The organism is Microbispora bryophytorum, assembly GCF_006874465.1.
Classification (GTDB): Bacteria; Actinomycetota; Actinomycetes; order Streptosporangiales; family Streptosporangiaceae; genus Microbispora; species Microbispora bryophytorum.
Genome location: NZ_VIRL01000001.1, coordinates 56233 through 111949, shown reverse-complemented (window position 1 = coordinate 111949; position 55717 = coordinate 56233). Strand labels below are relative to the sequence as shown.

Annotated in this window: 54 protein-coding genes and 3 tRNA genes (1 of these 57 cut by a window edge); 25 read left to right on the top strand and 32 right to left on the bottom strand. The window is 70.2% G+C overall.

Annotated elements, in window-relative coordinates:
• Window positions 1-328 precede the first annotated feature (328 nt).
• Window positions 329-413, top strand: a tRNA-Tyr gene (locus FLX07_RS00545).
• 224 nt (window positions 414-637) lie between these two features.
• Here the strand turns inward: FLX07_RS00545 and FLX07_RS00540 are convergent.
• The 6 genes from FLX07_RS00540 to FLX07_RS00515 form a co-directional block, all read right to left on the bottom strand.
• The gene (locus FLX07_RS00540) at window positions 638-1177 is read right to left on the bottom strand and encodes a DUF6368 family protein (protein WP_268239417.1); all 540 of its coding nucleotides are present in this window, start codon (window positions 1175-1177) and stop codon (window positions 638-640) included.
• 157 nt (window positions 1178-1334) lie between these two features.
• Entirely contained in the window at window positions 1335-1904 is a 570-nt protein-coding gene (locus FLX07_RS00535) for a GNAT family N-acetyltransferase (RefSeq protein ID WP_142567437.1), read from the bottom strand.
• A gap of 149 nt (window positions 1905-2053) precedes the next feature.
• Window positions 2054-2971, bottom strand: a complete 918-nt coding sequence (locus FLX07_RS00530; RefSeq protein ID WP_223852923.1) for an SDR family NAD(P)-dependent oxidoreductase — start codon at window positions 2969-2971, stop codon at window positions 2054-2056.
• Between the two features lie 223 nt (window positions 2972-3194).
• Window positions 3195-4418: an MFS transporter gene (locus FLX07_RS00525; RefSeq protein ID WP_208762014.1), complete on the bottom strand. Its 1224-nt coding sequence runs from the start codon at window positions 4416-4418 to the stop codon at window positions 3195-3197.
• A 244-nt stretch (window positions 4419-4662) separates the two neighbouring features.
• Window positions 4663-5253, bottom strand: a complete 591-nt coding sequence (locus FLX07_RS00520; RefSeq protein WP_142567434.1) for an NAD-dependent epimerase/dehydratase family protein — start codon at window positions 5251-5253, stop codon at window positions 4663-4665.
• Between the two features lie 62 nt (window positions 5254-5315).
• Window positions 5316-6071 carry an SDR family NAD(P)-dependent oxidoreductase gene (locus FLX07_RS00515; protein WP_142567433.1) on the bottom strand — a complete coding sequence of 252 codons (756 nt, stop codon included), beginning with the start codon at window positions 6069-6071 and terminating at the stop codon, window positions 5316-5318.
• Between the two features lie 133 nt (window positions 6072-6204).
• On the opposite strand from FLX07_RS00515, the gene FLX07_RS00510 reads away from it, so the two are divergent.
• Window positions 6205-6639, top strand: a complete 435-nt coding sequence (locus FLX07_RS00510; protein WP_142567432.1) for an Rrf2 family transcriptional regulator — start codon at window positions 6205-6207, stop codon at window positions 6637-6639.
• Window positions 6640-6676: 37 nt separating this feature from the next.
• Here the strand turns inward: FLX07_RS00510 and FLX07_RS00505 are convergent, their stop codons facing one another.
• The 10 genes from FLX07_RS00505 to FLX07_RS00465 all read right to left on the bottom strand — a co-directional run bounded on the left by FLX07_RS00505 (window position 6677) and on the right by FLX07_RS00465 (window position 15650).
• Window positions 6677-7714 carry an alpha/beta fold hydrolase gene (locus FLX07_RS00505; protein ID WP_223852879.1) on the bottom strand — a complete coding sequence of 346 codons (1038 nt, stop codon included), beginning with the start codon at window positions 7712-7714 and terminating at the stop codon, window positions 6677-6679.
• Between the two features lie 51 nt (window positions 7715-7765).
• Complete coding sequence (locus FLX07_RS00500; RefSeq protein WP_142567431.1) at window positions 7766-8623, bottom strand: TIGR03620 family F420-dependent LLM class oxidoreductase; 858 nt, start codon at window positions 8621-8623, stop codon at window positions 7766-7768.
• Between the two features lie 58 nt (window positions 8624-8681).
• Window positions 8682-9431: a glucose 1-dehydrogenase gene (locus FLX07_RS00495; RefSeq protein WP_142567430.1), complete on the bottom strand. Its 750-nt coding sequence runs from the start codon at window positions 9429-9431 to the stop codon at window positions 8682-8684.
• A gap of 243 nt (window positions 9432-9674) precedes the next feature.
• A complete protein-coding gene (locus FLX07_RS00490; protein WP_142567429.1) occupies window positions 9675-10277 on the bottom strand; it encodes a TetR/AcrR family transcriptional regulator in 603 nt (200 codons plus the stop codon).
• A gap of 136 nt (window positions 10278-10413) precedes the next feature.
• A complete protein-coding gene (locus tag FLX07_RS00485) occupies window positions 10414-11682 on the bottom strand; it encodes a hypothetical protein (RefSeq protein ID WP_142567428.1) in 1269 nt (422 codons plus the stop codon).
• Window positions 11679-12191, bottom strand: coding sequence for an RNA polymerase sigma factor (locus FLX07_RS00480; protein ID WP_142567427.1), 513 nt, complete (start codon window positions 12189-12191; stop codon window positions 11679-11681). Before FLX07_RS00480 ends, FLX07_RS00485 begins: the two co-directional genes overlap by 4 nt.
• Window positions 12192-12306: 115 nt before the next feature.
• Window positions 12307-12561, bottom strand: a complete 255-nt coding sequence (locus FLX07_RS36830) for a hypothetical protein (RefSeq protein ID WP_208762013.1) — start codon at window positions 12559-12561, stop codon at window positions 12307-12309.
• A gap of 52 nt (window positions 12562-12613) precedes the next feature.
• On the bottom strand, window positions 12614-12868 hold the full coding sequence (locus tag FLX07_RS36825; protein WP_208762012.1) for a hypothetical protein: 255 nt from the start codon (window positions 12866-12868) through the stop codon (window positions 12614-12616).
• A gap of 183 nt (window positions 12869-13051) precedes the next feature.
• Window positions 13052-14941, bottom strand: coding sequence for a HAMP domain-containing sensor histidine kinase (locus FLX07_RS00470; RefSeq protein ID WP_142567426.1), 1890 nt, complete (start codon window positions 14939-14941; stop codon window positions 13052-13054).
• Window positions 14931-15650: a response regulator transcription factor gene (locus FLX07_RS00465; RefSeq protein ID WP_229689433.1), complete on the bottom strand. Its 720-nt coding sequence runs from the start codon at window positions 15648-15650 to the stop codon at window positions 14931-14933. Before FLX07_RS00465 ends, FLX07_RS00470 begins: the two co-directional genes overlap by 11 nt.
• A 103-nt stretch (window positions 15651-15753) precedes the next feature.
• Between FLX07_RS00465 and FLX07_RS00460 the strand changes: the two genes are divergently transcribed.
• Window positions 15754-16362, top strand: coding sequence for a hypothetical protein (locus FLX07_RS00460; RefSeq protein WP_142567424.1), 609 nt, complete (start codon window positions 15754-15756; stop codon window positions 16360-16362).
• Window positions 16363-16466: 104 nt separating this feature from the next.
• Here the strand turns inward: FLX07_RS00460 and FLX07_RS00455 are convergent, their stop codons facing one another.
• Window positions 16467-16913, bottom strand: a complete 447-nt coding sequence (locus tag FLX07_RS00455) for a hypothetical protein (protein WP_208762011.1) — start codon at window positions 16911-16913, stop codon at window positions 16467-16469.
• 266 nt (window positions 16914-17179) lie between these two features.
• On the opposite strand from FLX07_RS00455, the gene FLX07_RS00450 reads away from it, so the two are divergent.
• Both FLX07_RS00450 and FLX07_RS00445 read left to right on the top strand, forming a co-directional pair.
• Window positions 17180-19507 (top strand): PxKF domain-containing protein, encoded by a 2328-nt coding sequence (locus tag FLX07_RS00450; RefSeq protein ID WP_142567423.1) that lies wholly within the window; start codon window positions 17180-17182, stop codon window positions 19505-19507.
• Between the two features lie 227 nt (window positions 19508-19734).
• On the top strand, window positions 19735-20712 hold the full coding sequence (locus FLX07_RS00445) for a ferritin family protein (protein WP_223852878.1): 978 nt from the start codon (window positions 19735-19737) through the stop codon (window positions 20710-20712).
• Between the two features lie 54 nt (window positions 20713-20766).
• Here FLX07_RS00445 and FLX07_RS00440 read toward each other — a convergent pair whose 3' ends face one another.
• From FLX07_RS00440 to FLX07_RS00420, 5 genes are all read right to left on the bottom strand, one after another.
• The gene (locus FLX07_RS00440; RefSeq protein WP_142567422.1) at window positions 20767-21477 is read right to left on the bottom strand and encodes an HAD family hydrolase; all 711 of its coding nucleotides are present in this window, start codon (window positions 21475-21477) and stop codon (window positions 20767-20769) included.
• A 119-nt stretch (window positions 21478-21596) separates the two neighbouring features.
• Window positions 21597-22088, bottom strand: a complete 492-nt coding sequence (locus FLX07_RS00435) for a winged helix-turn-helix transcriptional regulator (protein WP_142567421.1) — start codon at window positions 22086-22088, stop codon at window positions 21597-21599.
• A 15-nt stretch (window positions 22089-22103) separates the two neighbouring features.
• On the bottom strand, window positions 22104-22694 hold the full coding sequence (locus tag FLX07_RS00430; RefSeq protein ID WP_142567420.1) for an NAD-dependent epimerase/dehydratase family protein: 591 nt from the start codon (window positions 22692-22694) through the stop codon (window positions 22104-22106).
• Window positions 22695-22756: 62 nt separating this feature from the next.
• Window positions 22757-23830, bottom strand: coding sequence for an alkene reductase (locus FLX07_RS00425; protein ID WP_142567419.1), 1074 nt, complete (start codon window positions 23828-23830; stop codon window positions 22757-22759).
• A 40-nt stretch (window positions 23831-23870) separates the two neighbouring features.
• Complete coding sequence (locus FLX07_RS00420; RefSeq protein WP_142567418.1) at window positions 23871-24596, bottom strand: DsbA family oxidoreductase; 726 nt, start codon at window positions 24594-24596, stop codon at window positions 23871-23873.
• Between the two features lie 125 nt (window positions 24597-24721).
• On the opposite strand from FLX07_RS00420, the gene FLX07_RS00415 reads away from it, so the two are divergent.
• The gene (locus FLX07_RS00415; protein ID WP_142567417.1) at window positions 24722-25162 is read left to right on the top strand and encodes a winged helix-turn-helix transcriptional regulator; all 441 of its coding nucleotides are present in this window, start codon (window positions 24722-24724) and stop codon (window positions 25160-25162) included.
• A 48-nt stretch (window positions 25163-25210) separates the two neighbouring features.
• On the opposite strand, the gene pdxR is transcribed toward FLX07_RS00415, so the two are convergent.
• Window positions 25211-26650, bottom strand: coding sequence for a MocR-like pyridoxine biosynthesis transcription factor PdxR (gene pdxR / locus FLX07_RS00410; protein WP_142567416.1), 1440 nt, complete (start codon window positions 26648-26650; stop codon window positions 25211-25213).
• A 47-nt stretch (window positions 26651-26697) separates the two neighbouring features.
• On the opposite strand from pdxR, the gene FLX07_RS00405 reads away from it, so the two are divergent.
• Complete coding sequence (locus tag FLX07_RS00405) at window positions 26698-27447, top strand: isocitrate lyase/PEP mutase family protein (RefSeq protein WP_142567415.1); 750 nt, start codon at window positions 26698-26700, stop codon at window positions 27445-27447.
• Here the strand turns inward: FLX07_RS00405 and FLX07_RS00400 are convergent.
• Both FLX07_RS00400 and FLX07_RS00395 read right to left on the bottom strand, forming a co-directional pair.
• Complete coding sequence (locus FLX07_RS00400) at window positions 27444-28388, bottom strand: acyltransferase domain-containing protein (protein ID WP_142567414.1); 945 nt, start codon at window positions 28386-28388, stop codon at window positions 27444-27446. The two genes, FLX07_RS00405 and FLX07_RS00400, sit on opposite strands and share 4 nt — an antisense overlap.
• 131 nt (window positions 28389-28519) lie before the next feature.
• Window positions 28520-29365, bottom strand: a complete 846-nt coding sequence (locus tag FLX07_RS00395; protein ID WP_142567413.1) for a class I SAM-dependent methyltransferase — start codon at window positions 29363-29365, stop codon at window positions 28520-28522.
• A 262-nt stretch (window positions 29366-29627) separates the two neighbouring features.
• Between FLX07_RS00395 and FLX07_RS00390 the strand changes: the two genes are divergently transcribed.
• The gene (locus FLX07_RS00390; protein WP_167748059.1) at window positions 29628-31124 is read left to right on the top strand and encodes a serine hydrolase domain-containing protein; all 1497 of its coding nucleotides are present in this window, start codon (window positions 29628-29630) and stop codon (window positions 31122-31124) included.
• Between the two features lie 4 nt (window positions 31125-31128).
• On the opposite strand, the gene FLX07_RS00385 is transcribed toward FLX07_RS00390, so the two are convergent.
• The 4 genes from FLX07_RS00385 to FLX07_RS00370 are packed head-to-tail and all read right to left on the bottom strand — an operon-like array spanning window position 31129 to window position 36843.
• The gene (locus FLX07_RS00385) at window positions 31129-32148 is read right to left on the bottom strand and encodes an erythromycin esterase family protein (protein WP_142567411.1); all 1020 of its coding nucleotides are present in this window, start codon (window positions 32146-32148) and stop codon (window positions 31129-31131) included.
• 23 nt (window positions 32149-32171) lie between these two features.
• Entirely contained in the window at window positions 32172-34427 is a 2256-nt protein-coding gene (locus FLX07_RS00380) for a hypothetical protein (protein ID WP_142567410.1), read from the bottom strand.
• Window positions 34424-35410 carry a DEAD/DEAH box helicase family protein gene (locus FLX07_RS00375; protein ID WP_142567409.1) on the bottom strand — a complete coding sequence of 329 codons (987 nt, stop codon included), beginning with the start codon at window positions 35408-35410 and terminating at the stop codon, window positions 34424-34426. The genes FLX07_RS00380 and FLX07_RS00375 overlap by 4 nt, the downstream gene beginning before the upstream one ends.
• Window positions 35411-35418: 8 nt before the next feature.
• A complete protein-coding gene (locus tag FLX07_RS00370; protein WP_142567408.1) occupies window positions 35419-36843 on the bottom strand; it encodes a hypothetical protein in 1425 nt (474 codons plus the stop codon).
• Window positions 36844-37058: 215 nt separating this feature from the next.
• Between FLX07_RS00370 and FLX07_RS00365 the strand changes: the two genes are divergently transcribed.
• The 5 genes from FLX07_RS00365 (at window position 37059) to FLX07_RS00345 (ending at window position 44028) form a co-directional block, all read left to right on the top strand.
• A complete protein-coding gene (locus tag FLX07_RS00365) occupies window positions 37059-38462 on the top strand; it encodes a DUF4407 domain-containing protein (protein ID WP_142567407.1) in 1404 nt (467 codons plus the stop codon).
• Complete coding sequence (locus tag FLX07_RS00360) at window positions 38452-39819, top strand: protein kinase domain-containing protein (RefSeq protein ID WP_142567406.1); 1368 nt, start codon at window positions 38452-38454, stop codon at window positions 39817-39819. Before FLX07_RS00365 ends, FLX07_RS00360 begins: the two co-directional genes overlap by 11 nt.
• Before the next feature lie 309 nt (window positions 39820-40128).
• Window positions 40129-40521, top strand: coding sequence for a ribosomal maturation YjgA family protein (locus FLX07_RS00355; RefSeq protein ID WP_142567405.1), 393 nt, complete (start codon window positions 40129-40131; stop codon window positions 40519-40521).
• Between the two features lie 343 nt (window positions 40522-40864).
• Window positions 40865-41806 (top strand): class A beta-lactamase, encoded by a 942-nt coding sequence (gene bla / locus FLX07_RS00350; protein ID WP_142567404.1) that lies wholly within the window; start codon window positions 40865-40867, stop codon window positions 41804-41806.
• 74 nt (window positions 41807-41880) lie between these two features.
• Window positions 41881-44028: a transglycosylase domain-containing protein gene (locus tag FLX07_RS00345; protein WP_308424357.1), complete on the top strand. Its 2148-nt coding sequence runs from the start codon at window positions 41881-41883 to the stop codon at window positions 44026-44028.
• 6 nt (window positions 44029-44034) lie between these two features.
• Here the strand turns inward: FLX07_RS00345 and FLX07_RS00340 are convergent, their stop codons facing one another.
• Entirely contained in the window at window positions 44035-44370 is a 336-nt protein-coding gene (locus FLX07_RS00340; RefSeq protein ID WP_142567403.1) for an STAS domain-containing protein, read from the bottom strand.
• A gap of 206 nt (window positions 44371-44576) precedes the next feature.
• Between FLX07_RS00340 and FLX07_RS00335 the strand changes: the two genes are divergently transcribed.
• The gene (locus tag FLX07_RS00335; RefSeq protein ID WP_142567402.1) at window positions 44577-45089 is read left to right on the top strand and encodes a C40 family peptidase; all 513 of its coding nucleotides are present in this window, start codon (window positions 44577-44579) and stop codon (window positions 45087-45089) included.
• A 20-nt stretch (window positions 45090-45109) separates the two neighbouring features.
• Window positions 45110-48436: an ATP-binding protein gene (locus FLX07_RS00330; RefSeq protein ID WP_142567401.1), complete on the top strand. Its 3327-nt coding sequence runs from the start codon at window positions 45110-45112 to the stop codon at window positions 48434-48436.
• On the opposite strand, the gene FLX07_RS00325 is transcribed toward FLX07_RS00330, so the two are convergent.
• Window positions 48417-49037 (bottom strand): hemerythrin domain-containing protein, encoded by a 621-nt coding sequence (locus FLX07_RS00325; protein WP_142567400.1) that lies wholly within the window; start codon window positions 49035-49037, stop codon window positions 48417-48419. The genes FLX07_RS00330 and FLX07_RS00325 overlap by 20 nt on opposite strands.
• A gap of 144 nt (window positions 49038-49181) precedes the next feature.
• On the opposite strand from FLX07_RS00325, the gene FLX07_RS00320 reads away from it, so the two are divergent.
• The 10 genes from FLX07_RS00320 to FLX07_RS00275 all read left to right on the top strand — a co-directional run bounded on the left by FLX07_RS00320 (window position 49182) and on the right by FLX07_RS00275 (window position 53895).
• Entirely contained in the window at window positions 49182-49391 is a 210-nt protein-coding gene (locus FLX07_RS00320) for a transposase (protein WP_142567399.1), read from the top strand.
• Between the two features lie 71 nt (window positions 49392-49462).
• Window positions 49463-49885 carry a hypothetical protein gene (locus FLX07_RS00315; protein ID WP_142567398.1) on the top strand — a complete coding sequence of 141 codons (423 nt, stop codon included), beginning with the start codon at window positions 49463-49465 and terminating at the stop codon, window positions 49883-49885.
• Window positions 49886-49989: 104 nt separating this feature from the next.
• Window positions 49990-50062 (top strand) — tRNA-Thr (locus FLX07_RS00310).
• Window positions 50063-50238: 176 nt separating this feature from the next.
• Window positions 50239-50312: transfer RNA gene (locus tag FLX07_RS00305), tRNA-Met, on the top strand.
• 79 nt (window positions 50313-50391) lie between these two features.
• Window positions 50392-50556 (top strand): 50S ribosomal protein L33, encoded by a 165-nt coding sequence (gene rpmG / locus FLX07_RS00300; protein WP_030510782.1) that lies wholly within the window; start codon window positions 50392-50394, stop codon window positions 50554-50556.
• 159 nt (window positions 50557-50715) lie between these two features.
• On the top strand, window positions 50716-51165 hold the full coding sequence (locus FLX07_RS00295) for a MaoC family dehydratase N-terminal domain-containing protein (protein WP_142567397.1): 450 nt from the start codon (window positions 50716-50718) through the stop codon (window positions 51163-51165).
• A 2-nt stretch (window positions 51166-51167) separates the two neighbouring features.
• On the top strand, window positions 51168-51596 hold the full coding sequence (locus FLX07_RS00290; protein WP_142567396.1) for a MaoC family dehydratase: 429 nt from the start codon (window positions 51168-51170) through the stop codon (window positions 51594-51596).
• A 47-nt stretch (window positions 51597-51643) separates the two neighbouring features.
• Window positions 51644-51997 carry a hypothetical protein gene (locus FLX07_RS00285; RefSeq protein ID WP_142567395.1) on the top strand — a complete coding sequence of 118 codons (354 nt, stop codon included), beginning with the start codon at window positions 51644-51646 and terminating at the stop codon, window positions 51995-51997.
• A gap of 40 nt (window positions 51998-52037) precedes the next feature.
• Complete coding sequence (locus FLX07_RS00280) at window positions 52038-53102, top strand: UDP-N-acetylmuramate dehydrogenase (RefSeq protein WP_142567394.1); 1065 nt, start codon at window positions 52038-52040, stop codon at window positions 53100-53102.
• Window positions 53103-53325: 223 nt separating this feature from the next.
• Window positions 53326-53895: a TMEM165/GDT1 family protein gene (locus tag FLX07_RS00275; RefSeq protein WP_142567393.1), complete on the top strand. Its 570-nt coding sequence runs from the start codon at window positions 53326-53328 to the stop codon at window positions 53893-53895.
• Between the two features lie 26 nt (window positions 53896-53921).
• On the opposite strand, the gene FLX07_RS38210 is transcribed toward FLX07_RS00275, so the two are convergent.
• Window positions 53922-55717, bottom strand: the 3' portion of a protein-coding gene (locus FLX07_RS38210) for an ATP-binding protein (protein WP_280116524.1). It continues 1069 nt past the right edge of the window; the window shows 1796 of its 2865 coding nt (coding positions 1070-2865); its start codon lies off the right edge, out of view; its stop codon occupies window positions 53922-53924.

The following is a 55717-nucleotide window of genomic DNA, read 5'->3' as shown; positions in this document are numbered from 1 at the left end:
ACCCCGAGCAGGGCGAACCCCGCCGGCGGCCGGCCGGCCACGATGACACGCCTGGCATCGTCGCACTCTCCGACGACCGTGATGCCCGGCGGGAAGACGATGCCGAGCGGTGCGACACTCCGTCCGCCGCTCGCTCGATCCCCGTGAGGGCCACGAAATCCGCCGCCCTGTCTGGCCACCGTCCCACCCTGGCCGGTGCTGCGCCGCGGCCGCCTCCGAGTCCCGGGAGGCCTTTGCCGATCATGGGAGGGGCGGGCCGGAACCCATGTCACGTGTACGCGGGAAGTCCGCTATTCTTCTACCTGTCGCCGCGGCGAGCGGAAGACAAGGCAGGTTGCCCGAGTGGCCAAAGGGAGCGGTCTGTAAAACCGTCGGCTCAGCCTACGCAAGTTCGAACCTTGCACCTGCCACCAGCAGAACAGCAGCTCAGAGGCCCTCCGGGGCCTCTTCTGCTTTTTCCGGCCTATGCAGCCGTAGGCCACTCTGAGCGGCGGTCTGTCGGGAGTCGCGCAATATACGCGCAATGATCTTCACCGTGTTTTCCCTGGTCACGATGGCTTTCGGGCATGGCTTCTGGCCCAGACGCTGTGTCAGGGCCTCCAGTTCGGCGGTTGAGCAACGGGGATGGCCATCGGGTCTACTTGACGAGCTGGAAGTTGGGGTGAGCCACCCACGCCCGCACCAGTTCACTGGTGCCGTACGCAGTGCACACGGGTCCGGGCGTGATCGCAATCAAGCCAGGCAGGTCCCGGATAGCGGGCGCCTGCCAGTGATGGATCTCGATTGAGACGACACCATCCACGAGGGCCATCACCTCGGCGGTTAGCAGGGCGGTGACCATATGGTCCACTCGGCCGTTGCACATCGCGATGATGCTTACATCGTGAGTTGGAGTGAACCCAATCACCGGTTCGAGATTCGGTAGATCGGCATGCTCGGCCTCGAACGTCTCCTCGTCACCGACTCCCGGTCCGGCGGTGATAACCAGGAAAGGCCGAGAACGTTCCTGATCAAGATCAACGACACCCAAAGACTCCGCGACCACGCTGAGATCAAAGTGCCCGGGACGCTCCTCCACGAACCGGTCTGATATATGGGAGAGCATCCGACGCAAAACCCCTAGCCGCTCATCTGAGAGCGGTCCCGGCAGCTCCACTCCCAGTACCGGTCCTGCCACAAGTGGAGCGTAACGGCTTACACGCCCATCATGATCCCGGAAATCGTCCAGCGCTCCGGTCCGTGCATCCGGGATCCTGGGCCAAGAGCGCGGAAGGGTCCCGGATGGCTTCCGGGACCCAGTCTGTACGGCTGCGAGTCACGCCGCCAGGGCGTCATCAATCCTCCGGTTGGCGATCTCCTGTTGGCCGTACCGGCCCCTTCGGGCCGCCAAGGACGTGAACGTACCAAGGCGTTGAGGGCTCACTCAGAAGGTCCTTGTTGTAGACCACGAAGGCGCATGGTGTCGCCAGGAGGGGCGCCAGATGGGGGTAGGACTCGTCGATGACCCCGGTGCGGACTTTCCGGTAGCCGATGCTGGTGTACCAGGTGGCCAAGAACTCCTTCGAGGGGTGGGACCACTCCCGCGGGAAAAGCACCTCAAGCTGCATCACGGCGAGCCCGGCGTTCTTGCATCCCTGCTCCGCGAAATGGACGAGTTCCCGTCCGATCCCGATGCCGCGGTGATCAGGGTCTGCGGCGAGCATTCCGAACTCGCCGGTGATGTCGTCGAGATGCCGCACCCGGACGCAGCCGACGAGCCGCCCCTCCAACCGGGCCACCGCGATCTCGCCGGCGAGGGTCAGTCGGGAGATCTCATCCGCTGACGTTCGTTCGGCGCCCGCCCGCCACAACCCCTGTTCGGCGACCGCGTACACCCGGTTGACGAGAAGGGCGACGTCGGTCATGAGGGCGGCATCAGCACTCGCGTCCACGGGCAGCCGGATGATGGTCAGATCCTTCACAGGTCATAGTCCTTCCTGCCAGGTGGAGAGCCATCGGTCTTCTCGGTATCCCGCACCCACCGCGCCCTCGATGAGATCAGTGGGGCGCGAGGTCAGCGTGAGTCCGAGGTGCCGGAGAGGTCGGTGGTGTCGCCGATGGTCGTGGACGCGTACTCCCAGAGGCGGTCCGCGGCGGCGGGATCGACGGCCCACTCGGCCACCATGTCCACCATCGCCTCGGGGCCGCCCTCCGCCATCAGATGGGGGCCGCCCTCGACGACCGGGGCCTCCTGGTTGTTCTCGAAGTAGCGTCCGGTCACGCCTTCGAGGAGCGGTGACGCGGCGAGCAGGACGCTGGTGGCAGCCCCTTCCTCAGGCGTCTTGTAGTGATCCGGAATGGTCGTGTTCCCGTCCGGGTCCGTCACGCCGAGCGCCTGCAGGGTGGCCGCATCCAGGTGACGCATCAGGTTCGTCAGAATCTGCCCCGGAGCGCAGGCGTTGGCGCGGATGCCGTCCTGTGCCCATCGGCGGCTGATCCCGACGGCGAGCAGCACGTCGGCGGTCTTCGACTGTGCGTAGGCGATCCTGGAGTCGTACGGCTTCCGCTCGAACTGCGGGTCCTCGAAGTCGACCCCCGCCAGCAGGTGCGCACCGGAACTGACCATGACCACGCGAGCCCCCTCCGCCGACCGAAGGGCCGTCCGCAGGCCCGTCACCAGTGCGAAGTGGCCGAGGTAGTTGGTGGCGAGCTGCATCTCCCAGCCCTGTGCGTTGACCTGGCGCTCGGGCAGCATCATCACGCCCGCGTTGGCGACGACGGCGTCCACCGGACCGTCCCAGGCGGCGCAGAAGGCCCGCACCGAGTCCAGGTCGGCGAGGTCGACCGCGGCGACGTCGATGTTCGGGGACTCCTCCACGAGCGGCTTGGCGATGGCGGGGTTACGGGTGGCGATCGTGACGCGTGCGCCGGCGCCGGCGAGGGCGCGGACCGTTGCGGTTCCCACCCCCGACGCTCCTCCCGTGACGATCATGCGGCGTCCGGTCAGGTCCACCCCGGCCAGAACCTCCGCTGCAGTGGTACGCGCACCGAAGGGAGTAGAGATAAGCGTCATTGCGGTTTCCGTTCTTTCGCGACGGTTGATGCACACATGGATGTGAAGGCTGATCTGATCGCCGGGCATGCTGAATGTGAAGATGAGCCCAGCCGGGGTCCGGACGAGGTCCCCGTCCGTCGGTCTAAGCCGAGCCCTTGGCTCAGGCACGGTGTCTCATGCGCGTCTGGGCGACGAGGCTGACGAGCGCGAGCAGGACGGTCAGGGCCGTGTAGCAGACGACGGCCGGGACCTCGCCGAGCGGGCCCACGAGCTGACCCTCGATGACGATGGGCACGCCGAAGGCGACGTAGGAGACCACGTAGATCCCGGCGACGACGCCCGCCCGCTGGTGCGCGGCCGCGAGCGGGAAGACCAGGCGCAGGGCCGCGGAGAAGGACGCCCCGAAGCCGACACCGGCGACGGCCTGCCCGATGATCATGACGGTGAGGCTTCCGGCGTACACCCCGCCGATGATGCCGACGGCCCCGGCGACGGACGCGTAGATGCCGACGGTCATCGCCCGTCGCGGGTCGACGCGGGCGAACGACAGCCCGACGACGGTCGAGACCGCTGGCGCGATGAATCCGGTCAGGCCGTTGAGCAGGCCGCTGTCCAGGTGGAAGACGCTGCGGACCATGTTCGGCGCGAGCCCTCCGGACAGGCCGGCGAGCATCCAGACCGCGGCGACCACGGGTGCGGCGGCGGCGAACTCCTTCCGGGCGGCGCGCGGGATCGCCACGCGCGGGACCATCGAGCGGAGCGCGCCGGGGGTGCGGGTCATGGTCTCGGGCGACAGGACGACGGCGACGATCCCGAGAAGGGTCAGGACGATGAGGACGGTGAAGGTGATGGTGTTCGCCGTGGGCGTGAGCTGGATCGCGAGGCCGGCCAGCAGGGATCCGGCGCCGAGGCCGCCCGTCAGGCCGGCGCTGCCGAGGATCGTGCCGAGCCTCTTGCTGCCCGCGGGGGCGAGTTCCACGAGCGCCGCGGTGAAGGCGGCCGTCGCGGCGCCGCTGGAGACGCCCTGCACGATGCGTCCGGCGATCACCCATCCGATGTCGGAGGCGAGGAGGAACAGGACGTTCGACACGAGCTGGACGACCAGGGCTCCGATCAGGACCGGGCTCCGGCCGACGTGGTCGGAGAGCGAGCCCAGCGTCAGGACGGCGGCGAGGAAGCCGGCCGCGTACACGGCGAACGCCAGGGTGAGGAGCGACGGCGGGAAGTCCCACTGCTGTTTGTAGAGCACGAGCAGCGGCGTCAGCGCGCCTGCCGCGAGGTAGAGACCGGTGAACGCGAGCGCCGCGCCCGTCAGGGCGAGTCCGGCGGGGAGAGTGCGCCGGCGGGGGATCGCGCGCGTCCCGACGGTTACATGAGATGACAAAACAGGTCCCTGAAGAATCCACGCACGCATGAGCGCGGTGGCCTGAGAAATTGGTGATGGCCGGGATGGGCCGGCCCGGGACCGGGCTTGGCTGGACCAGGCCAGGTGGACGGTCAGCCGCTCTGTGGGCCGGCCCGGTCGCCGTGCGCCACGATGGCGAGGTCTTCGAGCTCGACGTCCTTGCCGGACGCGGTGCGGGCGCCGATCACGACGGGCTCGCGGGTGCCCTGACGTCCCCCGACTCCTACGCGGGCTGGTCGGTGATGACGACGACGCCTGACGGCGCGTCGAGCAGTTCCACCGTCCGGTCGGCGGCGTGGTCGATCTGGACGCGTGGCTCGGCGGGGATCTGCTGTTCGTTGTAGGTGCCGGGTCCGTAGAACTGCCCGTAGCTGAGCACGACCCCGCCCTCGGCGAGTACGGAGCGTTCGAGCTCGATGACGGCGTCGGCGTCGGGGCCGGCCGGTAGCTGCCAGGCGACGGTCTGGGCGAGGATCTTCGGTGATCCGCTCTGCCGTGCCGCCTCGATCAGGTTCTGGTTGCCCTCGGTCCGGATGCGGGCGTTGAGCTCCACGTGGTCACCGATCTTCTCGACCTCGTCCGGCAGATCGGTCAGTTCGTTCAGGATGACGTCCGGGGCGAAGTCGCGAACCGCTTTGATCAACGCGTCGCGGTCGAAGACGTCGCACAGGATCGGCTCGGCGCCGAGCCGGGCCAGCAGCTCGGTCTTGCCGGACGAGCGGGTCATGCCGCCGACCACGTGCCCTTCCTTGACCAGGCGGGGAATCAGCCGCTGCCCGATCACGCCGGACGCGCCGGCCAGAAAGATCCTCATATGCCTCTCCTGACTTGACTCTTTAGTAGTCAGCCTAAGTGGCTGACTACTATATGGTCAAGTCAGGCGTTGTAGCCGCCGTGGGCGTCCAGCACTGCGCCCGTGATGTACGACGCGGCGGGGCTCGCCAGGAAGACGATCGCCGCGGCGATCTCGTCGGGATGGCCCATGCGCTGCAGCGACAGTGAGCTGAGCAGGGCCTGGAGGGTCTCGGCGTCCGGCGGCTCCATCCCGCTCTCCATCAGTCCGGCCTCCACGACGTTGGCCGTGATGCCCCGGCGGCCAAGGTCGCGGGCGACGCCCATCGTGTACCTCTCGACACCAGACTTGGTCGCCGAATAGTCGGCAAGGCCCGGGACGCCCACCCGCGAGCCCAGCCCCGAACTCACCGTGATGATCCGGCCGTCGGCGCGCAGCACTCTGGAAGCGGCCCGGATGGTGGCGATCACGCCGAGATAGTTGGTGGCGTGCATGCGGTCGAGCGCGGCGGTGTCGGCGTCCGGGTCGTCCACGGTGCGGCCCTGTTCCGGCGAGATCGCCGCGTTGTTGATGAGGATGTCCAGGCCGCCGAAGTGTGCGACCACGTCGGCGATCAGCGCCGGCGCCCGGCTCGTGTCGGCCTGATCGGTCCGGAAGGCGACGGCCTTCGCCCCCTTGCCGCGCACCTCGTCGACGACGGCCTTCGCCTGCTGGTCGGAGCTGACGTAGGTGAACGCGACGTCGGCGCCCTGCTCGGCGAGCAGCCGTACGGTCGCGGCTCCCAGTCCGCGGGACCCGCCAGTGACCAGGGCGACCTTTCCTGTGAGTGGCTTGTTCATTCTTCGCACCTCTCTGTTGCATCGTTGGCTCAGTTGTCAGAACAATATTGGTTACGACAGTGTTATCGCAACCAAAGCTGTTACATCAGCAGTGTCGTAACATGATGCGTTACGGCTGAGGGAGTGAGGGCTCATGAGCGCCAACAGCAGGTTGACCATCGCCGCCCACGCGCTGGCCTGGATCGGCCTCTACCAGCGCCAGGGCCATGAGGTCGCCACCTCCGAGCAGATCGCGACCAGCGCGAACACCAATCCCGTGGTGATCAGGCGACTGCTCGCCGAGCTTCGCAAGGCAGGGCTCGTCGAGTCCCGGCGCGGCTTGGGCGCGGGCTGGGCGCTCGCACGCGAGCTGGAGTCGATCACGCTGCTCGACGTGTACGAGGCGGTCGAACCCGGTCCGCTGTTCGCGATGCACCGCGCCACACCCGATCAGGACTGCGTGATCGGTTACGGCATCCAGCCGGCGATGCAGGGCATCTACGAGGGCGTCGAGGAGACGCTGAGGCACGAGCTGGCCCGCATCACGCTGGAGAACGTACTCCGGGACGTTCTCGCCGCACCCCGCTAGCGCCTGGGCGTTGCGCTGGTGCCGCCATGACCTGGTTTCAGCCCCGGTAGGGCGCGAGGAAGGGCTTGAGGGCCGCGATCACCTGATCGGGGTTCTCGTCCATGAGGAAGTGACCGGCGCCGGGGATGATCACGCTGCTGACGTGCGTCGCGACGGCCCGCATCTCCGTCTCCACGCCGGTGCCGACGGCTCGCTCGCCCGCGACGGCGAGGACCGGCATCTTGAGCTTGGTCTTCTTGCGCTCGGTGTTCTGGGCGATGATCTCGTCGATGGCGCGGTAGAACTCGAAACTGCTGCGCAGCGCCTGCGGGCTCGACTTGAGCGCGTCGACGTAGACCTGAACGGCGACCGGTGGCATCGAGGTGGGCGTCGTGCCCTTGGACGCGAACTGGTACCTGAAGTAGAGGTCCTCCCGGCCCCGCACCAGTTGTTCGTTGATGCCGTCGACGCGATTGAACGGGAAGTGCCACAGCAGGTTGTTCAGCTGTCCCGGGATCAGCAGGGCGCCGGGTTCGGTGAGACCAGGAGTGATCGTCTCCATGGCCACGAACCGGTCCACGGCCGTCGGGTGGTCCGAGGCGAGCGCGTAACCCGTCCAGGCACCCACGTCGTGGGTGACGAGGGCGAAACGTTTGTGGCCCAGGGCTCTCATGAGCTTCACCGAGTCGTTGGCGAGGGTGCCCGAGTCATAGCCCGACGCGGGTTTGGCCGACAGGCCCACTCCGCGGGAGTCGATCGCGACGACGCTGAAGTCCCGTGTGAAGGCGGGCAGTACGTTCCGCCAGGCGTACCACGTCTGCGGCCAGCCGCCGATGAACAGCACCGGCGGGCCATCCCCGCCGGTCACCGCGTGCAGCCGCAGCCCGTCGACGTCGACGTACCGGCTGGTGAAGGTCTTCCAGAAGCCCTTCGGCAGGCCGGGCAGGCGGGTGGCGGGCGTGGGCTTCCCGCCCGTCGACCGGGCGAGGGCCTGCGATGTGCCTCCGGTCAGGAACGGCATGGCAGCGGCGCCGACTGCTGCGGTCCCGAGCAGCCATCGCCTGCTGAATCTTTCGTTTTCACTGTCGGGGTTCATGGAGGGAAACCTTTCTGGAGGAGGTCGAATGTCATGCCGGCCTGCTCGGCGTCAGGAGGCGAGCGGCGCCAGCCTTCGCCACTCGGGCAGGGGCATCGCCGAGGCTGCGCCCACGACGTGCAGGCAGACATGGTCGGCTCCGGCTTGGTGGTGTGCGCGGATGCGCGTGCCGATGGCCTCGATGTCGCCCCAGGCCACGACGCTGTCGATGAGACGATCGCTCCCGCCGTGGGCGAGGTCGTCGTCGGTGAACCCCTGGCGGCGCAGGTTTCGCGCGTAATGGTCCATGCCGAGGAACACGCTCAGGAAGTCGCGTGCGGCGGCGCGGGCCTTGCCGGGATCCTCTTCGAGGACGACGGCCTGGTACGGCGCGATGACCGGCCCGTCACCCAGCTGCTCGCGCGCTGCGGCCGTGTACTCCGGGGTGACCATGAACGGGTGTACGCCCGCGGTGCGTTGTCCCGCCAGCTCGGTCATCTTGGGGCCGAGTGCCGCCATGACTCGCTCGCCCGCGGGCACCGGCGCTGGAGCTTGTTCGAGTCTGTCCAGGTAGGCGGTCATGTCGGCCAGGGGCCGATACGGCTGTCCCGCGCTTCGGGCTGCTGCCGGGTCGCTGACGCCGAGGCCGAGCAGGTGCCGACGGCCGTAGGTGCTCTGCAGGCGCGCGTGTCCTGCCGCCATGTCGGCGGCTTGATGACGCCAGATACTCGCGACCCCGACAGCCACCATCGTGTTGCGGGTGGCCCGCAGCAGACGTTCCGAGTCGCCGAGGATGTCACCGCCGCCCAGACCCGGTATCCACAATGCGCCCCAGCCCAGTTCATCGAGCTCGGCGGCGGCGTCGCCGATCTCGTGCGGATCGGCCATCCGCAGCTCGATACTCCAAATACCTGTTCGACCCAGTTGCATGTGCCGTGTGCCTTCATCCGTGAAAGTGACAGTCCGGCAGGCGGGCTGAGGCCGGTGCCTAGATCTGGTTACGGCCGCCGTCGACGAAGAGCTCGATGCCGGTGATGAAGGTGCTCTGGTCCGAGGCGAGGAAGAGAACGGCACTGGCCACCTCGTCCGGCCGTCCGACACGGCCCATCGGGATCGTGCCGGCCATGTAGGACTTGAGCTGGTCGGCTCCCTCCTGGTCGGGAGCGAGGCCGTCGATGCCGGGGGTGTCGATCGTGCCGGGGCTGACGGCGTTGACCCGGATCGATCGACCCTTGAGTTCGGCCGCCCAGGTGCGGGCGAAGGAGCGTACGGCCGCCTTGGACGCCGCGTACACGCCGAACGCCTCATTGCCGAGGGTGCCGGCGTTGGATGACTGCAGGATGATCGAGGCGCCGTCGTTGAGCAGCGGCAGTGCCTTCTGGACGGTGAAGAGCACGCCCTTGGTGTTGGTGCCGAAGGTCTGGTCGAAGTGCTTCTCGGTGACCTGCTCCAAAGTGGCGAACTCGCCGCCTCCCGCATTGGCGTAGAGCACGTCGATGCGCCGGTTCTGCTGGGCGACAGCGGCATAGAGCCGGTCGAGGTCGGCCAGATCGGCGACGTCGCCTCGTACGCCGGTCGCATTGCGGCCGATCTGGGCCACCGCGGCGTCGAGTGCGTCCTGGCGGCGGCCGGTGACGAAGACGTGCGCGCCCTCCGCTGCGAAGCGCTCTGCGGTGGCCAGGCCGATTCCGCTGGTTCCTCCGGTCACGATGGCCGTCTTGCCGTCGAGCTGTCCCATGGGGCGACTCCTTACGTCCGAATGTTTTTTATCGAGCACTAAAAAACTAGCCTCGGCGAGGAGCGCGTGTCAACCGGAAGGGATGCCTGGTACCTGCCGCCCGCGAGCGACGGACGGCGTCATCAAAGGCGGCGCAGCAGCCCGGCCCGCGTCCGGGCGTATCTGGCGCCGCTCGCGCCTGTTACTCGTGCGCGGAGGGTGATCGCCGGCTGGATCCGCCGCACACGGGCGGTGGGGCCACCGTCAGGCGCCGGGCCGCTGCGGCCAGACGGTCATGGCCATGTCCACGATCTGGTGAAGTTGCTCTCGCGGCGTGCCACCGGCCGCCTGGACGGCTATGCCCTGGTAGATGGTGGTGAAGTAGCGCGCCAGACGTTCGGGATCGCTGCCGTCCGGAAGCTCACCGCTTCTGCCCGCCTGCTGCAGTCGTTCCCGCAGGGCCGCCTCTCCGGCCGCCCTGCGCATCGTCAGTTCATCGCGTGCAGCCTCCGCGCCGGGCGAGCAGGCCAAGCCGCCCTGCACGGTGATGCACCCGCGTGGATGGCCGGGCTCGGTCGTCGCGTCAGCGGCGCCGTGCAGGAGGGCTTCCACGGCCGCACGTGCCGTCGGCTCCGCGAACGCCTCGCGGATGTAGCGGGCGGGGCCGTCGGCGTATCGGTCGAGCACCTTACGGAACAACTGCTCCTTGTTGCCGAAGGCGTTGTAGAGGCTGGGCGCATTGCTGATGCCCATCGCCTTGAGCAGGTCGGAAATCCCGGTGCCCTCGTAACCCTGGCGCCAGAACACCTCCATCGCCCCATCGAGGGCCGCGTCGCTGTCGAAGGTACGCGGTCGTCCCCCGGCCATGGTCGCCTCCAGACCGAATGGAATTTGTAGTCATTGCTAACATACGCGGTCCCGGCGAGGAGCCCCGGCCGTCCGCTCGCTTCCGTGTCAGGCCCGCGCAGCCATGACCTCGGACGAGTCCACGATCAGACCGCGATCACTGCGCCGGGGTGTCCCCGAGGGCGTCGACGTAGCCGGTGGTCTCGAACGTCTGCTGGAGCAGGGGCATGGCGGTCCCCGCCTCGATGACGTCGAGCTCCAGCGCCTTGCCGGTCTTGTCGTCGAAGATCAGGCGGTAGGTGATCCTGCCGGCCTCGCCGGCGTCGTCCGGTCCCGTCGTGTCGAGGGCGACGCCGGTGCGGCCGAGTGCGTCGGTTACTCCAGTGCTCGACTTCAGCCCGGACGCCGAGTCGGCCAGCACCTGGTACAGGGCGGCCCTGGTTCCTGGCGTGATCGGCGCGGTCAGCAGATCGGCGCCTGTCTGCCACAGGTAGTCGGCGAGCTGCTTCTTGCCACTGGCAGGGCTCTTCTCATGCAGGCTCAGCAGCCTGTCCTTCAACCCCTGCTTGTCGGTCGGCAGCTTCGCGACGTTCGACCAGGTCAAGCTGGGGTTGTCGATCGACACCACGCCGGTGGGCAGGGTTTCCCGAGAGCCGGAGGGGTCGTCGGCCAGGCGCGGCGAACCGGCTTGCTTCCACTTCGCCTCATCGGCCGGAGTCGCGAATGCGATCTTCATGTCCAGGCCGGTCACCCGGCGGCCGGCGGCGCCGCCGAGCGAGCGCCAGGTGTCGGTGGTCTCCGAACGGCTTGCGGCGTACGGCAGTCTTGTGGTCTTCAGCTCATGGACCTTCTTGTCGAACTCCTTCATCGCGGCATTGAGTTCGTCCGGCTTGTTCTTCAGCTCCTCCTTCTTGGCGTCCTGCTCGGCCAGCAGTTTCTTGATCTTGGCCGCGTACTCGTCCGGGGCCACTCGGACCAGTTGGGTGGTACGCACCCGCGAGTACCAGAACTTGCCTGAGCCGGCCGGTTCCTCGGTGGACACCTTGGCCGCGGCGAGCAGGACTGTCCGGGTGTTCACGGTGGTGGTGGACGTATCGGTGCTTCGGAAGGCCTCGCCACCGACGCCACCGACGCCGCCGACGCCGCCGGGGCTTTCGCCGGCGGAGATCGCGAGTGGCGAGGAGTCGCCTGAGAGGACCTGAGGGACGATGATCGCGGCGGCGGCGAGCCCCGCCACGGCCGTACCGGTGATCAGATAAAGGGGGCGACGCTGGGGCATGGGAAATCTCCGGGTGTGGTGAGGGGCGCGGGGCGTCCGGAACGCCTGGGCGAGGTCCGCGGAGCGTCGTCGCCGGTGCGCCTCCTCGGTGAGCGAGTCGGGACGCAGCGTGGCGATCAGTTCGTTCACAGAGTCTTCGTCGTTCATGCCTGCTCCTGGAAGGTCAGCGGGGGATGCGGGCGAAGCGCGTTCGCGAGCCGGCGGCGTGCACGGTGGAGACGGACGTTGTAGGTGCGGGCCGAGCAGCCCGCGACCTCCGCCGCCTGCGCGGGTGTGAGGCCGTACCAACTGGCCAGGACGACCGCCTCGATGTCCTGTTCCCGCAGGCCGGCGAGTACGGCGAGTGCCTCTTGCCGGTCGGCCACGCGTTCGGCGACGTCTCCGTCGGCGAACGTGCTCAGCTGAGCGAGCCGGGTGACCAGTTCGTCACTGCGGAGCCGCTTGACGCGCTGGTTGCGCAGCAGGTTCCTGGTGACGCCGAGCAACCACGGCAACGGCGGCTCGGGTATGTCGTCCCAACGCCGCCAGGCGACCAGGAACGTCTCGCTTGCCACGTCTTCCGCCAGCGCAGGCTCGGCGCGCAGCAGGGCATAGCCCAGAACGTTCCGATAGTGCTGGTCGTAAAGATCGGTGAATCGTTCTTCGGGATCGTCCACGCTAAGAAGTGTTCGGAGGGCCCATCTGGATTACCGGCGTCGCCGAAAGACTCACCGGTCCCTCCATCCTCGCAGGTCGCAGCACGCCTTCCGCCGAGTCCCCCGCCGGAGGCACTCAGTCGAACCGGATGTGCTTGATCCCTGTCCAGGCTTGGCGCAGGCGCCCTCGTAGTGCGTTGTCCGTGTTCGGGGTCAGGGTCAGTCCGGCCGAGGCGGCGATGCGGTCGGCGACCTGCGGGATCATGAGGCGATCGGTCCATACATGCTCGGCAAACTCCTCCTCGCGCAGGCGCTCCAGGCAGAGGTCGAGTTTCGCTACGGCGAAGCTCTCGCGGCGCAACGGGGCGTCCTTTCCCGCGATGAACTGCACAACATGCCGAAATCGCGCTCGCGGAGCCGTCGCAGTACCGTCTCGCGGTCGGCTAGTAGCGCGAAGTGCCGGACGTCATGGCCGCGCTCCCTGAGCCGGCCGCCGCCAGGTCCAGCACCTCGTACACGCCTTGCCGCCAGGCCGGAAGGTCTTGAAAATCTCCGCGCAAAAGCGGGGGCATCATCCGATGTAGGCCGAACCCGACATGTTCGGGGTCGCAGATGACGCTGCCGGGTAGCCTCCGCTGGATCTCGTGAGCGGCCTGCGTCTTGCCGCCGCCGAAGGGGCCATTGATCCACAGGAGCATGAACAGACCCTACGAGGACGGGAGGGCCGCGTGATAGTGACTGGGTCGCCGGCATGACCAGGCGCGGGCTCAGCGCAGGCGTCACCGTGCCGGGGCGTGCGGCTGCCCAGCGCGGCAGCTACACCCGCGGCGCGTTCGTCAAGCAGTCGTCTCCTTCATGTCCGGGCGACAGCACTCCGGCGCCTACGCCTCGCTGCTCTCCCAGGCGTGACCGTGGGCGGGGAGTCGGAGCGTGAAGGTCGAACCTTCGCCGACGACGCTCGTGGCGCTGAGCGACCCTCCGTGGGCCTCGGCGAGCTTGCGGGCGATGGGCAGGCCGAGCCCGCTGCCTCCGCTGCGCCTGCTGCGTGACTTCTCCACCCGCCAGAACCTCTCGAAGACCAGCGGGAGGTCGGCGGGCGCGATCCCGCTGCCCGTGTCGGTCACGTCGATCGCCACGTCGCCGTCCGCGCGGCGGGCCTGCAGGCGTACGGTGCCGCCGGGCGGGGTGTGCCGTACGGCGTTCGAGACGAGGTTGCCCACCGCCTGGCGCAGCCGCACGGGGTCGGCGACCAACTGGAGGCGGCCGTCGGCCTGCGTCAGCAGCGTGACGCCGGCCGTCTCCGCGCCGCCCCGGTGCGCGGTCGCGACCTGGGCCAGCAGATCGGCCACGTCGACCGGCTCGGCGTGCACTCTCAGCTCGCCCGCGTCGGCCACCGCCAGGTCCTGGAGGTCGTCGATGACGTGCTGGAGCAGCAGGGCCTCCTCCAGTAGCGACGACACGAGTTCCGGATCGGGGTCGGCGAGCCCGTCCTGGGCGGCCTCCAGCCAGCCGCGGATGTTGCTCAGCGGCGTCCGCAGCTCGTGGGCGACGTCGCCGACCATCGCCTTGCGCAGCTCTTCCAGCCGCTCGCGCCGCTCGGCCATGGCATTGAAGGCCGCGGCGAGCCTGCCGATCTCGTCCTTCCCCCTGACCTCGGCGCGGGCGGCGCGCCCTTCCTCCATGTTCCGTACGGCGTCGGTGAGCGCCCGCAGGGGGCGGCTCAACCGGGTTCCGGCCATGACGCTGGCGGTCACGGTGATCAGCAGCACGAGGGCGGCCACTCCGGCGATGCGGGTCCGGTTCTCCGGCGACAGGTCGAAGACGGTCGAGATGTCGCCGCCACCGCGGCTGCTGAGGAAGAGCAGCGCGGGCGGGGCGACGTACGGCGCGAGCTGCTCGCGGCGGCTGCCGGTGACGCATTCCGGGACGACGTTGCCGCGGGGGGCGTCGTCCGCCGCCGTCTGGGCGGGAACGGCCGCGGGCAACCGCGTCCAGGTGAAGTCGAGGTTGAGCCGCACGTGCGACTCGTGCCGCCGCTCCAGGCAGCTGTCGACGAGCTTCTGCAGCGCCGCGAGGGCCTTGGCCTCGGTGGCGGTCGGCCGGTCGAGGACGGTGCTCGGGCACCGGGTCTCGGAGTATGGGCGCGCGCCCCGGGTGTCGAGCACGGGCCGTCCGCTCGGGCTGTAGGCGATCGTGGCGACGGCGCCGAAGCCGCTGCGCAGGCAGGCGGCACGCCGTTCGGCGGCGACGCGCAGGGTGTCACGTTCCTTGCGCGGCAGCAGGAAGGGGCCCACGGCGCGCGGGTCGATGTGGTCGGTCACGGCCGCCAGAAGGTCGCCCTGCGGCAGCAGGGCATCGGATCCGGCCGTCAGGGACGAACCGGACGCGGCCGCCAGGACCGTGTCCACGTGCAGCGGGTCGATCGACGCGGTCGGCCGGGCGGGCAGCGTCGCGGGCGGCCCGGCGTCGGAGTCCACGAGCGGCACGCGCTGCTCCGTGGTGATCGTGACGCGGCGACCGGTGTCGCGGGCCAGCCCCCGCACGACGTCCCCCGCGCCGTCCCAGCCGGGATGGGTGGCCGCGTAGCCGAGCAGGGTGTCGTACGTGCGGGCGTCGTCGGTGAGCGCCTGTCCCTGTTCCTGCCTGATCGCCACGGTGGTGCTCCGCGCGGTCAGCCAGGCCGTCGCCGCGATCGAGCAGACCGACACCAGGACGGACACCGCGAGCAGCCGCAGCAGCAGGCTGCGGTGCAGCGGCACGTCACCCCGCATCGCGCGGGTCCCGCCGGTCGTCGGCGAGCTTGTAGCCCACCCCGTAGACGGTGAGGAGCCGTACGGGACGGCGCGGCGTGGGCTCGATCTTCCGGCGGAGGTTCATCACGTGGACGTCCACGGTGCGCGAGGTGATGTAGCGGTCGAACCCGTGCAGCCGGGCGAGGATCTGCTCGCGGGTGAACACCCGTCCCGGCTCGCTGACCAGCAGCTCCAGCACCGCGAACTCGCCGGGGGTGCACTCGACGGGCACGCCGTCCACGCTGACCTCGTGGCGGTCCGGGTCGACGACCAGGGCGCCGGCCCTCAGCACCGGCGCGGGCGGCCGGGCCGGCGCGGCGACGGCGCGGGCACGCCTGAGCAGCGTGCGGACGCGCGCCATCAGCTCGCGCGGGCTGTACGGCTTGGTCATGTAGTCGTCCGCGCCGAGGTCGAGGCCGAGCAGCAGGTCGTCCTCGGTGGAACGGGCGGTCAGCATCAGCACCGGGAGGTCCGACTCGGCGCGCAGGATGCGGCAGACGTCCAGTCCGTCGACCTTGGGCATCATCACGTCGAGCACCATCAGGTCGGGGGCCCGCCGGCGTACCGACTCCAGGGCCGCGCGGCCGTCGTGGACGGCGACGACCTCGTGGCCCTCCCGTTCCAGGTAGCGGCGGATGAGCTCGGCCTGCTTCGTGTCGTCCTCTGCGACCAGGACATATGCACCCACAGGTGGCGATACTAGGTCGGGCTGGTGACCACCTCGCCCGTGCTCATCCGCCGACCAAGGGTTCCTGACAACTTCCTGACATTGCTCGACCATCCTCTCCGGCATGAGCAACCGAACCGATCAGCGCGTGTCCGCACGACACGCCACCGCGCTTTCCATCGCCGCCCTCGCCTGCGGCCTCCTCACCGCCTGCGGCGCCGCCGAGGCGGCGAGCGGTCCGGGCACCCCCGCACCCGCCCAGGCCGGCCAGGTGTCAGCCACCCGACCGGTCGCGGCGCAGGCCGAGTCCAAGCCCGCCCGTGCCACGAAGTCCCGCCCGCAGCTGCGCCTGGACAGTTCCGAGGCCGAGGTGCGGAAGTTCCGCGCGGCGTACGCCGGCTGCCTGACGGAGCACGGCATGCCGAGCAAGGGGACCTGGACCAAGGCGGCGGAGAAGTCCGCGCGGGCCGCCTGCGAGCACCTGCGGCCGCTGCTGCCGCCGGAGCTCGACCCCGCCAAGAACCCGAACTACGCCAAGAGCGTCCGCATCGAGGCCAAGTGCCTGCAGGACCACGGCTTCGACGTCCACCTCGTCAAGGTGGACGGCCCCGCGAAGCTCGGCTGGCGGTACGCGAGCGTCCCCGGCCCCGACGTCGACATCTCCAAGATCCAGGACGACTGTCGCGTGAAGGCGTACGGCGGCGGCCGCGCGCTCCGGCCCGGCCCGCAGTAACACCCCGCCCGCAGTAAAAACCCGGCGCGGGGCGGCGGGCGGCACCGCTTCGGGCGATGCCCGCCGCCGCGCCACCCGCTGCCCCGCCACCCGCTGCCCCGCCGTCACGGCTGGACGTACCGCAGTCTGAGGGTGTCGACGTGCCCGGACCAGCGCAACGTCACGTGCCAGCAGCCCGCCTCCGGCAAGTCGACGCCCGACGGACCGGGACCGCCCGGCACCTCGCGCGTGACCGGCGCCCCCGTGCCGTCCAGGCGCGCCTCGATCAGGAGGGGATCCCCGTCCTGGGACACCCGCGACACCCAGAGGATCTTGTTGCCGCGATCCTTGCCCGGCGGCGACAGCAACGGATCTCCGAACACCACGGCCGCGATGTCGCCCCGGTCCCCCAGGACGTACGTCACCGGCTGGTCGGGCGGCTGGAACCCCGTACGGGCCCAGGTGGGCAGCGGCGCCGGTGACAACCGGTCGGGACACCCGCCGGACGGCTGCTCGGCACACCCCGCCAGCAGGGAACAGGCCAGGGTCACTGTCAGGGCGATGCGAAGCATGGGCGACTCCCGTCACGAGGGCCTACGTGGTCGCTACCTCTACACCGCCGACTCGCCAAAGGTTCCGGCCCGGCCGAGGTCCAAGCGGTCTACCGAATTGCGTGCGACGTCCCGTTCGCGAAGATTCATCTTCAGTCAGCCGATCTTCGGCGTCGTGCCGGATTCCGTTCACGGGGGTCGAATTCAATCTGCTGAGGCCCCGCGACTCCGCGAGGGCGACTGCGCGGTGTCGAGGCCGGTAGTCGACGACGTGATGGAGGAAGACAGTGCAGCTGGCGTTCCCACCCGGGCCGACAGGGTCGAAACGCGGGGTCGCCCACAGGGCACTCAGCGCGATCCTCGCCGCGCTGACCGTGATCCTCGTTCTCCCGGGGCTCGCCGCTCCGGCCTCGGCGGCGACGGCCGCCACGACGATCACCGACCCGGTGTTCTACGGCCTGGAGTCGGGCACCATCGCGTCCGCCACAGGCCTCGACGGCGGTGACTCGACGCGCCTTCGCCTCAAGACCGCCGCTGCCGTCGACAGCTCGTGGCAGACGCTGGCGTTCACCGAGGCCGCCGGCAACCCCGACATCGACGTGACGGTCTTCGCCTACGACGCCGACGGCACCTATCTGTCGCCGTCCACCGGCTGGCAGAGCCTGGTGAGCCCGTACACCTACACGATCCCCGCCGGCACGGCGAAGATCCGCTACGTCCTGAAGTACCACGCGGGCGGGGCGGTCACCCCGGCCGACCACGCCGCCTGGCTCACCATCGGCGTCGCCGGCACCGGCACCACGGCTCCGCCTTCCACGAGCGACCCCGGGTTCAACGACTTCGAGCAGGGGACGATCGCCTCGGCGACCGGAGTGAAGCGGGACGGCGCGAGCGACGTCGCGACTCGGATCCGCCTGAAGGCGCCGGTCGCCGTCGATCGGTCCTGGCAGGCGCTGAAGTTCGACGGCGGCCCCAAGGGCTCCGACGTCTCGGTCACGGTCTTCGCCTACGACGCCAACGGCACCTTCCTGTCGCCGTCGACCGGCTGGAAGAGCCTGGCCTCGCCGTACGTCTACGTGATCCCCGCCGCCACCGCGAAGATCTCGTACGTCCTCAGCCACGACGCCAACTCGGTGCAGCCGATCAACGTGAGCGAGCGAAGCCCCTGGGTCACGCTCAGCACCGTCAAGCTGGACCCGCGGGACAACTACAAGGTGAACGCCTCGACCGTCACGCCGCAGTTCACCATCCCCGGGATGCACGACGAGCAGGGCGGCAACTTCGTCGACGGCAAGCTGTGGATCGGCGCCGCCAGCGACGACAGCCACACCGTCGCGAACGGCCACGTGTACGTCTACGACATCGACTACGCCACGAAGACGGCCACCCTCGCCCACACGTTCACGCACGACTTCGGCCACCTCAACTCGTTCTCCTACGACGAGGCGAGCGGCGATCTGATCTTCGGCAACGGATCCAGCAGCTACACCCAGGCGCCGGAGTTCTACGTCGTCAAGGAGTCGAACATCGACCTCGACGGCACGAACACGCTCGATGGCGTGCACGCCACCGCCTTCGACGTCCCCGACGACTTCGGCGCCAAGTGCAACGTGATCTGGACCGATCAGCCCGGCGTCGCGGTGATGCTGACCGACGACGGCACCACGGTACGCAAGATCAAGCTGGCCACCGGCACCGAGCACGGGCAGTACGGCGTCTACGCGCCGGCCGCCGGCGCTGGGTACAACGGCACCTGGGACCTCCTGGCGACCTATCACATCAACAGCGCGTACGACGTCGTCCAGAGCGCGGCATGGGTGCGTGGTCACCTCGTGATCGGCCTGGGCCATGGCCCCATGTCGATCGCGGTCATCGACCTGCAGGACGACGGCCACATGGACTACGAGGTCTACCGCAACTCCGCGCAGTCCCAGTACTTCGAAGCGGTCTTCCACGACCCGGACAACCACTACTTCGGGGGCGTGAACGCCAACACCGGAGTGGGCTACTTCTGGGACGACACCAACTTCTCGTTCACGGCGACGCCTCCGGCGCCGGTCGTGACCGGAGTCTCGGTCACTCCCTCGGCCGTCACCGTCTCCAGGGGTGGGACGCAGTCCTTCACCGCCACGGTGACCGGCGACGGCCACCCGGCGCAGAGCGTCACGTGGAGCGTGCGCGGCAACGCGAGCACCGGCACGACCATCGACGGCGAGGGGCTGCTGACGGTCGCGTCCGACGAGACGGCACGGGCTCTGACGGTGGCCGCGACCTCGACCGTCGACGCCTCCCGGTCCGCCACCGCCACCGTCGCCGTCCCACGGCCCGGCAGGTTCGGCGGGTTCAGGCCCCCGGTCAAATCGGACGGCGTCAACGCCGTTCAAGCCGGCCGGACCATCCCGATCAAGTGGACGATCGACGGCGAGGAGGACGGCGAGTCGGCGGTCGTGTCGGCCACCTTCGACGAACCGGGTGCCGAGTACCACTGGATCGGCAAACTCGGTTCCTACCACCTCAACGTCGACACGCCGCGGTCGTGGGCAGGGAGTCGGCGCACCTTCACGGTGACGTTGGCCGACGGCAGCCTCCACCGGGCCGAGTTCGCGTTCAAGTGATCCTGACAGGCACGGATTGAGCGTTCGCCGCTCACCGAGGCCGGCGGTGCTCGTCACCGCCGGCCTCGACGTATGGATGCCTGTCTGTGCCGATTTTTCCTATCACGGCATAGCTCAGGGTGTTTTTGGAGATTTCGCTTACACGGTGGGTACCAGGCCCAGGGAAAGCCGCGCGCCCTTGCCGGCGTGCTCGGGCACGGGGCCGCACGCACATCCGGGGGGGTCGTATGGGAACCCGAATCGCCTGCTGGAGAGCGTGTCTTACGACTGCCGGCGCGGTCACCCTTCTCGCCGTAGGGGCCGGGAACGCGACGGCGGCGTCCGCTTCCCACGAGGACAATGTCGCTCCGTCGACGCGTACCAACGTCACGAACGCGATGCTGGGTGAGGCGTTGGCGCACGTGACGTACCGCGCTTACGCCGATCAGGCGGACAGGGAGAACCTGCCCGATCTGGCGGCGCTGTACCGGCGCACCGCGCACACGGAACTGCGCGAACACTTCACCGAGCAGGCGAGGCTGATCGGCCTGGTCGGCGACAACGCGGCGAACCTCCGTGCCAGCACCCGCGGCGAGTCCTACGAGGCGACGATGATGTACAGGCAGTTCGCCGAGCAGGCCACGGCGGACGGCGAGAAGGAGGCCGCCAGGCTCTTTACCGAAGTCGCCCAGGACGAGGCCGATCACTGTGCGAAGTTCCTCCAGGCGGAGAAGGCCATCACCGGGAGCTCGCCCCCGGCGAACGTCCCGACCGACGTGCAGGCCGAGCCGGTCGAGATACAGGCCGGCCCGTCCACGGTCTCCTCGTTCCGCACCCTTGAGAACCTGCGGGTGGCGATGAAGGACGAGGCCTTCGCCTACGCCAAGTACACGCTGTACGGCGACAGGGCAGGGGAGACCGGGCAACCCGGACTCGCCACGTTGTTCCACCGGACGGCCGCCGTCGAGCACGCCGAGCACTTCGCCGAGTACGCGAATCTGGCCGGCGCGGTGCGCGACACCGGGACGAATCTGTGCGCGACGATCAAAGGGGAGACGCGCGAGGGCACGCAGGTGTATCCCGCTTACGCCCGCCAAGCCTCGGCGGACGGCGACACGGAGGCGGCCAAAATGCTCAAGGACACCGCGAACGACGAACTGAAGCACGCGAAGGCCTTCTCCGGTGAGCTGTCCGCTCTCGGCAAGCGGTGTCCCACGTCGAGCTGACCACTCGAGCTGACCACGAACTCGACTGCCGAGCTGATGCCGAACAGGCCGGCGCTACCCGGCGCTCCATGAGGATCGTCCCAGCGTCAGCAACCGGGAAAGCTGGCCGAGATCGCCGATCCGCACCAGCTCGGAACGCCCGCCGACGCCGTCCCGGTCAAGCCAGACCGCGGCGAGCCCGGCGGCCATCGCGCCGCCCGCGTCGATGTCGGGCTCGTTGCCGACGTACAGCACCTCGCCCGGGGGCAGCTTCAGCGCGTCGCACGCCGCGTGAAAGGCGGCGGCCTGGGGTTTGGACACGCCGAGTTCGGCTGCGCACAGGACGGTTTCGAAATGGTCCCGCACGCCGAGGATGCGCAACTTGCGTTCCTGGTAGTCCAGCCTGGAGTTCGACAGCACGGCTTGCCGGAAGTCGGTGGCGAGCTCGTGCAAGGTCGCGAGGCTGTCAGGGAAGAGCGCCCAGCAGGCTTCGAAGTGAACCACGTAGCGATCGAACCAGGCGTCCGCTTCGGAGTCGTCCATGTCCACGCCGAGAAAGCCCTGGACACGCGCGCGGCGCTGTCCCTGGAAGTCGGTCTCCCGCGCGATGAATCTCGCCCAGTGCAGCTCTGTCTGGGCCTTCCAGTGACGAAGGGCGTCGTCGACGGAGGGGAACAGCTCGGCGAGCCCTTCGGCGGCCAGATGGTCGCGGAGGCCGGCGCGGTCGGCGCCGGCGTAGTCGAACAGAGTGTCGTCGATGTCCCAGAGCACGGCACGGATCGGCATGCGGAGACGCTAACGCGTCCGGCGGATGCCGGACATGGGCCATTTCCGCAGGGGATTTCCGGGCCACTTCGCCGCCGTTCCGCCTGGAGTGTCGAACAGCGCCTGATGCACGGTCAGCCTCACTGCGGGTCGGCCCAGTCGCCGTGGGCCACGATGGCGAGATCCTCGGGGCCGACGTCCCTGCCGGAGGCGGTGCGCGCGCCGATCACGACCGGCTCGCCGGTGCCCCGTTCGACGAGGCGCAGCGGGCCGCCGTCCTCGCCCTGTAAGTGCTTGTTGCCCCACTGCATGAGCGCGAAGACGGCAGGGAACAGGTCCTGGCCCTTCTCCGTCAGGAGATATTCGTACCGGGTGCGCCTGCCCGGCTCCCGATAGGGCTGCTTGGTGAACACCCCGATGTCGGTCAGGTCCTTGAGCCGTGCCGCGACGATCGCGTCACCGATCTTCGTCCGCCGTACGAAGTCGTCGAACCGGGTCGTGCCGTAGAAGGCCTCGCGCAGGATCAGCATCGACGAGCGCGTGCCGATGGTCTCCATCGACCTGCCGATCGAGCAGTTGTCCAGCCGCCACGTGGTCCGATCGGCCAGAACACCCTCGAATGAGAGCGGCATGATGTCCCCTGATCTCTATGCGGGCTGGTCGGTGATGACGACGACGCCTGACGGCGCGTCGAGCAGTTCCACCGTACGGTCGGCGGCGTGGTCGATCTGGACGCGTGGCTCGGCGGGGATCCGCTGTTCGTAGTAGGTGCCGGGCCCGTAGAACTGCCCGTAGCTGAGCACGACCCCGCCCTCGGCGAGTACGGAGCGTTCGAGCTCGGCGACGGCGTCGGCGCCGGGGCCGGCCTGCAGCTGCCAGGCGACGGTCTGGGCGAGGATCTTCGGTGATCCGCTCTTCCGGGCCGCTTCGATCAGGTTCTGGTTGCCCTCGGTCCGGATGCGGGCGTTCAGCTCCACGTGGTCACCGATCTTCTCCGCCTCGTCCGGCAGATCGGTCAGCTCGTTCAGGATGACGTCCGGGGCGAAGTCGCGGACCACCTTGACCAGGGCGTCCTGGTCGAAGACGTCGCACAGGATCGGCTCGGCGCCGAGCCGGGCCAGCAGCTCCGTCTTACCGGCCGAGCGGGTCATGCCGCCGACCACGTGCCCTTCCTTGACCAGGCGGGGAATCAGCCGCTGCCCGATCACGCCGGACGCGCCGGCCAGAAAGATCCTCATGCGCCTCACCTAGCTACACAATCTAGTAGTCAGCTTAGACGGCCGGCTTTCCTGGAGGCAAGTCAGGGGCCGGGAAGGGGCGGGTAGTCGGTGTACCCCTTGTGGTCGCCGCCGTAGGCCCGGCTGAAGTCGGGGGTGTTGAAGGGCCCGCCGGCCCGCAACCGGCGAGGCAGATCCGGGTTGGCCATGAAGAGCGAGGCGTAGGAGATCAGGTCGGCGGCGCCGCTGTCGATGAGCTTCAGCGACTCAGGCCCGGTGAATGCGCCGGGGGTGTACGGGTTGAGAATCAGCGTGCCGGTCCACCGTTCCCGCAGCCGGTGGGTGAGCTCCGTGTCGGGTCCTTCGGCGATGTGCAGGTAGGCCAGGCCGAGCGGGTTGAGCGCGTCGAGCAGCGCGAGGTAGGTGTCGTGGTGGCCGTCTTCGACGATGTCGTTGTAGACATGGGACGGCCAGATCCGCAGTCCGACGCGGTCGGCGCCGACGGCGTCCGCGACGGCCCTGGCCACCTCGACGCTGAACCGGCCGCGTCCCCGGGCGCTACCGCCCCACTCGTCGTCACGCTGGTTGGCGTTGGTCGACAGGAACTGGTGCAGCAGAAAGCCGCTGCCCGCGTGAAGTTCCACCCCGTCGAAGCCGGCCTCGATCGCGTTGCGCGCCGCCGACGCGAAGTCCTCGATGGTCTCCCTGATGCCGACCCGGTCCAGCGCCCGCGGGGTGACGAACTCCTGCGGGCCGTCCATGGTGAACACCGTTCCGGCGGCCTTCACCGGCGACGGCCCGACCGGTGTCAGCGTTCCCCCGTGCAGGCTGGGGTGGCCGACCCGCCCAGCGTGCATCAGCTGAGCGAAGATCAGGCCGTTCCGTTCGTGCACCCCGGCGGTCACCCTCCGCCAGGCCTCGACCTGTTCGGCGCTGTGCAGCCCCGGCGTGTTCGGGAAGCCCTGGCCGATGGGTGAAGGCTGGGTGCTCTCGGTGATGATCAGACCAGCGTCGGCGCGCTGGGCGTAGTAGGTCGCCATCAGCCGGGTCGGGCTCGCTCCCGGCCCGTACGCGCGGTTCCGCGTCATCGGGGCCATTACCACCCGGTTGCGGGCGGTGTACCGGCCGATGGTGATCGGTTCGAACGCTGTGGACATGAGACTCTCTCTTTGATCAGATTCGGCGAGACGGGACGGATCATTCGCCGCTGGGGGCGGGGGCCATGCAGCCGTCCGGGGTGCACACCCCGTCGCCGCCGGTTATCGGAGGCAGAGGGGAGACGGCGGCCGGATGGCCCTCCTCCCAGACGGAACCAATGGCCGAGAGCAGTTCGTCAGGGCCGATCGCGCCGGACATGGCGTACTTTCCGTCCAGGACGATGAACGGCGTGCCGCGGGCGCCGAGGCGCTGGGCCGCGTGCTGGTCGTCGGCCACCCGCGCCCGGTATCTGCCGTCGTGCAGCGCGGCAGCCGCGCCGTCGCGGTCCAGTCCCACCTCCGAGGCGAAGTCGAGCACCTGCTCAACGGTCCACAGGTCGCGGCCCTGACCGAAGTGGGCGCGGAACATCGCCGACCAGATCTCGCCCGAACGGCCCTGGCCGGCGGCGTACGCGAGAAGCTCGTGGGCGAAGTCGGTCGGCCCGAGCCGGCGTTCGAGCGCGTTGTACGGCGTGAGTCCCTCGGCCTCGGCGGCCACCTCGATCCGGCGCAGGACCTGCTCGCCGGTCGCCTCGGGCATCCCGGCCATGCGGAACAGCTCCCGCTGGGTGACTCCCTCACGAGGGAGGTCGGGATGCAGCTGGAACGAGCGATGGACCACGTGGACGTCCGAGGCGTGCTCGAAGCGGTCCAGTGCCTGGCGCAGCCTGTGGTCCATCAGCCCGCAGTACGGGCACACGATGTCCGACCAGAATTCGATCTTCACGGGAATCACCCTCGCTTCCTGGTTACATACCTTCTGTTCGTAGCCACATCGTGCATTAGAATCAGAACCCGTACAAAAGGCACATTCATGTGTGTGGAAGCGGTTACGCCAGAGGGGTGGCGCGCATGGCGGCGGAGAAGACCCGGAAGGTCAGGGCCGGAGTGCGGGCCGACGTGCGCACCGCGCCGGGACCCTGCGCCCATTGGGACGACCAGGACGCGGACTTCATCCGCGAGGTCCTCGACCTCGTCGGCGACAAGTGGAGCGTGCTCGTCATCGGCACCCTCGCCGACGGCGCGACACGCTACTCCGACCTGGCCGCCGCGATCCCCGGCATCTCGCAGCGCATGCTGACGCTGACGTTGAAGCAACTGCGACGCAACGGGATCGTCAGCCGAACCGCCTACCCCGAGGTCCCGCCCCGGGTCGAGTACGAGCTGACCGGCCTCGGCACGTCGTTGCTTTCGACCGTGCTGGCGCTGGCCGCGTGGTCGGCCGACAACCAGGCCGAAATCCGACGCCACCAAAAGGCCTTCGACACCGATACGCAGCCCGCGGGGAGCTGACCACGGCGGGATCATCGGCCCGGCAGCGGGCCTGCCGGCCGTGGTCGGCTACGGCAGCACCCGGCACAGTGCGTCCAGCGCACCCGCCCATGCGCTGTCCGAGGGGGCCGCGTAGTTGACCACCAGCGCGTCCCGCTCGGGCAACCGCCGGCCCGAGCCCGCCACCTCGTGGCGGAACGGCGCCATCCCGCTGACCGCCAGGCCCTGCCGGGCCGCCGCCTGGACGACCGAGCGCTCGGTTCCATGCGGGAGTTCCAGGACCACCTGCAACCCGGCGGCCAAGCCGGTCACGCGGACGCCGGGGGCGCGCTGCGCCAGGGCCGCGACCAGTTGGTCGCGGCGACGCCGGTAGCGCAGCCGCATCGAGCGCACATGGCGGTCGTACGCGCCCGACGTGATGAACTCCGCGAGCGTCAGCTGTTCCAACGCGCTGGACATGTAGTCGATGTGCCCCTTGGCCGCCACGATCTCCGGGACCAGTTCCTCGGGCAGCACCATCCAGGCGAGCCGCAGTCCCGGCGCCAGTGACTTGCTCGCCGTGCCGAAGTACACCACCCGTTCTGGATCGAGGCCCTGCAGAGCACCCACCGGCTGACGGTCGTATCTGAACTCTCCGTCGTAGTCGTCCTCCAGGATCAGCCCGCCGGTGGTACGCGCCCAGTCGACGGCCGCCGTGCGCCGGGCCGGGCTCAGCGCGACCCCTGTCGGGTACTGATGCGCCGGTGTCAGCAGTGCTGCGCCGGCCCCGTTCAACCGCGCCAGATCGTCGGTGCGGGCGCCGTGTTCGTCGACGTAGAGGGGCGGGATGCGCAGGCCGGCGTCGCTCAGCAGGTCGCGATAGATGTCGAGTCCGTACGACTCGACGGCCATGGCCCGAACCCGCCGGGCCCGGAGCACCTGCGCCATCAGCGTCAGACCGTGGTGGAAACCGGAGCAGACGACGATCCGCTCCGGCTCGGCGTACACCCCGCGGGCCCGCGCCAGATAGTCCGCGAGGGCGGCGCGCAGTTCCGCCCGGCCACGTGCGTCGCCGTAGCCGAAGGCGTCGTGTGGCGCCGCGGTCAGAGCGCGGCGGGCTGCGGCGAGCCACTGTGTGCGAGGAAACTTCGCGAGGTCCGGCGCGCCCGGCAGCAGGCCGTAGGTGGGACGGGGCTGGGCCCGCCGCGTCCGGGGAGCGGAGGGTGCCGCCCTGCGCGGCTCGGACCGTTCGGCCACCCGGGTCCCGGAGCCCTGCTGGGCGGTGAGCCAGCCCTCGGCGACCAGTTCGGCATAGGAGTCGGCCACTGTGTTACGGGCGATGCCGAGATCGGCGGCAAGCGAACGGGACGACGGCAGCCGAGTGCCGGGCGCCAGGCGTCCCGTGCGGACGGCCTCACGCAGAGCGTCTGTGAGCCCGGCCCGCAGCCCAGGCCCGGACAGTTCCAGATGCAGGTCGGCGCCGAACGTGGAAGGTGCGGCAGCCGCCGAATTGGCCCGGCAATCTGTCATAGCAATGGACCATACCCCAGGGCCATTTGGTGTCTAGTGTTGCGGGCATGCATGTGGCTACTTTCCGCGCCCTGCACCACGGGCGCGCCCCCGGCGACCCGCTCATCCTGCCCGGACCCTGGGACGTGGCCAGTGCCCGCGTCTTCGCCAACGCCGGCTTTCCCGCGCTCGCCATACCAAGCGCCGGGATCGCCGCCTCGCTCGGTTACGCGGACGGCTCGACCCCGCCGGAGGAGATGTTCGCCGCGATAGCGCGCATAGCCCGGGGGGTCCCCGTCCCCGTATCCGCCGACGTCGAGGACGGCTACGGACTCGCCCCCGGAGAACTTGTCGGGCGCCTCCTGGAGGCCGGCGCCGTCGGCTGCAACCTGGAGGACTCCGAGAACGCCACGCTCAAAGACCCACGCCGGCACGCGGACTGGCTGGCCGAAGTCCGCGCCCACGCAGGTGACGCGCTTTTCATCAACGCGCGCGTCGACACTTTCCTGTTCGGTTCCGGCGACCCGGCCGACGCCCTGGCACGGGCCCGCCTGTATCTGGCCGCCGGCGCCGACTGCATCTACCCCCTTCTGGCGCCGCCCGAGGTGCTGCCCGTACTGCGGGAGGGCATCGAGGGCCCCATCAACATGGCAGCCCAGCCGGGGATCAGTTCCATCATCGACCTGGCCCGGCTGGGCGCGACACGCATCACCTTCGGCCCCGGCATGCAGCAGCACGCGACCCGCGCCACCGGCGAACTCGCGACACGGCTACGCGCGCCTGTCCGGGAGACGGAACCCGGGGTGGTGTGCCTCTAGATGGGGAAGCGGCCGCGGCGCCAGTACCAGTGGCGGCCGGCCTTCAGGTGGTCGACGACCGCGCGCTGGAGCACGGTGCGGCGCGGCAGCCGGTCGAGCGGCGTGGTCAGGGTACGGAACACGAACCGTCGCACCTCGACGTCGGCGTCCAGGCCTTCCGGCTCCTCGTAGGGCTCCAGCTCGAACCTTCGCTGGAACCTGACGATGTTGGAGTCCTCGGGCAGGTAATCCCGCAACTGCGGGTCGAGCAGCCACGAGCCACAGGAGAACGCCGTGTAGCGCTCGTCGGGAAAGTGGCGCGGGAAGAACGTGCGGGCCTCGTCTAGCGACGCCGTGACCGCCTCCGGGGTCATCGGTCCCGACTCGGGGATGTGTATGCCGATGGCGGTGTCGCCGCGGTGATACTGCAGCCGGCCCAGCTCGTAGAGCCCGCCGCGCGCGTGCAGCGTCAGCCAGCTCTGCATGACCGGCCAGCCCTCGCCGTGCATCCGCCGGTCGACGGCGAGGTTGCGGCCCAGGTCGGCGAGGGTCGTCCACGACACGGCGCCGGCGATGCCGTGGTCGCGGTGGTAACCCGTGACGACGTCGATCAGGGCCAGGTACGCGTACACGTAGAGATGCCGCCAGGCCGGGCCCCGCTCGCGCGGCAGCTCGGGACCGGGCGACAGCCAGTCGTAGCCTCCGAGGTCGGCGCGGACCAGGGCGATCGAGCGGTCGAGCAGCCAGCGCAGCTCAGGAGTCCACAGTGGAGAGCCGGGATCGGGCCAGCCCGCCATGATCTCGGCGGCGTCGTCCGGCTCCACCCCGAGCCGGTCGAGGATCGAGGGCGCGTCGGCCTTGGCGGGCAGCGGAGCCGACGGCCGGTCGGCGGCGAGCCGGTGCACCCGGTCGACGTCCTCGACGGGCACCCCGAGCCGGGCGGCGATGTCGTCAAGATCCACCTGGACGACACTACCGGCCGGTGGGCGTCTTCCACAGTCCCGTACCGCTCAGGCGAATCCCGCCGCAGCGACCCGGATCACGCGCCACGACTGGTCCAACGATCCACAACCATGCCATTGCGGTGTTGTCGTCACCGCTCACCATGCGGCTTGTGCCACATCATGATCTTGGTCGATGGAAGACGCTCCGCGAAGCGATCGCCGGGTGACGCTTGTCGCAGCACCGCGCGCAGGTCCCGCTCGAAGTCCTCCAGCCTGTCGCCGAACAGGTGAGGGGCGGAGTCGGATCGGGAGAACACCCACGCCACGATGTCGTCTGCGGTGCGATCGGCCACCGCTCCGGCTGCCACGACATGTCGTTCGAAGTTCTCGAACCCCGCCCGTGCCAGGACGAGGTCCTCGCGGTCCGGCGTGCCGTTGACGAGCGTTCCCTGTCCCGCGCGGCGCACCGGCCCCAGATACCGACGTACCAGGTCGCTGATCTGCGCGTACGGGGGAGCGGGCAGCGGCAGTGGCGCCGGCTCCGCGGTCGGATTCTCACAATCGCTCATGTGGACGAACGTGCCTCCTGGCTCCAGGATCTCCAGCACGGCCGCAGCGACGCGATCTCGATCGGTCCAGTGGAAGGACTGGGCGAACACCACGACCCGGAATGTGCCCAGACCGGCCGGCAGGTCCTCGGCGCGGGCGGCCACCCAACGCGCGTTGGTCACCCTCCGACGTTCGGCCTGTCGCTCGGCCTCGGCCAGCATGTCCTCATCCGGGTCGATGCCGACCCCCTCGGTGAAGTACCGCGCCAGCGCGAGAATCACGGTGCCCGGCCCGCAGCCGACGTCGAGAAGCCGGCCCCGGCCATCCAGACCGAGCGTCGCGGCCAGCGTTTCGGCGAACCCCGGAGCATACGGCAGCCGGCCGCGCTCGTAGTAGGCCGCGCACCCCTGAAACAGGGTGCTGTCCCATTGCCATCCGTCAGGCACGCCGATCCCCTCCTTGAGCCGGTGACCTCGTCGGCAGATCCGATCCTCCCAGGAGCAGTCTCATGGAAGCCGAGCTGAGACATTGAGGTCTTCCCTCGGTAGCGCGTTCTAACAAATAAGGAAAGCCACGTCTATCGGCGTTTTGTGGCGGCGGCGAAAGGAAAACAGCCCGACGGAAGAACTGTCCGCCGGGTGTTCTCGAAATCAATTAGTTCGGGAAATGTCTGAATTCGGGACAGTGGTACGTTTCATGGGGGAGAAAATGCCCAAGTATCCTAATGTTGTCGGGTTCCTTATGCTCGGCACCGTGCTGTCCGGTGGGGCCGTGCCCCTGGGCACTCCCGCCGTCGCCGCGTCCGCCGGGGACGCCGTCGTGACCGGCCCCGGCGGGGATCACCCTGGTGCAGGCGATCACGCCCGCGCGCATGGGCGCAATCGCGCCGGGCAACACGACAAGCAGCAGCAGTCGGGGCGCCAACAGCAGAACCTGCTCCATGACGTCACGCTTGCCCTCACGCCCATGCAGAAGGGCCAGACGGATTCGCGGGCCATGCCGTACAACTGGCAGAAAACCGACACGATCGCGAACTCCTCCAGCGATCAGAACAGCCTGTCGGACCTCACGAACCGGCCCGCCCAGACATCGGACTCGACGGCCACCGGCGACACGAGCGATTCCACGCAGAAATCGGACCGGCCGGTCACGTCACCGGCCACGTCGTCGGCGCCGCAGGACGCTGCCGCCAGTGCGGAGATGCTGGCGTACCTGCGGGATCTGGCGGCCAAGAAGCAGTTCACCGGCTCGGCGCTGGTCGTACGGCATGGGCGGGTGCTGGCTCGTTTCGCCGCGGGCGAGGCGGACGAGAGCCGGCACATCCCCAACCGGCCGGACACGGTCTACCGGGTCATGTCGGTCACCAAGCAGATCACCTCGATGATCGTGCTGAAACTGCGCGACCGCGGGCTGTTCAAGCTGAACGACCCGATCTGCCGGTATATCGTCCCGGAATACATCAAGGCCTGCCCGGCAGCGTGGCGTCCCATCACGATCCGCGAGACGCTCACCCACACCTCGGGCATCCCCAACATCGAGACACTGCCCAGCTACCTCGCCAATGTCACGCGACCGACCACGCCCCGGAAGCTCATCCAGCAGTTCGTGAACCTGCCACTGGACTTCGAGCCCGGCACCATGTGGAAGTACACCAACTCCGGCTACGTGCTGGCCGGCGCGCTCATCCAGGCGGTGACGCACCAGCCGTACGGCGCCGTACTGCGCAAGCTGATCACCGGCCCGCTGAACCTCCCGAACACCGGTTACAGCAGGGGATATCCGCCCGCCGGGTACGCGAAGGGCTACTTCACGCTCGGGTCACCGGCCCCGCTCCTCAACGGCTCCGAGCTGTTCTCCGCGACCGGCGTCTACTCCACCGTCGACGACCTCGCCCGCTGGGACCGGGCGTTCGGCTCGTACAAGGTCGCGCCGCCCGCCACGGTCAAGCAGGCGTTCACGCCGCAGGCGAAGTGCCCCTCCACCGGCTGCCTCAACCTGCCGTCGAGCGCGTACGCCTTCGGCTGGCTCGTCGACCGGCTCCAAGGGCACCGGCTCCGGTATCACCCGGGTCTCTTCATGGGCTACACGGCGAGCAACATGTACCTGCCCGACGACGACATCCAGGTCGTCCTGCTCAGCAACGTGCAGGACACCGACACCGCCGGGATCGCCCGCCACCTCGCCACGCTCGCTCTCGACCTGTGAGGATTCACAGAGGGGTGGAGGCGGTGGTCTCGGGCACGAAGGCGATGCCGTCGAAGTGCTCGGCGAGCACCGTGGGCATGTAGCCGAGTTTGTAGGTGAACCGCCTCGCCACCGCCCCTCCGTAACCGCGCATGTGGAGGGGCTCGCCGAGCCACCGCGTCACGGACTCCGGCCGTGGGCCGCTCCGCAGGTCGATCACATGTTCACCCGGATGGGCGGTGGCCAGGCGGGCCTCCACGATCGTCGGTCTCCGGACGAGCGGGACGCGGAAGGTGACCGGAGGCGTGGCCGGGTCCACCTTTCCGAATCGCCGTCGGCGGGCCCGGAACCGGCCCGCGCCGAAGAACACGCCGAGTGCGTAGTACGCCTCGCCGTGGCGCTGCCTGAGGTGGCGGCCCATCGCGGTCACCGACCCGCCGCTGTGGCCGCCCTTCATGATGTGGCCGTTGTGCGCCCAGACGGCGACCCTGGCGTCCGGGTCGGCCAGGAGCAGGTCCACGTTGTCGGCGAGGTAGCGGTCGCGGGCGACGCTCACGGTTTGTGCGGGGTCGGGGTGCCGGAGCGGCCGGCTCGCGAGGTCGGCGCTCTGGCGCACGATCCGCGCATGCGCCGCCGCCTCGTCCGGGGTGGAGACGCCCGTCAGGAAGTCCTCCACACGGCGGGCGTCCGCGTCGATCCGCCGGTCGAGCGGTGGGCCGACGCCCAGGCGCTTTCCGGCGAGCGCCTCGACCGGATCGCCGGAGCCGCCCTGCATGTAGTCGTCCACGGCTCGGGACGCCGAGGCGCTGGCCTCCACCGCGAGCGTCGTGAACCCCAACTCCTCGACCAGGAACTCCAGCAACCGGTGCCTGATCAGGAAGAACTCCCGGCTGCCATGCGTGGCCTCGCCGAGCCCCACCACCCGTACGCCGTCCAGCGCGACGCGGAGCGGCGCCAGGTCGGCGGTTCCGGCGCCCGGTTCCAGACCGTTCAGCGGTGTCGCTCGCGCTTTGAGCCACTCCGCCACCTCGTCCTCGGTCGTCATGCCGGACACGGCGCTCCTCACGGTCATCGGCGGTGCCGGCTGATCGTTCCGCCGAGCCGGGCGGGCCGCCACATCAACAGCACCACCGCCACGAAGGCGAGGGCGACCACCACGAAGAAGAGGACGTACGGGAAGGAATCTGTCCCTTCCGGCTCTTCTATGGACGTCGGTTCCCCTACTGGGGCGATCCGATCGACGAGGGCCTTCGCGGCCAGGATGGGGTCGCCTTCGGGCGCGTGCCCGAGATCGGTCGCTCCTGCGACCTGGAGCAGGTCCTGCCGCATCGGTTCGTCCGCCTCGCGGTTGACGAGCACGACCAGCCTGCGTTGCGCAAGCGGCAGGTCCCGCGGAGCGGGGCGCTGGTAGCCCTCGAACGCGCTCACACTCTCGGGCACGATCGCGGCGTCGGCGGATCCCTCGGCCAGCCGGCGTGAGATGTCCCGGGCCGGCACGGTGACCAGCCGGAGGCCGTGATCGGTCAGCGCGCGCAGCTGCTCCCCGCCGATCGTGTCGCGAATGAGGATGTCGTCGCCCTCGCCGGGGTCGTCGAGAAACCGCTGCGGCTTGACGCCGTCCCTGACGAGCAGGACGTCGGTGCTCGTCACCCGGAGGTCCGCCAGTTCGCTGAGGCCCCGCTCCTGCAGGCCCTCTCGTACGTCCTTGCCGGAGTGCCGGCCGCCGCTGACCGACTCCAGGACGTCGAGGTCGTACGCGACGGTCACGGCCGGCTTGCCCACCGGCGGCGTGACGCTCGTGGGGTCGATCGTCTCGACGGACGGGGCGTAGCCGTCGCGGCGGAGCCTCTCGGCGAAGGCCTCGGCGGCGTACCGCTGGTCCGCGGGCGCCTGGACGACCACCGCCAGCGGCGGAGGGGAGAGGCTCTCCTGTGGGGTCTCCCCGGCGTCGCCCAGGGTCAGGAAGACGGCCACGACCGCCACCGCGACGAGCGCGGCCGTGCCGGTCAGGATCAACGCCAGGCGGACGCGGCGGCCGGGAGGCCACCAGGTCCGCCGGGGCTCGACGGCAGGCGTGCCCATGAGGGCGGCGAGCCTGTGCCGGACGGCATCCGGCGTGGCCGTCGAGCAGATGAGGGCATCGGCGACGTCCTGGCTGGCCTGCCTCCGCATCTCCTCGGCCGGGAAGGCCGCGTCCACGAGCCGCGCGTAGAGCCGGGTCGCGTCACTCCGGGGATCGATCACACTCCGGAAGCAGTTGCGCTTGAGCAGCACCCTCTGGAGGGCGGTGGGGTTCGTGACCGAGCGAACCAGGTCCTCGACCGCGGCGCTGACGTCCGCGGCGTACGGGAGCGCGTCGGCCAGCGCCTCGGTCAAGGGGCTTCCCGCGCGGTTCCGGTACGCCACCGTGGGCTCCGTGGAGCCCGTGGGCAGGGCGGGAGGAGCGGCGGGCGGGGAGCGATCCGGCTCGGGTTCGGGTTCTGGCGCCGCGGAACCGGAGAGCTCGACCAGCTGGAGCACCTTGGGCCGGTCCTTCTCGATCGACAGTGGCTCGGTCTGCCGGGCGAGCCTGGCGATCATCTCCGCAGCCGGGACGTCGGACCGCGTGTAGAACTGGTGGCAGAGTTTCGACGGCGTCTGGTCGAGGACGCTGTCGGCCGCGCGTCCCCAGACCACCGTCTGCGCCCCTTCTGGGGCATACCGCGCGAACGACAGCTTGATGCTGTGCTCGCTCGTGCTGCTGGTCCAGGTGGCGGCGGTGAACCTGGTCCGCGTCCCGTACGGCAGCAGCGCCGCGACGGTGTCCGCGAAGCGCAGCCGATCGATCATGGGGACGGTGTCGGCGCCGACCACGCACACGGGCCGGCCGTTCAGCAGCAGCGCCGCGGCGGAGAACGTGTCCGGGCCGGGAGCCATGACCCCCGGGTCGTACGGCGGCACGGTCACGGTCAGCGGAGGCCGCGGCTCCAGCGGCAGCGCGGCGAAGGCGGTGTAGAGCGCGGTGTACGACACCGGCCGGTCGACAAGCTGCTCGTACGGCACGTAGAACCACCGGGTGTAGGCGATCTTGCGGTTGGCGAAGTCGCGGTGACCCGACCACTGCCGGATCGCCAGAACCAGGTAGTAGGAGATCTGGCCGTTCTCGCTGATCCTCGCGGTCCCGATCGTCACCTGGGGCAGGTCACCGGCGGTGCTCGCCGTGTAGCGGTGCCTGAGCTTGTCGAACACCTCGCGGTCGAGCCGCCCGTCGCTCCACTCCAGCAGGCCGTATTCGTCGTAGCTGCCGGGCCGCTTGCCTTCCAGCGCCCACTCGAAACCGATCACCGCGGACCGCCGGCGGCGAGGCGCCGACCGAGCCACAGCATGGGCTCGACGACGTTGATGGGATGGACCTGTCCCCGGATCCGCAGGTCCCTGCCCGCCTCGGGGAGCAGGTTCTGGTAGTCGTTCCGGTCGAACGTCTTGGTGTGCGGCCGCAGGTAGAAGCCGATCGACGAGGTGACGAAGAACTCGACGCGGGAGCGGTGGAAGAACTGGTCCAGGGCGTTGACGACCATGTCCGCGTTGCCGCTCGCGGACACCTCGCACAGCGCCCGGAACAGGTCACCGGCGTCTTCGCTGGTCACCCGGGGGAATCCGTACTCGTCGTCGGGCGCGGAGTCGAGCAGGTGTAGCTTCTCCGCGGTCTCCAGCACCCTGGGGTCGTCGAACTTGGTGATGCAGACCGCGACGTGATGGGGGAGCATGCCGTCCCGCAGTTCCCCGCTCTCGAGCATCTTCTCGGCCAGGCGGGTGAGCGGCGGGTGCAGGTGGTCGAAGGCGTCGCCGAGCTCGAACTCCCGGATGGGGTCGAAGAGGAAGACCAGGCCCCGGCTCTTCACCAGGTTGTCCATCAGGCGCCGGCGCAGGTCGTCGGCGACGCCGGAGCCGTTCCCCAGATGGAGAGGGCCCGCGCTGAACAGACCGCCCGGCGCGTCGACCATGCTGATGCCGATCTTCAGCGGTGCGGTGGGCCGGGCTTTGCGGAGCCACCGGCGTTCCTGCCGCTCGGCCGGTCCGACCAGCGTCCAGCGGTAGTGCTCCAGGCTCTGGCTCGCCTCCGGGAAGATCTTCCCGCTCGACAGCGCGTTCGTTCTCTCGATGAGGTAGTCGGACGAGGCGGCGTCGGAGCCGACGATCTTCCATTCGTCCTTCCGCCGCATCAGCGCGATGTTCAGGGCGGCCAGAAGCGTGGTCTTGCCGCTGCCGGGGGCGCCCCACATGGCGATGTCGTGGGCCGATGGTCCCTGCGCCGGGTCGGACTGCATGTCTGGTCTCACTCCGTCTCGTCGAGGAGGGGGAACGGGATGGGGAGGGCGGCGGGCGCGGCCAGCCCCAGGTCGGCGGCCAGCCCCCGGATGTCGAGGGCGTCGAGATGCGCGAGCGCGTTCGCGCCGAGCCGGCGCCAGGCCGGGTGCGCGAAGGTGTCCTCGCGGTCGCAGATCGCGGCGAGCACGGTGTCCGGCCGGCTCTGGACGCGGCCCACGAGTAACCGCCAGTCATGTGGGTGCGGGCAGGGCAGGATCAGCGACCGGTTCGTCCGCGCCGGGTGCGGCGGGCGGTCGCCGACCGTGAGCAGGACCGTGCGCACCTGCTCCGCCGTCGTGAGGCGCCGGGCCACCGCCTCCAGCATGTCCTCCACCTGGGCGGCGTGCGGATAGTAGGGGTAGCCCTCGGTGATCGCGCCGCGTTCCTCCAACCACTCCAGGGCGGCCAGCGCGCGCTCGGGCGTGACCTGCCACGCGGCGACCTCCACCGGATGCTCTCTGGCCGCCCGGTCGTCGTAGGAGTGCGCGCCGTACGCCACGAGGGAGACCCGCAGGAGGTCCGCGAGCTCGGCGGACAGATGACTGACCATCTGGCGCACCCGGCTCAGGCGCTCCTCCACCTTCGCGTCCGGCCCGCTCACCTCCACCGCGCAGATCAGGTGTGCCGGCCCGGCCCTGGGCGGCAGTTGTGACGGCGCCGCCGCCACGAGGTCGTTCCAGCCGCGCGGGTCCCGCGTCAGCTCGGGCACGCCGGTGAACCGCACCTTCCCCGGCCGCACCAGCTCGGCCGTCAGCAGATAACGGCCGGGGGTGAGCCTGGCGCTGTGCACCGACAGCAGCCTGGGCTCCCGGCCCTGCCAGGTGACGACGGCGAACGCGGTGCCGTACTCGTCGCCGGGCTCGCAGCGGACGGTCACCTCGGCTCTGGTCCCGGGCAGGGTGCCAATGGGGAACAACTGCTTGCTCCCCAGCCGCAACCGCCCGCTCGCGTGGTCGGCGCGCAGCACGACCAGGTCGTACGACCGTGAGAGCGGGTCGGAGGCCAGGACGTCCTCGACGACCGCGACGGCCGGCCCGTCGCAGGGGAGGACGGCGGCGGGCCGCGCCTCGCTCAGCCAGGCCAGCGCCCGGTTGGCCTCGGCGCCCTCGGGAAACGAGCAGACGAGGACGACCTCGTCGGCGGAGAGCGGGTCGGCGGCCCGGAGCACGGCCTGCCGGGAGGACTCGTGCTCCCACCCCTGTTCGGAGGTCAGGTCCTCCCATGACGACGACCAGTAATGGCAGCGAGGCCTGCCGTTGTCGTCCCGGTGGATCCGGAAGACGGTCATGCCGTCGGCGGCGACCTCCACGATCGTGAGGCGGCCGGTGGCGGTGAGCCCCGCAACGGCTCGGGCGACGGCCTTGCGAAGCAGAGCCTTGTCGGGCTCTGACACGGATCCTCCGTTTATTGTCCTATTCGTCGCCCCTGTCCCCCTATATCCGAACTAGTGGGTAACAACGAAAAGACGACTTGTCATAACGGTAGGGTTCTTGTTGTGTCGTTGCGTCGAATCATTCTCGGTTTCCCACAATCTTGCGGTGATCTACGATAGCCCGAGTCTCGATCGTTATGCCACGTTCCAATATGTGCGCGTAGGCGAGGAGAAGCATGCGACGGTTTCTGATTGGGCTGTCCGGAGCACGGCCTGAGGTGCTCGAACGGTGCCCGAGCGAGTACGGGAAGTTCGAGGGAATCGGCGGCGCCGTGCTCACGACGGCCGTCCTCGCGGTCGTCTCGATGACGTTCGCCCTCAACAGCGCTCTGGGTGTCAACGTCGTCCTGGCCGTTCTCGCCGCGCTGGTATGGGGCCTGATGATCCTGAGCCTCGACCGCTGGCTGGTCAGCACGATGAAGGCGGACGCCCCGCGCCGCTGGCCGCTGGCCGTTCCGCGCTTTCTCATGGCGCTTCTGCTCGGGTTCGTCATCTCCACGCCATTGGTGCTCCAGATCTTCCAGTCCGAAATCGATGCCCAGATTGTCCAGATCAAGCAGCAGCGCGCGGACGCGTTCGCCGCACGGCAGCAGCAGGGCAACGTCGGCAAAGACGTCGGCCAGCTCCGCAAAGAGGTGGCGGACCTGGAAAAAGTCATCTCCTCCGGAGGTGACGTGCCCATCGACACCGAGCAGGACCCGAACGTCAAGGCGCTGACCGCCGAGCGCGCCAGACAGCAGAAGCTGGCCGACAAGCACTACGGCGAGTGGCAGTGCCAGCTGTACGGAGGACCGTCGTGTCCGAAGAAGGGCGACGGCCCTCTCGCCCAGGACAGCCGGCGCGCGTACGAGAAGGACAAGCGGCGCCTCGACCTGATCAACCGGCAGATCGAGGACCGGAAGCGGGAGCTGAACGCCGGCAGTGAGGAGGCCAAGCAGGCCCGCCTCGCGAGCGCGCGGGACGCCCTGCCCAAGGCGAAGGCGCAGCTCGACGCGGGGATCAAGCGGCAGGCGGACCTCCAGGCGACCTTCGACGCGGAGAACATGGCGACCAACGGCCTGCTCATCCGCATTCAGGCGCTCAACGAGGTGACCGGCAAGGACAGCAGCCTCGGCGTCACCCGCCTGCTGCTGTTCCTGTTGTTCCTCCTCATCGAGTGCCTGCCGGTGACGATCAAGCTGATGCAGCGGCCGGGCAACTACGAGAAAGTCCTCGCGCTGGCCGAGAAGCACGAGTTCCGGGACGCGCGTGGCACCTTCGCCGCCCAGGGCGCTTTCACCTCGCACGGCACGGACGGCCGAGGGACGCCCGCGTCGCCCTCGGGCCGTTCGCAGGACGTCTGGCGCATCTGGTCCCGCACGGGCGAGACAGGTCCGCAACCGGTCGTCACCCTCCCCGAGGACGGCGCGGCCTACCGTGGCCCCACCGGCACCCGCGCGGAGACCGTCGGCGAGACCGACGCGTACGACTCGATGGAGGACCAGGAACTGAGGCGGATGCCGGACGCCAGGACCACGCGGGTGCCGCGGACCGGCGCCGACCGCCCCGGCGGTGTCGAGCTGCTCCCCGATGACGACTGACGCTCCGGCGGGGGGCCCGGTACGGCTGATCAAAAACCGCTACGAGCTGAGGACCCAGCTCGGCCGCGGCGGCATGGGCACGGTCTGGCTCGCGATGGACCGGATGCTCGGTCGGCTCGTCGCGCTCAAGGAAGTCGTGCTGACGCCGTACGGCGAGGGGATCGAGATCCAGCGCGCGAGGGCCCTGCGCGAGGCCCGGTCGCTGGCCCGGATCAGACACCCCGCGATAGCCGAGATCTACGACGTCTTCGAGGAGGGCGGCTCGCCGTGGATCGTCATGGTCCACGTCGAGGGCGGCTCCCTGGACGACCTGATCCGGCGGCGGACGCTGTCCGAGCGCGAGATCGCCGCCTTGGGACGCGAGGTGCTGGCCGGGCTGACGGCCGCACACGCCGCCCACGTGGTGCACCGTGACGTCAAGCCGGCCAACATCGTGGTGGGCCACGAGGGAAAGGTGGTGCTCGTCGACTTCGGCATCGCGCAGATCGTCGGCGAGAGCGGGCTCACCTCGCGCAGCATCATGCTCGGCACCACCGAGTTCATGGCGCCGGAGCGGATCGACGGGCGGGCGGTGGGGCCCGCCGCCGACCTGTGGTCGCTCGGCGTCACGTTCTTCTGCGCGCTGGAGGGCTACTCGCCCTTCCGGCGGGACAACGCCTACGCGACCGTGCACGCCGTCTGCACCGACGACCTTCCGCCACCCCGCCGCGGCGGGCCGCTGTACGACGTGGTCGCCGGGCTGCTCAGGAAGGACCCCGCTCTCCGCATGGGAGCAGCCGAACTCGACCGCAGGCTGGCGGCGATCGCCGCCCCGCCGCGGCGTGAGCCGCCGGTCGAGAGGCCGCGAGCACGACCACCCCAGTCGCGACCCGAGCCTCCGCCGCCGCGGCAGGCCTCTTCTCTACGCGATGCCTCCTCTCTACGCAGTGCCGCCGCGGCGCTCGCCGCGATGGCGCCGGCCGCCATCGGGCAGGCGCTGGACGCCATGACCGATGATCCGTCCCGGGCGGCCGGCGTGCTGGCCCTGCTGCCGTCCGGTCAGGCCGGGCGGGCGGTCGGTCACATGACCGCGGCGGGAGCGGCCGCGCTGCTGCGGCAGCTGCCCGCGAGCCGGGGTGCGAGCATCCTCGCGGACGTCCCCGATCGGGTCGCCGCCGACATCCTCAACGCGCTCGGCGTCACCCCCGCCGCGGTCCGGCTGGTCGAGGCGATGACGACCCGGCGGGCCAGGCAGGTGCTGGAGTACGTGCCGCCGCCGGTCACCGCGGCCCTGCTCCGGGCGACCACGGACGGCCGCGCGGCTCGCCTCCTGGCCGGGCTCAGCCCCGCCGTACGCGCTCAGATCGCCATCGACTGAACCCGGGGGACGAGGGCCCGGCGGACACGCGGGTCCGCCGGGCCTTGCGGAAAGCCCCGGAATCCCACCGAAGGGTGATCTTGTCGACCTCGACCGTGATGCCCTTCACCTGGGGAGTGGAGGTGCCGGTGGTGCCGGTGCCGGTGCCCGAGGACACGCCATTGACCGTCTGTACGGCCGCTGAACCGGGCAGCTTCAGCAGGTCGGCGGCCTTATCGGCGGGCGGCGTCAGGGCGATGCCGCCGTAGACCGTGCGGAGCTCCGCTTCGGTGGGAATGGGCGGCCCCGGATTCCCGGTAGGGTGCCCGGATGCCGCATCGCCGACTCGCCGCGCTGGCCGCCGCCGTGGTGGTCGTGGTCGCCGGTCTGTCGGTCCGGGCGCTGCTGCCCGGCATGGTCGGCAAGTATGCGGGCGACCTTCTCTACACCCTCCTCGTGTACGCGCTGGTCGTCGTGGCCGCGCCGCGCGCCCGGCCGTTCGCGGTGGCGGCGGTGGCGCTCGGGGTGAGCTGGCTGGTCGAGTTCGCCCAGCTCACCGGAGTGCCGGCCGCGCTGTCGGCGCACAGCACGACGGCGCGGCTGGTGCTCGGCACGACGTTCAACGGTCCTGACCTGTTCTGGTACGCGGGGGGCGCCGCCGTCGGATACGCCATTCATCGTTCCGTACTATCGACCATTGACCGTTTCTGTCGGGAAAGCTAACATCCGTTTACTCAATTGTGTGGATGAGCCGCGACTTCCTGGGCGTTTTCCTGTCGCCCACGGGTCGGCTCCTCCTCCGCCCGCCCGACCGGGCGCCCGTCGGGTGACCTCCCGGTGATCTCCCGAGGACCGAGGCGGCCCCCGTTTTACCGGCGCGGGGGCCGCCTCTCCATCCCCGATCGTGATCACGGTCACCGGGAGCGGCCACTCCACCGCTGTGAGCTGGGTCGATACGGGAACTCATATGGATCTGGGGTCCATATGAATATTGGACATGTTCTGAACACTTTGCTTTGCTCCTGCGTCTAACGCCCCTGTGACGGACGAGAGCAAGGACAAGCCCATGACACGGACGACGCCGGTCGCGCGGAAGGCCGCCACGATCACCGTCTTCCTCCTGGCGGGGGCCGTATCCACGGCGACCCCCGCCACCGCCGCGCCCGCCACCGCCGCCGCCGTGCCCGCCACCACCACCGTGCCCCGGACGGACGTGGCCGCCGCGCTGCGCGCGCTGGAGACGTCGTTCAAGGGCCGCATCGGCGCGTACGCGATCGACACGGCGACCGGGAAGACGGTCGGCTACCGGGCGGGCGAGCGGTTCGCGCTGCTGTCCACCTTCAAGGCGGTGGCCGCGGGCGCGGTGCTGGCCAAGACGACCGACCGGGAGCTGACGCGGAAGGTCGTCCACTGGACGGCCGGCGAGGTGAAGCCGAACTCACCGGAGACGAGCAAGCACGTCAAGGACGGCATGACCCTCGCCGAGCTGTGCCGGGCGGCGATCATCTACAGCGACAACACCGCGGGCAACATGCTGCTGAAGCGGATCGGCGGGCCGCGGGGCCTCACCCGATACTTCCGCACGCTCAAGGACCCGCTGTCCCGGCTGGACCGCTGGGAGACCGAGCTCAACGACTGGTCGCCCAAGGAGAAGCGCGACACCACCACGCCCGCGTCCGTGGCCCGCGACCTGAGGGCGCTCACGACCGGCGGCGCGCTCGGCGCGAAGGACCGATCCCGGCTGATCGGGTGGCTGCGCGGCAACACGACCGGGGACGCGCGCATCCGCGCCGGGCTGCCGAAGACGTGGATCGTCGGGGACAAGACCGGCACCGGCGGCGCGTACGGCGCCGCCAACGACATCGCCGTCGTCTGGCCCGCCAAGGGCTCCGCCCCGATCGTGATGGCGATCTCCACCAACCGCCGGGCGGCCGCCGGTGCCACCGACGACAAAGTGATCGCCAAGACGGCCACCGTGCTCGCGCGCGGCCTCGGCCGGCTGCCATAAGTGAACACCGTTATGGGGCCAATCGCGTTTTACAGCCCCATAACCTTGTCTATAGCCGTTTGGGGGAGGTTTGTGTGAACGCCACGGGGAAGGTGCTTCGTCTGGCCGCCATGGGAGCGGCGGCGGGCGTGCTGGTCGCGGGGATCGCGCTGCCGGCGGTCGGAGGCGCGGGCGTGGGGCTGGTGTCGGCCGTCGAGGACGTGGGTCTTGAGCCCCGCGACCTCGCCGAGCCCCCGCTCGCGCAGGTTTCGGTCGTCCAGGACGTCAAGGGTCACGAGATCGCGCGGTTCTACGAGCAGTATCGCGAGGTCGTCCCGCTCGACCACATCGCCGACATCATGAAGACGGCCATCATCTCGATCGAGGACTATCGGTTCTACGAGCACGGTCCGATCGACATCGAGGGCACTGTCCGCGCCCTGGCGAAGAACCTGCAGTCGGGCGGGGTGGCCCAGGGCGGCTCCTCCATCACCCAGCAGTACGTGAAGCAGGTGCTGCTCAACGCCGCCCAGACCGAGGAGGAGAAGAACAAGGCCCTGGCGCCCAGCTATGCCCGCAAGCTCAACGAGCTGCGTTACGCGATGGGCGTGGAGGAGAAGTACTCCAAGGACGAGATCCTGGAGAAGTACCTCAACATCGCCTACTTCGGCGCGGGAGCGTACGGCGTCGAGGCGGCGGCCAAGCGGTTCTTCGGGGTCAGCGCGAGCGAGCTGACGCTGTCGCAGGCGGCGACGCTGGCGGGCGCGGTGCAGGACCCCAACGCCACCGACCCCAACCTGGGCAAGACCAGCCGCGACCGGCTGCTGAAGCGGCGCAACGTCGTGCTCGACCGGATGGCGGAGCTGAACAAGATCACCAAGGATCAGGCGGCCGAGGCGAAGAAGGCCAGGCTGGGCTACAAGGGGACCCCGCTGCCCGGCGGCTGCGAGTCGAGCACGTATCCGTATTTCTGCGTCTACGTGCGCAACGAGATCCTCAGGAACCCCGACTTCGGCAAGACGGCCAAGCAGCGCCTGGCGTTCCTCAACCGGGGCGGCCTGACCATCAGGACCACGATCGACCCCACGATGCAGGCCGCCGCCGACAAGGCGATCAGGAAGTGGGTCCACCCGACCGACAACCCCGTGGCCGCCGAGGCGCTGGTCCAGCCCGGCACCGGTGCGATCAAGGCGATGGCCGCGAGCCGTCCGTACGGCACGCGCAAGAGCAAGAATCAGATGTCCTACAACCTCGTGGCCGACGCCGCGCACGGCGGCGGCATCGGCTTCCAGGCCGGCTCGACCTTCAAGACGTTCACCCTGCTCACCGCGCTCAAGCAGGGCATGAAGATCAACGACGGGTTCAGTGCGGGCGCCGGCTACACCGCGCCGGCCTACTCGACGTTCAAGAACTGTGCGGGCCAGTCCATCGGCGACCCGAGCCACACCGTCACCAACGACGAGGGGTCGCCCGGCTGGCTGACCCTGCAGACCGGCACCTGGCACTCGGTCAACACGTTCTTCATGGAACTCGAGCGGCGGGTCGGGCTCTGCAACGTCGTCAAGACGGCCAAGTCGCTGGGCATCCATCGCTCCGACGGCGACCCGCTCAAGGAGTTCGAGACGTTCACGCTCGGCATCAACGAGATGGACCCCGTGACGGTCGCCAACGCCTACGCCGCGATCGGCGCGCGCGGCAGGTACTGCACGCCGATGGCGATCAGCCGGATCACCGACAGCACCGGCAAGACGACGGATTACAGGCCCAAGTGCCGCCAGGCCCTCGACCCCGAGGTGGCGGACGCGGCGGCGCACGTGCTGTCGGGCGTCCTGACCAAGGGCACGATGGCGGCGGTCGGCGGCATCCGGCGTGACGCGGCGGGCAAGACCGGCACCAACGACGACTCCTCCTCCGCCTGGTTCGCCGGGTTCACCCCCGACCTCGCCGGCGCGGTCAGCCTCGGCGACCCCCGTGGCACGTCGAAGTACAAGCTGAACGGCGTCACGATCGGCGGCCGCTACTACGGCTCGGTGTTCGGCGCCAGCGTTCCCGGGCCGATCTGGAAGGACACCATGATCGGCGCGCTGCGCGGCGTGCCGCCGACCGACTTCACGCCGGTCGACGCCGGGAGGTTCGGCGGCTGTGGCGACAGTTGCCGCAGCCTGGTGTCCGTGACGCCCCCGACGGGGGACGACGGTCCGACGGGAGGCGACGACACGCCGGTGACCATCCTGCCCAACTAGCGCCGGCTAGTCGTCCAGCGCGTCGGCCGTGTCGAGGACGCGGAACACCCTGGTCAGGTTCGTCCAGCGGAGGATCCGCAGCACCTGGCCGGCCGGCGCGATGAGGGCGAGGTCGCCGTTCCTGCCGCGCAGATTGTGCACCAGGCGCACGAGCAGCCCCACGCCCGTGGTGTCGATGAACCGCACCTCGCTGAGGTCGATCGCCAGCCACGGGCCGTGGGCCTCGATCTGGCTGAGCAGCGGCTCGCGCAGGTGCCGCACCGCGTGGAGATCCAGCTCTCCGCGCAGCCCCAGCACCCACCAGCGGGTGGGGGAAGGGGGTTGTGCCGTCCACGTCTCCACGGTGGTTCCCTTCGCTCTCCTTGGCGCCGGGGACCACCGGGGGAGCGGGACGGGGTCCGGGGCGACCGACGAAGCGCTTCGACCGACACGCCGATGAACGTACGAGCTGAGCCGTACTCAGAGTAACAATCCCCCTCCGGTGCGTCGATCGAGTGGGGTAAAGCTTCTCTGGCTAATAAAAAGACGGGTGGCTATTGTCCCGATCCATGGGGGTTAAGCGTCGGCTGCTGATCGGAGCGATCGTCGCGCTGGCCGGGGTGGGATCGGCGCCGCTCGACGAGGAGCTGTCCCGGGCCGCCGCCGTCGCGTACGCCGCCCAGGGCTCCCTTCCGTACTCCTGGGGCGGGGGGCACGCGGCGCGGCCGGGGCCGTCGAATGGGACCTGCCGGGGGTACAGCGGCTCGGTCACGCCCTGCCCGGCGAACCGGACGCGTGGCTTCGACTGCTCCGGGTTCACTCGCTGGGTGTACGACCTGGCGTTCGGCGGCGACGTGCTCGGTCCCGGCAACACCGACGACCACCTCGGCAGGCTGCGCCGGGTCGGCGTGCCGCAACCCGGCGACCTGGTCTTCTACGGTAGGCCCGGCAGAACCCACCACGTCGGGGTGTACGTCGGCGGAGGAAAGATGATCGACGCGTTCGCCACCGGGACACGGATCCGCATGGACCACGTGAGTGTTCTGCATGACCTGCTCGGTTACTACCACTACCGGGCCTGATCCTTATGCTTGCCCCCGTCATGGTGAAAGTGCGGGTTCTCGGACGAATCGCGGCGGAGGTCGGCGGGCGCCCCGCGGACCTCGGGACCTCGCTCCAGCGCGCCGTTCTGGCCCGGCTGGTCTGCGCACAGGGACACGTGGTGTCGACCGACCGGTTCGTCGACGACCTGTGGAGGGGCCAGCCTCCGCCGCGCGCGCTGGGCGCGCTCCAGGTCTACGTCTCCAACCTGCGGCGGGCACTGGAGCCGGGCCGCGCCCCCCGCGCCGCCGCCCGCGTGCTGGTCAGCGCTCCCCCTGGCTATCGGCTGGCGCTGGAGCCCGGTGACGTGGACGCCTGGCGCCTCCCCCGGCTGGTCGAGTCGGCCGCCGGCCTGCTCACCGAGGGGCGGCACGCGCGGGCGCTCGAGGTCGTGGACGAGGCGCTGGCGCTGTGGACCGGCCCCGCGTACGCGGAGTTCGGCGAGGAGGAGTGGGCCCTCCCCGAAGCGGTCCACCTGGACGAGCTCCGGGCGGTCGCGGTGGAGCATCGCGCCGAGGCCGGGCTCGCACTCGGCCGCCACGCCGAGGTCGTCCCCGAGCTGGAGCGTCACCTCACCGCCCATCCTCTGCGCGAGAACGCCGTACGGCTGCTCGCGCTCGCCTACTACCGGTCGGGGCGGCAGGGGGAGGCGCTGGCGGTCCTGCGCAGGACGCGCGGCCTGCTCGCCGACCAGCTCGGCGTCGATCCCGGGCCCGCCCTGCGCGCGCTGGAGGCGGACATCCTCGCGCAGGCCGAGTCGCTCGACGCGACCCCCGTGGTCCGGGCGGCCACTGCGCGCGTGGTCCCCGCACCGTCGGCCACACTGTCGCCCGTCCAGGAGCCCGTGCGCATGGTCGGCCGTACGGCCGAGCTGTCCCGGCTGGCCGCCGCGGCGCAGCGGGCCCGGGACGGTTTCCGCATCGCCTGGCTCGGCGGTGAGGCGGGCTCGGGCAAGAGCACCCTGGCCGACGCGCTCGTGCGACGCCTGGCGGCCGACGGCTGGCAGACCGTGGTCGGGCGCTGCCCCGAGACGACCGGCGGCGTGCCGCCCGCGTGGGCGTGGAGCGAGGTGCTGCGAGAGCTGTCGGCGACCTGCCCGCCCGAACCCGGGACCGCGGCCCGGCTGGCGCCCCTGCTGACCGACGACGCCGCGCCCGTGGGCCAGTTCTGGCTGGCGCGGGCGGCCGGCGACTACCTGGAGGGCGTGCCGGGACCGCTGCTGATCGTGCTGGAGGACGTGCACCGGGCCGACGAGGAGACCCTCCAGCTCCTGCGCCACCTGGCCGGCCGCCTGGCGCGGACGCCGGTCCTCGTCCTGCTGACGCACCGGCCGGCCGAGGCCGCCGACGACCTCACGGCCACCGCGGCGGCGCTCGCCGTGCAGGCGGTGGAGAACTTCACCCTGGGCGGCCTCGGCGAACGCGAGGTGGCCCGGCTGCTCGCCGAACGTTCCGGCGCGGAGGTCGACGAGGCCACGGTGCGCACGGTCACCGAGCGCAGCGGCGGCAACCCGCTGTTCGTGACCGAGACGGCCCGGCTGCTCGCGGTGGACGGCCCGTCGGCGGCCCACGCGCTGCCGCCCGGCGTGCGCGACCTCATCCGCAGGCGTCTCGCCCGGCTGCCCGCGCCGGCCCGGACGACGCTGCGCAACGCCGCCGTCGTCGGCCGGGAGGCCGACGCCGACGTGCTGATCGCCATGCCGGGGGCCGACGAGGAGACCGTGCTCGACGGCCTGGAGGCGGGTGTGCTGTCCGGCCTGCTGGAGGAGCCGCGCCCCGGCCGCGTCCGGTTCGCCCACGTGCTCGTCCGCGAGACGCTGTACGAGGACATCCCGCGGCTGCGCCGTACGCGGATGCACGGCAAGGTGCTGGCGGCGCTGGAGGTGATCCGCCCGGGTGACGTGGGGGCGCTCGGGCACCACGCGCTCGCCGCCGCGACCACCGCGACCGCCCTCACGGCGGCCGAGTACGCGGCTCGGGCCGCCGGGCAGGCGACCGCGTTGTACGCGCACAAGGAGGCGGCGGCGCTGCTGGAGGGCGCGCTGGGCGCGCTCGACCTGGTGAGCGGAGGGGCCGGCGACGCGCCCTGGGACGTCCGGCTCGACCTCCTGTGCCGCCTGGTGTCCGCGCAGTCGCACGCGGGCGACGTGATCACGGCGGTGCGCAACCGGACGAAGGCGCTCGCGGTGGCCCGCCAGACGGGCGATCGCGGCGCGGTGGCGCGGGCGGTGTCCTCGCTCGACGCGCCGATCATCTGGACCATCCAGCCCGACCGCGCGTTCGACGCCGACCTCATCGGGGCGATCGAGGAGTCGCTGCCCGCGGAGGCGGGGGAGCTGCGCTGCCGGATGCTCGTCGCCCTCTGCCACGCGCTCGAAGGACACGACGCGGAGCGCATCGAGGCGGCGAGTGCGGAGGCGCTGGCGATCGCGGACGCCCTCGGCGACCTCCACCTGCGGTGCATGGCGCTCAACGCCCGCTACTGGGTCTGCCTGACCCCGGACAGGCGGGACGACCTGGAGACGCTCGGGCATGATCTGCTGGCCGCCTCGGCCGCCGCCGGGCTCCTCGGCTACCAGACGCTCGGCCACTTCTCGCTGCTCATGGTCGCGCTCAGCCGCAACGACTGGACCACGGCCCGCCGGCACGCCGACAAGGCCATGGAGCTGTCGACGAGCGGCCAGCTCGGCCTGGCCCTCGGCATCCTCGCCTTCCTCGACGCCGTGCACCTGCTGGTCAGGGGCGAGTTCGAGCGGGCCGAGAGCGTCTACACGCAGCTCGGAGAGCGGCTGGCCAGCACCGGCGACGCCAACGGCGCGATGGTGGGGACGGTGGGCCGTTTCGTGGTCAAACTGGCGGCGGGGCGGGTCCACGAGTCGGTGGAGGAGCTCGCCGCCCTGTGGGAGCGCCTGCCGCAGGACGTCGCAGAGTTGTACACGCGGGCGCTCGCCGGGGCCGGCCGCCTGGAGGAGGCCCGCGTGGCGTGGGCCTCCGCGCGCGTCCCCCGCCGCGACTACTACTGGCTCGTGTTCATGTCCCTGCGCGCGGACAACGCGATCGCGTTCGGTCACCGGGCGGCGGCCGAGGAGTGCTACCGCCTGCTGCTGTCGTCCGACGGCGAGCTGGCCGGCCTGCACTCGGGCTCGGTCACCCTCGGGCCGGTCGCGCACACGCTCGGCGACCTGGCGGCGTTCCTGGGCCGGCCCGGCGACGCCGAGGCCCACTACCTGCGGGCCGCCGAGGTCGCCCGGCAGGTCGGCTCCCCCCACTGGGAGGAGGCCGCCCGCCGCGAAGCCGACAACGCAGCGCTCACGCGGCGCCGAAGATGAGCCGCTCGCGGCGGAGGTGGGCGCGGCGCATCAGCGCCAGCATGACGACGAGGACGGGCCCGGCCAGCTTGCGCAGCTGCGCCAGCTCCTCCGGCCGCGCGTGCTGCTCGATCCTGGGCAGCTCGAAGCGCACGTCGCCGCCCTTACGGACGTGCTGCTCCATCTCCTCCCAGTCCTTGCCGGAGACGTGCCGCATGATGATCGGGAAGATCGTGCGCTCCTCCTCCTGGATGTGCTCGTCGAGCAGGTCGGCCAGCCGGCGCAGCGGCTTGGCCAGCTCGGCCGGGTCGCCCGCGACCGCCCGGATCTCATCGAGCAGCGGGTCGAGCTCGGAGTGGTCCTCGCTCAGCTCGCTCAGGTCGAGCTCGGCGCCCGCCGAGCGGACGAGCAGCGGCCACAGGTGGTCGTCCTCCGCCTTGTGGTGGTGGTGGATGCCGCGGCACAGCTTGGTCGCGTACTCGCGGATGGCGGCGGCGCGCTCCGGGCCGCACGGCTGCCGGCCCGCGGCGATCTCGGCGGTGACGTCGGCGAGGCGCCGGGAGTCGGTGCGCATCGCCCGGTGCGCGATGCGGAAGCCCAGCAGGTTGGGGGTGTCGGACATCGGAGGACCCTTCGTGAACGTGGGAACGGCGGTGCGTCACGCTCACTGTGCGGCCCGGCACTTGGGGTCGATTAAGACCCTACTTAAGGCGATTCCCCTGGGACGGGAGATAGACATGGGGAAAAGGCGTTAGCTTGTTCCCCTATGGACAGTCGATGGGTGGGACCGGACGGATACGAGATCGTCCCCGCGTACCGCCACGACCGCCAGGTGCTGCGGGTGCGGCGCAACGGTCGGGTGGTCGCCGACTGTCTCTCGGTCGAGGAGGTCGCCCGTTATGTCGATCTCGCCGACCTCTGCGAGGTGATCCCGCTGCACGTCAGGGCCGGCGACACCCGTACGGCCGTCAATTAGCCTGGTCGTCCGCCTGGTCACAGGCGTAACAGCGGCGGGCCCTGGGCACTCAGAGTGCCGAGGGGGAATCGATGCGCCTGCCTGTCACCGTCACCGTGTTCTGCGTCACCGTGCTCTGCGCCGCCGTCGGCGGTTGCGGGCCGGCGCCCACCGGCCCCGCGGCCGAGACGCCGGTGTACGTGCTCAACCTCCAGAACTCCGAGCGGGGCAGGGCCGAGCAGCGTCCGGCGAACCTCGTGCTCTCGGAGTTCAGCACGATGAGCGGGGTCACCTGGCGGACCTGGGGGCCGACCCGGGCGACCGGCGCGGGCAGGCTCAGCGGCACCTGGTGCCTGCCCGAGTGCGCCGACGCGCCGTACGCCGCCACGGTGACGCTGAGCAGCGTGATCCCGGTCAAGGGCAAGGGGTACTTCAGCCGGTACGCGATCACGGCCGACATGCCTGTCCTGCACCGCCCTGAGGCCGATCTGTCCGGGGTGCTGCCGACCCCCTGAGCCGTGCTCCGAACCGCGCGCCGGAGGGCTATTCGAATTCGCGCGCGCCGCCGTGGCCGTGTATGGTTACACCTGTCCGCAGCGCGAGAGCGGCTGGCGGACCCGCCCCTATAGCTCAGTCGGCAGAGCGTCTCCATGGTAAGGAGAAGGTCAACGGTTCGATTCCGTTTGGGGGCTCTAGCCGGAAAGTCCTATCCAGGCAGCGTTTCTGACTGAGCGCTGCGGGGTGGGGCTTTCGGCTTGGTGGGGATGTCTCATTCTCGCCGGAAGACCGATCTCGATCATGGCTGATCCCGATGCGTGAATAGCCGTACAGGTCGGGTATCCTTGCGTGGCCGGATGCGTCCGGCCCAGGCGGAGTAGCTCAGTCAGGCAGAGCAAGCGGCTCATAATCGCTGTGTCGCCGGTTCAAGTCCGGCCTCCGCTACTACCCTGCCGGGTCACCTGAACAAGGGGACCCCGGCGTGGGTTGTCCAGTAGTCCCGAACGCAGAAAGGCACTCCCACGTGGCTGCCGCAGACGTTAGGCCGAAGATCACGCTGGCCTGCCAGGAGTGCAAGCACCGCAACTACATCACGCGGAAGAACCGGCGCAACGACCCGGATCGGCTTGAGCTGAAGAAGTACTGCCCCAACTGCAAGACGCACCGGGCGCACCGCGAGACCCGCTAGATCACGGCGCGGACCGCACGCACTTCCGACACCGGCGTTCCCCGCGGGGGCGCCGGTTTGTCGTGTCCGGCCGGTGGCCCGACGATTCGGGCCGGTGTTCGCCGGCACGGGTCTGTTACGGTACGGCCTATCCCGCTCATTACGAAGGAGCCCGGCCCGATGCCTTTGAACCGCGATTTCGTCGGGCGGACGTATGAGTCGCCCGCGCCCTACGAGGTCAGCCGCGTGAAGATCGGCGAGTTCGCCACCGCGATCGGCGACGCCAACCCGATCTACCACGACAGGCGGGCCGCCGTGGCGGCCGGGCATCCGGACGTCGTCGCGCCGCCCACGTTCCCCATCGTGTTCAGCCTCTTCGGGACCGGCGACGCGCTCGCCGACCCGGACCTCGGGCTCAACTTCGCGATGGTCGTGCACGGCGAGCAGAGGTTCGAGTACGAGCGGCCCATCCACGCGGGCGACGAGCTGGTGTGGACCTCGACCGTCGAGGAGATCCGCAGCGTGGGCCGCAACGAGTTCCTGACCCTGCGCAGCGACGTCTCGACCACCTCGGGTGAGCCGGTCTGCCGCACGTACAACATCATCGTGGAGCGCGGAGGGGCGGCCTGATCATGGCGGCGACGGTCAAGTACGACGAGGTGGAGACCGGCCAGAAGATCCCGGCCGTCGAATACCGGGTGCGCCGGGTGGACCTGGTGAGGTACGCCGGGGCCTCGGGCGACTTCAACCCGATCCACTGGAACGAGCGGCACGCGAAGGCGGTCGGCCTGCCCGACGTCATCGCGCATGGCATGTACACGATGGCGCAGGGCAGCCGGTTCGTGACCGACTGGGCGGGCGACCCGGGCGCGGTCGTGGAGTACGGCGTCCGGTTCTCCTCCATGGTCGTGGTGCCGGACGACGACAACGGCGCGACGATCACGATCAGCGGGGTCGTCGAGGACAAGCGCGAGGACAAGCGCGTCGTCGTGACGCTGACCGCGAGGTCCGGCGACTCCCGCGTTCTGTCCAAGGCCCGCGCCGTGGTCCAGCTCTCCTGACTGGCCGGGCCCGATTGGCCGCGGCGGTGCTGGGTAGCGGTCGGATCGTGAGCGAGCGAGACAGCGAAGCGAAGAACGAGCCGGTCACGACGCAGCGGGAGCACGGCGACGTCGCCGGTGTCGCCGCGCAGACCCAGGACCCGGGCAAGGCCGGCGACGCCCAGGGCGGCGCGATGCCGCGTCCGCGGGCGCGGAACGCCAGGGAGGCCGCCGCAGCCGCGGGCCCGGAAGAGATCACCGAGGTCAAGCAGGACGTCGCTCCCGGCGGGACGATCGAGACCGCGCTGACCCCCTCGGGCGAGCCGTCGGTGGTCGCCTCCCAGCTCCTGTGGGACGGCAGCTCGGCCACGTCGAGGGTCGACGAGTCGATCGCCCGGGCGGAGCGCGAGGACCGCGGATAGCTATCCTGTTCGTCGGGATGTTCCGGGTGCGAGGAGACCGATGGCTGACCGGTTGGCAGGGGTGCCGCTCGCCCCGTACACCACGCTGCGGACGGGCGGACCGGCCCGGGCGTTCACGCAGGCGCGGACGCAGGGCGAGCTGGTCGCGATCGTGGCCGAGGCCGACCGTGAGCGCGAGCCCGTGCTGGTGCTCGGCGGCGGCAGCAACCTCGTGGTGTCCGACGACGGGTTCGACGGGCTCGTGGTGCGCGTCGCCACCCGGGGCGTCGAGGTGACGGCCCGGAATTCGGCGGCGGATGACGGCCGGGTGCGGGTCACCGTGCAGGCGGGGGAGGACTGGGACGCCCTGGTCGCCCGCTGCGTGGCCGAGGGCTGGTCGGGGGTCGAGTGCCTGTCGGGCATACCCGGGCTGGTGGGCTCCACCCCGATCCAGAACGTCGGCGCGTACGGGCAGGACGTCGCGCAGACCGTCGCCGCCGTCCGCGTGTACAACCGCAGGACCGGCGAGGTGGGGGACCTCGCGGCGGCCGAGTGTGGCTTCGCCTACCGGCACAGCGCGTTCAAGCACGACCCCGGCCGGCACATGGTGCTGGCCGTCACCTACGCCCTGGAGCGTTCGCCGCTGTCGGGGCCCGTGGCCTACAAGGAGCTGGCCGCGCGGCTCGGCGTGGAGATCGGCGCGCGGGTGCCGCTTGCCGACGCGCGGGAGGCGGTGCTGGAGCTGCGGCGGGGCAAGGGCATGGTGCTCGACCGCGACGACCCGGACGCGCGCAGCGCCGGGTCGTTCTTCACCAACCCCGTGCTCGGCCCGGAGGAGGCGGCGGCCCTGGCCCTGCGGGCCCCCGGCCATCCGCGCTGGGACATGCCCGACGGCACGGTCAAGATCCCGGCGGCGTGGCTGATCGAGAACGCCGGGTTCCCCAAGGGCTACGAGAGGGGCCGGGCCCGCATCTCGACCAAGCACACGCTGGCCCTCACCAACCCCACCGGCGAGGCGGGCGCGGCCGAGCTTTTGGCGCTGGCCCGCGAGGTGCGCGACGGCGTGCACGAGAAGTTCGGGGTGTGGCTCGTCAACGAGCCCGTGCTGGTGGGACTGAGTCTTTAGCTGTCTTCAGCTCGGTTAAACTGGGCCGACACCGAAGGGGAGTAGTCCGAAATCCACTGATCGACACACTGGCGGTTCGTCCGCCCGGTCGTGGAGCCCTCGTGGCGGACGAGACCTTCGGCCCGACAGCCATGATCACATGCTGCCGGGCCGAAGTCGTGCCCGAACTCCCCGGGTGTCGTACGGCGGCCCGGTCGCATCTCCCCTGTAGGAAGGCGACCCCGTGCAAGCCCTCTGGATCTCCCTCGTCGTCATCTTCGTGGCCGAGCTGGGCGACAAGAGCCAGCTCATGGCTCTGACCTTCGCGACCCGTTTCAAGACCGGGCCGGTGCTGGCCGGCATCACCGTCGCGACCGCGCTCGTCCACCTCGTCAGCGTCGGCCTCGGCAGGCTCGTCGGCGACGCCCTGCCGACCACCGCCATCTCGATCGTCGCGGGCCTCGCGTTCCTCGCCTTCGCGGCGTGGACGCTGCGCGGCGACGAGCTCACCGAGGAGGAGAAGGGCAAGGCGGCCCGGACCACCCGCAACGCGTTCATCGCCGTCGCCGTGGCGTTCTTCCTCAGCGAGCTGGGCGACAAGACCATGCTCGCCACCATCACGCTGGCCACCCAGCACGGCTGGTTCGGCACGTGGGTCGGCTCGACCGTGGGCATGGTCGCCGCCGACGCGCTGGCCATTGTGGTCGGCCGGTTCCTCGGCTCGCGCCTGCCCGAGAAGTGGATCAAGTATGGCGCGGCCGCCGCGTTCGCCGTCTTCGGCGTGCTGCTGCTGGTCGAGCCCCTGTTCGCCTGATCCGGGTCCGCCTGACTCTCGTCCGCCTAGTCGAGGAGGGACAGGCGGTGGGCCGCGGCGGCCGCCTCGCCCCGGGTCGACACGCCCAGCTTGGGCAGGATGTTCGACACGTGCACGCTGACGGTCTTGGCCGAGATGAACAGCTCGGCCGCGATGTCCCGGTTGCTGCGTCCGGCCGCCACCAGGCGCAGCACCTCCAGCTCGCGGGGGGTCAGGTCGGCCTGCCGTGCGGGCGCGGACGGCGTGGCCTCGGACAGAGGAGCGCCGAGGCGGCGGGCCAGCGTCTCGATCTGGGCGACCAGGGGGGTGGCGTGCAGCGCGACCGCGAGCGGGCAGGCCTCGCGCAGGCGTGCCGAGGCCCCCTCGCGGTCGCCGCTCGCGGCGGCCGCCATGGCGCCGTGCAGCAGTGCCTTGGCCCGTACGTGCGGGCGGCCCAGCCGCTGCCACGCCTCGGCCGCCGCGTCGAACTCGCCCCGGTAGACCAGCCCGAACGCCTCGTTCACCGGCCCGTCGCCCAGGTTGACGGCCAGCCGGTCGCCCAGCTCCCGCATGTGGGCCACCCGGTCGGGGGCGATCGGAGCCGCCGCGTCGCAGACGTACCTGACCGAGGCGAGCAGCCGCCCGGCGAGCATGGCCTTGCGGGCCAGTGGCGGGTCGTCCAGCGCCGCCTCCAGCACGTCGAGGGCCGTCAGCGGCTCGCCGCGCAGCAGGTGCCACGCGAGGCGCAGGCGGGCGTTGTTCGTCCACTCCTGCGTCTGCTCGTCCCGGTGCGGGGAGAAGGCGCCGACCTCGGTGAGGATGTCCTGCGCCAGGTCCTCCTCGCCACGCGCGATCGCGATGTCCGCGCGGACCCGCAACATGTGCCACCGGTTGCGCAGGGTCGGTCCCATCGCCAGGGACCGTTCGATGATCTCGACGGCCTCGTCCCACCGGCCGAGCGACTCCAGCGCCTCCGCCCGGTTGTTGGCGATGAAGGTGCCCTGGTGGCGGAACCTGCCGTACCGCCGGGCGAGCTTCTCCCCCTCCAGCGCGAGCGCCACGGCCTCCTCCGAGCGGCCGAGGTTGTCGAGAGCGTCGACGTTGTTCGCCAGGGCGCGCAGGATGATGCGGGGCGAGTTCAGGCGGGTGCCCATCGCCAGCGCCTGATCGTTGAGCGCGAACGTGGTCTCCAGGTCGCCGTTGATGGAGCGCCCGAGCGCGAGGTTGATCAGGAGGTCGGCCTCCTGCACCTCGTCGCCCATCTCGCGGGCGATGCGCAGCGCCTCCTCGGTGAGCGCGGTCCCCTCGGCGACCCCGTCGGCGCACATCAGCCCCTGGCCGAGCCGGGTCAGCACGAGCGCGCGGACGTCGCCCGGCTGCGGGACCAGCCGCTCGGCGTGCCACAGATACTCCAGACTTCCCGGCTTGCCCTTGTGCGCCTTGACGTTGGACATGCGGACCAGCAGCTCGGCCACCCGCTCGGGGGAGGTCCGCTCGTCCAGCTCGGCCAGCGCGCCGCGCACGTACTTCTGGCTCTGCTCCATCTCGCCGCTGAGGAAGGCCGCCTCCGAGGCGCGCTCCAGCACCGTGCAGTGGTCGTGGCCGATGCGCTCGGCGGCGTCGGGGACCTTGTCCCACAGCGTCAGCACGCGTTCGAGCAGCTGGATCTGCTCGGTGTAGGCGAACGACTTGGCCGCCTTACCGGCCGCCTCCCAGGCCGAGATCAGCGCCCACAGGTCGTCGCGGGCGGAATACCAGTGGTGGGCGATCTCGATGGCCGCCCGGCCAGGCGGCACCAGGGCGCGATCGCGGTCGATCTCCTCGGCGTACCGCGCGTGCATCC

What these genes read in the sequence shown, in the direction of transcription:
- FLX07_RS00535 (WP_142567437.1), bottom strand. Translation starts at nt 1,904, where the DNA reads ATGACCGACGTCGCCCTTCTCGTCAACCGGGTGTACGCGGTCGCCGAA.
- FLX07_RS00530 (WP_223852923.1), bottom strand. Translation starts at nt 2,971, where the DNA reads ATGATCGTCACGGGAGGAGCGTCGGGGGTGGGAACCGCAACGGTCCGC.
- FLX07_RS00520 (WP_142567434.1), bottom strand. Translation starts at nt 5,253, where the DNA reads ATGAGGATCTTTCTGGCCGGCGCGTCCGGCGTGATCGGGCAGCGGCTG.
- FLX07_RS00515 (WP_142567433.1), bottom strand. Translation starts at nt 6,071, where the DNA reads ATGAACAAGCCACTCACAGGAAAGGTCGCCCTGGTCACTGGCGGGTCC.
- FLX07_RS00510 (WP_142567432.1), top strand. Translation starts at nt 6,205, where the DNA reads ATGAGCGCCAACAGCAGGTTGACCATCGCCGCCCACGCGCTGGCCTGG.
- FLX07_RS00505 (WP_223852879.1), bottom strand. Translation starts at nt 7,714, where the DNA reads ATGAACCCCGACAGTGAAAACGAAAGATTCAGCAGGCGATGGCTGCTC.
- FLX07_RS00500 (WP_142567431.1), bottom strand. Translation starts at nt 8,623, where the DNA reads ATGCAACTGGGTCGAACAGGTATTTGGAGTATCGAGCTGCGGATGGCC.
- FLX07_RS00495 (WP_142567430.1), bottom strand. Translation starts at nt 9,431, where the DNA reads ATGGGACAGCTCGACGGCAAGACGGCCATCGTGACCGGAGGAACCAGC.
- FLX07_RS00490 (WP_142567429.1), bottom strand. Translation starts at nt 10,277, where the DNA reads ATGGCCGGGGGACGACCGCGTACCTTCGACAGCGACGCGGCCCTCGAT.
- FLX07_RS00485 (WP_142567428.1), bottom strand. Translation starts at nt 11,682, where the DNA reads ATGAACGACGAAGACTCTGTGAACGAACTGATCGCCACGCTGCGTCCC.
- FLX07_RS36825 (WP_208762012.1), bottom strand. Translation starts at nt 12,868, where the DNA reads ATGCTCCTGTGGATCAATGGCCCCTTCGGCGGCGGCAAGACGCAGGCC.
- FLX07_RS00470 (WP_142567426.1), bottom strand. Translation starts at nt 14,941, where the DNA reads ATGCGGGGTGACGTGCCGCTGCACCGCAGCCTGCTGCTGCGGCTGCTC.
- FLX07_RS00460 (WP_142567424.1), top strand. Translation starts at nt 15,754, where the DNA reads ATGAGCAACCGAACCGATCAGCGCGTGTCCGCACGACACGCCACCGCG.
- FLX07_RS00455 (WP_208762011.1), bottom strand. Translation starts at nt 16,913, where the DNA reads ATGCTTCGCATCGCCCTGACAGTGACCCTGGCCTGTTCCCTGCTGGCG.
- FLX07_RS00445 (WP_223852878.1), top strand. Translation starts at nt 19,735, where the DNA reads ATGGGAACCCGAATCGCCTGCTGGAGAGCGTGTCTTACGACTGCCGGC.
- FLX07_RS00440 (WP_142567422.1), bottom strand. Translation starts at nt 21,477, where the DNA reads ATGCCGATCCGTGCCGTGCTCTGGGACATCGACGACACTCTGTTCGAC.
- FLX07_RS00435 (WP_142567421.1), bottom strand. Translation starts at nt 22,088, where the DNA reads ATGCCGCTCTCATTCGAGGGTGTTCTGGCCGATCGGACCACGTGGCGG.
- FLX07_RS00430 (WP_142567420.1), bottom strand. Translation starts at nt 22,694, where the DNA reads ATGAGGATCTTTCTGGCCGGCGCGTCCGGCGTGATCGGGCAGCGGCTG.
- FLX07_RS00425 (WP_142567419.1), bottom strand. Translation starts at nt 23,830, where the DNA reads ATGTCCACAGCGTTCGAACCGATCACCATCGGCCGGTACACCGCCCGC.
- FLX07_RS00415 (WP_142567417.1), top strand. Translation starts at nt 24,722, where the DNA reads ATGGCGGCGGAGAAGACCCGGAAGGTCAGGGCCGGAGTGCGGGCCGAC.
- pdxR (WP_142567416.1), bottom strand. Translation starts at nt 26,650, where the DNA reads ATGACAGATTGCCGGGCCAATTCGGCGGCTGCCGCACCTTCCACGTTC.
- FLX07_RS00405 (WP_142567415.1), top strand. Translation starts at nt 26,698, where the DNA reads ATGCATGTGGCTACTTTCCGCGCCCTGCACCACGGGCGCGCCCCCGGC.
- FLX07_RS00390 (WP_167748059.1), top strand. Translation starts at nt 29,628, where the DNA reads ATGCCCAAGTATCCTAATGTTGTCGGGTTCCTTATGCTCGGCACCGTG.
- FLX07_RS00385 (WP_142567411.1), bottom strand. Translation starts at nt 32,148, where the DNA reads ATGACGACCGAGGACGAGGTGGCGGAGTGGCTCAAAGCGCGAGCGACA.
- FLX07_RS00375 (WP_142567409.1), bottom strand. Translation starts at nt 35,410, where the DNA reads ATGCAGTCCGACCCGGCGCAGGGACCATCGGCCCACGACATCGCCATG.
- FLX07_RS00365 (WP_142567407.1), top strand. Translation starts at nt 37,059, where the DNA reads ATGCGACGGTTTCTGATTGGGCTGTCCGGAGCACGGCCTGAGGTGCTC.
- FLX07_RS00360 (WP_142567406.1), top strand. Translation starts at nt 38,452, where the DNA reads ATGACGACTGACGCTCCGGCGGGGGGCCCGGTACGGCTGATCAAAAAC.
- FLX07_RS00355 (WP_142567405.1), top strand. Translation starts at nt 40,129, where the DNA reads ATGCCGCATCGCCGACTCGCCGCGCTGGCCGCCGCCGTGGTGGTCGTG.
- bla (WP_142567404.1), top strand. Translation starts at nt 40,865, where the DNA reads ATGACACGGACGACGCCGGTCGCGCGGAAGGCCGCCACGATCACCGTC.
- FLX07_RS00335 (WP_142567402.1), top strand. Translation starts at nt 44,577, where the DNA reads ATGGGGGTTAAGCGTCGGCTGCTGATCGGAGCGATCGTCGCGCTGGCC.
- FLX07_RS00330 (WP_142567401.1), top strand. Translation starts at nt 45,110, where the DNA reads ATGGTGAAAGTGCGGGTTCTCGGACGAATCGCGGCGGAGGTCGGCGGG.
- FLX07_RS00325 (WP_142567400.1), bottom strand. Translation starts at nt 49,037, where the DNA reads ATGTCCGACACCCCCAACCTGCTGGGCTTCCGCATCGCGCACCGGGCG.
- FLX07_RS00320 (WP_142567399.1), top strand. Translation starts at nt 49,182, where the DNA reads ATGGACAGTCGATGGGTGGGACCGGACGGATACGAGATCGTCCCCGCG.
- FLX07_RS00315 (WP_142567398.1), top strand. Translation starts at nt 49,463, where the DNA reads ATGCGCCTGCCTGTCACCGTCACCGTGTTCTGCGTCACCGTGCTCTGC.
- FLX07_RS00295 (WP_142567397.1), top strand. Translation starts at nt 50,716, where the DNA reads ATGCCTTTGAACCGCGATTTCGTCGGGCGGACGTATGAGTCGCCCGCG.
- FLX07_RS00290 (WP_142567396.1), top strand. Translation starts at nt 51,168, where the DNA reads ATGGCGGCGACGGTCAAGTACGACGAGGTGGAGACCGGCCAGAAGATC.
- FLX07_RS00280 (WP_142567394.1), top strand. Translation starts at nt 52,038, where the DNA reads ATGGCTGACCGGTTGGCAGGGGTGCCGCTCGCCCCGTACACCACGCTG.